Origin of the sequence: Xanthomonas hortorum (genome assembly GCF_040279205.1) — a bacterium.
Lineage (GTDB): Bacteria > Pseudomonadota > Gammaproteobacteria > Xanthomonadales > Xanthomonadaceae > Xanthomonas > Xanthomonas hortorum_F.
In genome coordinates this window covers 1-46,621 of record NZ_JBEOLS010000041.1, presented here as the reverse complement: position 1 = coordinate 46,621, position 46,621 = coordinate 1, and the positions used below count along the sequence as shown (strand labels likewise).

At 63.7% G+C, this 46,621-nt stretch carries 39 protein-coding genes and 1 pseudogene; 22 read left to right on the top strand and 18 right to left on the bottom strand.

The window, feature by feature from the left end; all coding sequences use genetic code 11:
• The 3 genes from ABS769_RS15460 to ABS769_RS15450 all read right to left on the bottom strand — a co-directional run.
• Positions 1–157 (bottom strand): transposase (locus tag ABS769_RS15460; RefSeq protein ID WP_233368074.1); only part of this gene is annotated, 157 nt, incomplete at its 3' end.
• A gap of 42 nt (positions 158–199) precedes the next feature.
• Positions 200–382, bottom strand: coding sequence for a hypothetical protein (locus ABS769_RS15455; RefSeq protein ID WP_317061944.1), 183 nt, complete (start codon positions 380–382; stop codon positions 200–202).
• A 995-nt stretch (positions 383–1,377) separates the two neighbouring features.
• A complete protein-coding gene (locus tag ABS769_RS15450; RefSeq protein ID WP_317061946.1) occupies positions 1,378–3,843 on the bottom strand; it encodes an HrpF/NolX family T3SS translocon protein in 2,466 nt (821 codons plus the stop codon).
• Between the two features lie 765 nt (positions 3,844–4,608).
• Between ABS769_RS15450 and xopAE the strand changes: the two genes are divergently transcribed.
• Complete coding sequence (xopAE, locus tag ABS769_RS15445) at positions 4,609–6,231, top strand: type III secretion system effector XopAE (protein ID WP_317061979.1); 1,623 nt, start codon at positions 4,609–4,611, stop codon at positions 6,229–6,231.
• 310 nt (positions 6,232–6,541) lie between these two features.
• Here xopAE and ABS769_RS15440 read toward each other — a convergent pair.
• The 6 genes and pseudogenes from ABS769_RS15440 to rpe all read right to left on the bottom strand — a co-directional run bounded on the left by ABS769_RS15440 (position 6,542) and on the right by rpe (position 12,761).
• Positions 6,542–7,320, bottom strand: a pseudogene (locus ABS769_RS15440) (SIMPL domain-containing protein).
• A gap of 27 nt (positions 7,321–7,347) precedes the next feature.
• Positions 7,348–8,415 carry a threonine aldolase family protein gene (locus ABS769_RS15435; RefSeq protein WP_317061947.1) on the bottom strand — a complete coding sequence of 356 codons (1,068 nt, stop codon included), beginning with the start codon at positions 8,413–8,415 and terminating at the stop codon, positions 7,348–7,350.
• Complete coding sequence (gene trpE / locus ABS769_RS15430) at positions 8,415–9,890, bottom strand: anthranilate synthase component I (protein ID WP_006448477.1); 1,476 nt, start codon at positions 9,888–9,890, stop codon at positions 8,415–8,417. The genes ABS769_RS15435 and trpE overlap by 1 nt, the downstream gene beginning before the upstream one ends.
• 548 nt (positions 9,891–10,438) lie before the next feature.
• Positions 10,439–11,368 carry a lipid kinase YegS gene (gene yegS, locus ABS769_RS15425; protein ID WP_006448476.1) on the bottom strand — a complete coding sequence of 310 codons (930 nt, stop codon included), beginning with the start codon at positions 11,366–11,368 and terminating at the stop codon, positions 10,439–10,441.
• A gap of 233 nt (positions 11,369–11,601) precedes the next feature.
• Positions 11,602–12,093, bottom strand: coding sequence for a GNAT family N-acetyltransferase (locus ABS769_RS15420; protein WP_317061948.1), 492 nt, complete (start codon positions 12,091–12,093; stop codon positions 11,602–11,604).
• Positions 12,090–12,761: a ribulose-phosphate 3-epimerase gene (gene rpe, locus ABS769_RS15415; protein WP_317061949.1), complete on the bottom strand. Its 672-nt coding sequence runs from the start codon at positions 12,759–12,761 to the stop codon at positions 12,090–12,092. Before rpe ends, ABS769_RS15420 begins: the two co-directional genes overlap by 4 nt.
• A 144-nt stretch (positions 12,762–12,905) precedes the next feature.
• Between rpe and ABS769_RS15410 the strand changes: the two genes are divergently transcribed.
• Positions 12,906–13,745 carry an outer membrane protein gene (locus ABS769_RS15410; protein ID WP_006448473.1) on the top strand — a complete coding sequence of 280 codons (840 nt, stop codon included), beginning with the start codon at positions 12,906–12,908 and terminating at the stop codon, positions 13,743–13,745.
• Positions 13,746–13,875: 130 nt separating this feature from the next.
• On the opposite strand, the gene ABS769_RS15405 is transcribed toward ABS769_RS15410, so the two are convergent.
• A complete protein-coding gene (locus ABS769_RS15405; RefSeq protein WP_006448472.1) occupies positions 13,876–14,205 on the bottom strand; it encodes a J domain-containing protein in 330 nt (109 codons plus the stop codon).
• A 206-nt stretch (positions 14,206–14,411) separates the two neighbouring features.
• On the opposite strand from ABS769_RS15405, the gene ABS769_RS15400 reads away from it, so the two are divergent.
• The 7 genes from ABS769_RS15400 (at position 14,412) to ABS769_RS15370 (ending at position 22,131) form a co-directional block, all read left to right on the top strand.
• On the top strand, positions 14,412–15,338 hold the full coding sequence (locus ABS769_RS15400) for a phosphoribosylaminoimidazolesuccinocarboxamide synthase (protein ID WP_016901356.1): 927 nt from the start codon (positions 14,412–14,414) through the stop codon (positions 15,336–15,338).
• A gap of 220 nt (positions 15,339–15,558) precedes the next feature.
• A complete protein-coding gene (locus tag ABS769_RS15395) occupies positions 15,559–16,230 on the top strand; it encodes a hypothetical protein (protein WP_317061980.1) in 672 nt (223 codons plus the stop codon).
• A gap of 305 nt (positions 16,231–16,535) precedes the next feature.
• Positions 16,536–17,033 (top strand): hypothetical protein, encoded by a 498-nt coding sequence (locus ABS769_RS15390; RefSeq protein WP_317061950.1) that lies wholly within the window; start codon positions 16,536–16,538, stop codon positions 17,031–17,033.
• Positions 17,034–17,112: 79 nt separating this feature from the next.
• Entirely contained in the window at positions 17,113–17,676 is a 564-nt protein-coding gene (locus ABS769_RS15385; protein WP_317061951.1) for a hypothetical protein, read from the top strand.
• A gap of 112 nt (positions 17,677–17,788) precedes the next feature.
• On the top strand, positions 17,789–19,519 hold the full coding sequence (locus ABS769_RS15380; RefSeq protein WP_317061952.1) for a peptidoglycan-binding protein: 1,731 nt from the start codon (positions 17,789–17,791) through the stop codon (positions 19,517–19,519).
• A gap of 431 nt (positions 19,520–19,950) precedes the next feature.
• Positions 19,951–21,546 (top strand): M4 family metallopeptidase, encoded by a 1,596-nt coding sequence (locus ABS769_RS15375; protein WP_317061953.1) that lies wholly within the window; start codon positions 19,951–19,953, stop codon positions 21,544–21,546.
• A 99-nt stretch (positions 21,547–21,645) separates the two neighbouring features.
• Positions 21,646–22,131 carry a DUF962 domain-containing protein gene (locus ABS769_RS15370; protein ID WP_317061954.1) on the top strand — a complete coding sequence of 162 codons (486 nt, stop codon included), beginning with the start codon at positions 21,646–21,648 and terminating at the stop codon, positions 22,129–22,131.
• 24 nt (positions 22,132–22,155) lie between these two features.
• Here the strand turns inward: ABS769_RS15370 and ABS769_RS15365 are convergent, their stop codons facing one another.
• Positions 22,156–23,058: an NAD-dependent epimerase/dehydratase family protein gene (locus ABS769_RS15365; RefSeq protein ID WP_317061955.1), complete on the bottom strand. Its 903-nt coding sequence runs from the start codon at positions 23,056–23,058 to the stop codon at positions 22,156–22,158.
• Positions 23,059–23,224: 166 nt separating this feature from the next.
• Here ABS769_RS15365 and ABS769_RS15360 point away from each other — a divergent pair, with 166 nt between their 5' ends.
• From ABS769_RS15360 to ABS769_RS15335, 6 genes are read left to right on the top strand one after another with little or no spacing between them, the layout of a single operon-like run.
• Positions 23,225–26,053: a monovalent cation/H+ antiporter subunit A gene (locus ABS769_RS15360; protein ID WP_317061956.1), complete on the top strand. Its 2,829-nt coding sequence runs from the start codon at positions 23,225–23,227 to the stop codon at positions 26,051–26,053.
• A complete protein-coding gene (locus ABS769_RS15355) occupies positions 26,053–26,427 on the top strand; it encodes a Na+/H+ antiporter subunit C (protein ID WP_317061957.1) in 375 nt (124 codons plus the stop codon). The genes ABS769_RS15360 and ABS769_RS15355 overlap by 1 nt, the downstream gene beginning before the upstream one ends.
• Entirely contained in the window at positions 26,424–27,968 is a 1,545-nt protein-coding gene (locus ABS769_RS15350; protein WP_317061958.1) for a monovalent cation/H+ antiporter subunit D, read from the top strand. The genes ABS769_RS15355 and ABS769_RS15350 overlap by 4 nt, the downstream gene beginning before the upstream one ends.
• The gene (locus ABS769_RS15345; RefSeq protein WP_317061959.1) at positions 27,965–28,471 is read left to right on the top strand and encodes a Na+/H+ antiporter subunit E; all 507 of its coding nucleotides are present in this window, start codon (positions 27,965–27,967) and stop codon (positions 28,469–28,471) included. The genes ABS769_RS15350 and ABS769_RS15345 overlap by 4 nt, the downstream gene beginning before the upstream one ends.
• The gene (locus ABS769_RS15340) at positions 28,468–28,752 is read left to right on the top strand and encodes a K+/H+ antiporter subunit F (protein ID WP_023902357.1); all 285 of its coding nucleotides are present in this window, start codon (positions 28,468–28,470) and stop codon (positions 28,750–28,752) included. The genes ABS769_RS15345 and ABS769_RS15340 overlap by 4 nt, the downstream gene beginning before the upstream one ends.
• Positions 28,749–29,168 (top strand): Na+/H+ antiporter subunit G, encoded by a 420-nt coding sequence (locus ABS769_RS15335; protein ID WP_168959931.1) that lies wholly within the window; start codon positions 28,749–28,751, stop codon positions 29,166–29,168. Before ABS769_RS15340 ends, ABS769_RS15335 begins: the two co-directional genes overlap by 4 nt.
• A gap of 76 nt (positions 29,169–29,244) precedes the next feature.
• On the opposite strand, the gene ABS769_RS15330 is transcribed toward ABS769_RS15335, so the two are convergent.
• On the bottom strand, positions 29,245–29,871 hold the full coding sequence (locus ABS769_RS15330) for a lectin (protein WP_317061981.1): 627 nt from the start codon (positions 29,869–29,871) through the stop codon (positions 29,245–29,247).
• Between the two features lie 181 nt (positions 29,872–30,052).
• Here ABS769_RS15330 and ABS769_RS15325 point away from each other — a divergent pair, with 181 nt between their 5' ends.
• Positions 30,053–30,607: a hypothetical protein gene (locus tag ABS769_RS15325; protein ID WP_317061960.1), complete on the top strand. Its 555-nt coding sequence runs from the start codon at positions 30,053–30,055 to the stop codon at positions 30,605–30,607.
• Positions 30,608–30,925: 318 nt separating this feature from the next.
• Here the strand turns inward: ABS769_RS15325 and hmgA are convergent, their stop codons facing one another.
• From hmgA to hppD, 3 genes are all read right to left on the bottom strand, one after another.
• Positions 30,926–32,230: a homogentisate 1,2-dioxygenase gene (gene hmgA / locus ABS769_RS15320; protein ID WP_317061961.1), complete on the bottom strand. Its 1,305-nt coding sequence runs from the start codon at positions 32,228–32,230 to the stop codon at positions 30,926–30,928.
• Positions 32,231–32,267: 37 nt separating this feature from the next.
• The gene (locus ABS769_RS15315) at positions 32,268–32,660 is read right to left on the bottom strand and encodes an endonuclease domain-containing protein (protein ID WP_317061962.1); all 393 of its coding nucleotides are present in this window, start codon (positions 32,658–32,660) and stop codon (positions 32,268–32,270) included.
• 280 nt (positions 32,661–32,940) lie between these two features.
• Positions 32,941–34,056 (bottom strand): 4-hydroxyphenylpyruvate dioxygenase, encoded by a 1,116-nt coding sequence (gene hppD / locus ABS769_RS15310; RefSeq protein ID WP_317061963.1) that lies wholly within the window; start codon positions 34,054–34,056, stop codon positions 32,941–32,943.
• Positions 34,057–34,178: 122 nt separating this feature from the next.
• Between hppD and ABS769_RS15305 the strand changes: the two genes are divergently transcribed.
• Positions 34,179–34,667 carry a MarR family winged helix-turn-helix transcriptional regulator gene (locus tag ABS769_RS15305; protein WP_104551381.1) on the top strand — a complete coding sequence of 163 codons (489 nt, stop codon included), beginning with the start codon at positions 34,179–34,181 and terminating at the stop codon, positions 34,665–34,667.
• Between the two features lie 233 nt (positions 34,668–34,900).
• Here the strand turns inward: ABS769_RS15305 and ABS769_RS15300 are convergent, their stop codons facing one another.
• The 3 genes from ABS769_RS15300 to ABS769_RS15290 form a co-directional block, all read right to left on the bottom strand.
• On the bottom strand, positions 34,901–35,506 hold the full coding sequence (locus ABS769_RS15300) for a thioredoxin family protein (protein ID WP_317061964.1): 606 nt from the start codon (positions 35,504–35,506) through the stop codon (positions 34,901–34,903).
• An 11-nt stretch (positions 35,507–35,517) separates the two neighbouring features.
• Positions 35,518–37,038 (bottom strand): peptide MFS transporter, encoded by a 1,521-nt coding sequence (locus tag ABS769_RS15295; RefSeq protein WP_317061965.1) that lies wholly within the window; start codon positions 37,036–37,038, stop codon positions 35,518–35,520.
• 259 nt (positions 37,039–37,297) lie between these two features.
• A complete protein-coding gene (locus ABS769_RS15290) occupies positions 37,298–38,191 on the bottom strand; it encodes a tryptophan 2,3-dioxygenase (RefSeq protein ID WP_317061966.1) in 894 nt (297 codons plus the stop codon).
• Between the two features lie 259 nt (positions 38,192–38,450).
• Between ABS769_RS15290 and ABS769_RS15285 the strand changes: the two genes are divergently transcribed.
• From ABS769_RS15285 to ABS769_RS15265, 5 genes are all read left to right on the top strand, one after another.
• Positions 38,451–42,038, top strand: a complete 3,588-nt coding sequence (locus ABS769_RS15285; RefSeq protein WP_317061967.1) for a lamin tail domain-containing protein — start codon at positions 38,451–38,453, stop codon at positions 42,036–42,038.
• A 176-nt stretch (positions 42,039–42,214) separates the two neighbouring features.
• Complete coding sequence (pdhA, locus tag ABS769_RS15280; protein WP_317061968.1) at positions 42,215–43,303, top strand: pyruvate dehydrogenase (acetyl-transferring) E1 component subunit alpha; 1,089 nt, start codon at positions 42,215–42,217, stop codon at positions 43,301–43,303.
• Positions 43,296–44,366 carry an alpha-ketoacid dehydrogenase subunit beta gene (locus ABS769_RS15275; RefSeq protein ID WP_055828255.1) on the top strand — a complete coding sequence of 357 codons (1,071 nt, stop codon included), beginning with the start codon at positions 43,296–43,298 and terminating at the stop codon, positions 44,364–44,366. The genes pdhA and ABS769_RS15275 overlap by 8 nt, the downstream gene beginning before the upstream one ends.
• 1 nt (position 44,367) lies before the next feature.
• Complete coding sequence (locus ABS769_RS15270) at positions 44,368–44,751, top strand: SH3 domain-containing protein (RefSeq protein ID WP_006448748.1); 384 nt, start codon at positions 44,368–44,370, stop codon at positions 44,749–44,751.
• Positions 44,748–46,202, top strand: coding sequence for a dihydrolipoamide acetyltransferase family protein (locus ABS769_RS15265; protein ID WP_350498198.1), 1,455 nt, complete (start codon positions 44,748–44,750; stop codon positions 46,200–46,202). Before ABS769_RS15270 ends, ABS769_RS15265 begins: the two co-directional genes overlap by 4 nt.
• The last annotated feature ends 419 nt before the right edge of the window (positions 46,203–46,621 follow it).

The following is a 46,621-nucleotide window of genomic DNA, read 5'->3' as shown; positions in this document are numbered from 1 at the left end:
AGTTGCCAAAGCGCTTGGGTAGGCCGCGCCATTTGCAGCCATGCTCGGCAACGTAAAGGATGGCGTTGACCACTTGCAGGTTGGTCATGCTGACATTGCCGCGCTGCGCCGGCAGGCAGTGTTCGATTAGAGAAAATTGTGCTGGCGTGATCTCCATGCACGATAGTTTAATCGCTCGGGCCATTAGTGTTAACAGGCCCTAGAAAATGGCAGTGTCAAACACCAGCGCGGATCGCCGGAAGACCTTGCCAATGCACTGCATCAGCTTCCAGACTACGAAAAGATTGCGATCGGCATGGAGCGTCATTCGGGCATCGGACACCTGGTTGCTGCGATGCGCCAAGGTGAAAAACTGGTCATCTGGGATCGCCAGGTCAGCCATGTAACAGAAGTGCGAACGAGAGAAGAGTTGTTGAATTATTTCAATAGCAATAATGCGTCTAATGTTCAAACGTGGTCCCGCCACTGATCTCCAGTAGTCCGTAGATATCCGCAGGCGACTGGAAAAAAACTATCTTCCACACCTTCTGGACTTGCTGCGGGGCTGCAGCCAAAGTGCTCAGCCCTGCATTGATTCGCCCAGTCACCTTTGTCGGCCAAGCCAGGATAATGTCCGTCGGGCAGGCTGTGGCCGTGGTGATAATCGATGACTAGAAGGCCACTGCGCTGGCATACACGGATTTGTGCTTGACCATGGGACGACGTCTTCGCATGCCGAGCAGCCCTCGTCCTCCGATGCTCGCAGCATGCGGCGTACCGAATGCAATCAATAGGTATTGGCCGCTCCTCCTACACCACGTAAGAAGAGTGAGTGGATCGTGATTGAAAAATAAGTCTGGCATAACGAACCGTTCTCTCTTGGCTATCAGGCACAGTACCCGGCGTCCGTACTCGGCATTTCGGGTGACCCAAACTGAGAGAGTCATCCAGCAAGCTGGTCTTTCAGGTTTCGATGCAGCGTCATTGCCGCATTCGCCCCTTCTAGAACTCTAGCGAGTAAATCCGGTCCAGGGCGGTGCAATAGTGCTTGCCGGTCCTAAACAGCAGTCGTCAAGGTAGATTGGCATTCAAAGTAGCAGGATAGCGACCGCCGACCGTTGGAAGGCGTGCGTGGATAACTCTTGCGCTGCGCGCAGTCGATCGACGACGCTGCGCCCGCTCGGTGCTCGAGAGTAACAAGGCGACCCAATGCAGCATCCTGCTGCGCGCCAAGCTGGATTATGCGGATAACCTCGCTTGCATTGGTGAAAAATGCATGGGCGGCCGATTTTGCTGCGACCAACCTATATCGCACCGCGAAAGCGCGCGCTTGTAGATCAAGTGATCTGTACGCCGATGTTTCGGGCGCTCATAGTGAACGCCGAACAAATGCGTTCATTACCTACGCCGGCCGCCACGCAAACTCCTGAGATTTTCCTTCGTGTCCGCCTCGAAGTTGTCTGCAATGGGCTTGGGGATACTCTGTTTGCCCAGCGGCACTCCGCCCGCAGTTTCCAGATTCTGGCGGATGTCGCCTTTTTTCTTCTCTTTGTCCAATTGCACCTCTTCGTAATGCAAGCCTGCCATCACCGGAATTTTTAACATCTCGACAGATTTACTAATCGAGCTTCCTATTAAATAGCCTTTCACCGCATCGCTGGATTTCCGATCCTTGGCTGCACCTTTGGTTAAACCCTCGCTTGTGCCCTTCGTTGCTCCTTCGGTAGCGCCCTTTGTTGCACCCTCGGTCGTGCCTTTGGTCGCTCCCTCAGTAGCGCCCTTGATGCCGCCCTTGGTAGCACTCTCGCTCGCCGCCTTGGTGGCGCCCTCGGCTACACCCTTGGCGGCCCCTTTGGCTGCGAGCCTAGCGGTTGGTCCACCGACTGCGCCTAAGACCGCTCCCGCCATATTGATACCGGCGAGTTTCCACGCGAGTGACATGTCGCCACCTTGCAGTGCCGTGTCGATCACCTGTGCTGCCTGCGCCTCGCTCTCCAATGCCAGCGCGGCTGCATCGGCAAACTCGCCAATTACGGGGATGCCGTTCAATGCACTGAGTCCTACCGAGGCCCAGTCCATGATCTTGCTATCCCACTTGAGGAACTCATGCAATCCCTTACCGACGGTGCCGATATCCTTTTTCTTCTTCTTGATTTCGGGTTGATCGGCTTTGCCCATCAACATGTCCGCGACAGCCTTCTTCTGCTCGGAAGATGTGGCCGCGTGGGTAGGTGCCTTAGCTACGGTCTTGTTGGCCGCGGTCATATGCTCGTAGAACTGCTGAAAATCCTTTTCACTGATCTTGCCCGAGTCGACGACATGACCACCGCCAAAGAAGCTGTGCGGCTTCTTGTAGCCCGTGATCGAGTTGTTCAACAACCCGAACAGCAGCGGGTCGCCCAACAACTGTTTGGCGGCGTCGCGCACGGCGGGGTCGGCTTTATCGTCCTTGACGATCGTGTCGAGCTTGTCGCGGGTCACCTCTTTGCCGTCGCCGAAGAACGCATCCTGGTGGCTGTTGATGGTGTCGAGCGTTTTCAGTTCGGGGGCGGTCAGGTGCATCTCAGATGCGGATTTCTGCAGAAAATCCGGCGTACTCAGCGAACCCGCGTCTCCCGCCAGCGCCTTCCACTGGTCCGGGTGCTCACGAAAGTACTGCGCGGCGGCGATGACTTGCGGCGGGCACTTCTTGGTCTTGCTGTCGCCTTCGACCAGGTGCTTGAAGGCGTCCTGGTTCAGATCCTTCGGCAGATAGTCCGAGTAGCGATAGAGTTCGCGCATCGCGTCGCTTTCGGTCATGACCGTTGGCTGGGTCTTGTCCGGGCTGTCCGACGCAACATAGTTCTGCGTGTAGCCCTTGGCTTGCTTGTTGGCGTATTCCGCGACCTGCGCGTGGCCGGCCGAGAACTTGCTGAGATCGCCGGCGGTAATCTTGCCGCCACACTTGCCATCGCCTTGCGAGCCAATGGCAAAGAACAGCCGCGGATCCTTCTGCAGTTCGGTCAATGCCTTCTGCAGATCCGGCGGCGTCGCCCGATCGTTGATCTTCGCATCCAGATCGGCCCACGCGACCGGCAATTGGTCCTTGTGGCGATCGAGCGTAGTGACGATGTCCAGCTCGTTCTGGGTGAGCGTGCCGCCATCCCAGGTCACCGTTGAACCTTCTGCGGCAGGCGGCGGTGTCGCTCCCTTAATGTTTTTGGGATTGAACTCGGCATTCTTGCCGCCCAGGTCGGTGACCTGTTGGTGGTGGTCGGCGAAATCCCACAAGTCCTCGGCCTTGATCTTGCCGCCGCATTTGCCATCGCCCTGCGAGCCGATCGCGAAGAACAGGCGCGGGTCTTTCTGCAAGCCTTGCAGCGCGCTCTTCAGATCGGCGGGCGTGGACGAGTCATTGATCGTATCGTCGAGTTTTGCGAACTCAAGCGGCATCTTGTCCTTGTGCTGATTGAGTGTGGAAACAATCTGGAGCTCCGATGCGGTGAGCGTGCCGCCGTCCCATGTCACCGATGAGCCATCCACCGCAGGCGGCAGCCTGGATCCCTTGATGTCCTTGGCATCGAATGGGGTTGATGGGCTCGGCCAGGACGTGCGTTTCTCGATCGGCTGGCCGGCTTGCACGTCGTCCGCTGAAGGCGTGGCCAACCCCGGAATGTCGCTGCCTGACTCACTGATTGGCGTGTTGCCGTAGGTGGCGGCAATCAAGGTGTAAATCTGCTGCAAGAACAGGTTGTCCATCGCCAGCAACAGATCGGAGTCATTCATGGCCGAATCGGATCCGGGCGCCTCCGGCGACGAAGTGTCATCCGTGAGAGGTAGAAACAGACCGGCGGCACTCCCGGTCGAAAGCGTGTTGAGCGACATGTGCGGCCTCGCAATGGCAGAGCAGTGACAGAGCGGCTGCATCTGAGTACATGCTCATACGGTCACACAGGCATGTCTCATGCGGCGAGCACAGATGTTGCCACCGCCGGTACAGGACGCATGCACCGATGAACTATTTTGGCGAAAAAAGCGCAGAAAACGGTGCGAGGGCGGCGTGCTTAACCACATCAGCTTGGGGATGTAGGGTTTCAAAGCAGCCCTCGTTTTTGTGATGGACATTTTTCATGACGCTGAAAGCCAATCAGGCCGTCTACCTCCTGATTGGCGCTTAGGGTGCGGGGATGCAGGACCGGGGGAGTCTTTGCAAACAAGCGCCTGATTCGCGTGGTGACGCAACCTCTTCGCTTCCGCGCTGCGATGGTGATCACAGGGAAGTAGTCTGAGCTTGAGAGAACGATGCACTCTGCTGAATCTGCTGGGTATATCTCCATGTTCAATGTAAACCGCTTACTTCGTGCTCGTCCGCGAACCGACACCCCCGAGCCAGCCCCTGCCGAAGACATGACGCTACGCGAACCGTCCGCTGCGGTGGATGGCTTACTCAGCCCGCTGCACGCGCGGCCGCGGCGGCGCGAAAATACGTCGGGGGCCAATACTTTGACGCCCAGGAGTCCGGGAGGAGGACGCTTTTTACGGTCGCCTCTGCATTCGTCGATGCCACCGGCTGGGGTAGCTGCAAGTTCTTCTGCACCACCGGACAGCGTAGAGCGCGACATCGATGACTGGCTCGCGCTCAACCTGCCGATGGCAGAGCGGGTCCCGAGCGGCTACAACCTGCACAACGGCCAACGGGATACCTCGCGGGAGGTTCTACAGGGCGTGGCAGACGCAATCCGCCGCGCGGGCGTTCGCAGAAGCACCAGGCTCGCACTCAACTACGGACTTCCTGCCACGACACTACCTGATGCGATCGGCAGGCTTGAAGCACTGCAAGAACTGTCGCTGGTCAATACCGGGCTTCAGTCGTTGCCAGACAGCCTTGGGCAGCTCCGCCAACTTCGCCACCTGCAAGTCGCCGCCACCCCGGGTCTGAAAAGGCTGCCAACGTCGTTGACGCGCCTGCCCAACCTGACGACCCTACAGTTGACGGCGATACCGTTGGAGGAGTTACCGGCAGACTTGGGGCGCATGCAAAGCCTGCGCAGCCTCACGCTGGGTGGCGGGCGCTATGAGCGCCTGCCACCCAGCGTCGTCCAACTAAGCCAGTTAACCCAATTGAGCGTTTCGCACTCGTCGCATTTACGGGAGTTGCCTGAAAGCATCGGCAACATGCAGGGCCTCAAGTCACTAGAGGTGGCATCGAACTCCAAGCTGGAACAACTGCCAGGCGGCCTGACCCGGCTGCACCGATTGGAAGAACTCAACCTGTCCTCCAATCGCCGACTGACGCAGTTGCCCGAGGATATTGGGAAAATGAGCGGCCTGACGAAACTGTCCCTGAAAGATTGCGCTGCGCTCCGGCATCTTCCCGACAACGTTGAGGACCTCTCCCAGCTGCAACTTCTAGATCTGCGTGGCACGGGTCTGCGGACCCTTCCACAGTCCCTGGCGCGGCTTCCCGCCACCTGCGACATCAGGGTGCCGGATCATTTGCATGGCCAATTGGCCCGGATCCGCAACCTACAACCCGCGGTAGAGCCGCTCGCCGGCAGAATGCGACCACCGGCGAGGCCTGCGGCGGCGCAGGCCCGATCATCATGGAACCGCGGACCCGAGTTCACGCGCGTGTTGCGCGGCATTGATGCCGACCTGGGGGAGCGTTTTGACAGGTGGATGCAGGGGCTGACACAAAACGCCATGATCTTCGGCGGCTCCATGACGCCGGCCGACATGCGTCTGCTGGACCAGGTGGTGGCCGAGGCCATCATGTCTCCCGAATTCCGAAGCAGCTTCGGCGAATTTTTAGGCGAGCACACCGTCAAGACGCTGAACATGGATGGCATGACCCAGGTGGGCGGTGGCGGGCCTGCAGTGCGGGGAGATGTCAAAACTGCTTTTTCGGAAATGCTGAAGCACAAGCTCATGCACACACGGGACCAGGGGGCGGCGCTGAGCCTGCTGCAGGAGGCGGTGCTAAATCCCGATTTAGGTTTATCGAGAGACAGGCTGCTCCACAGCAGGAACGAACTCACCGGGCGTCCGCAGATGTGGCCACCGCTGCGGGCCTATATTTCCATGCACGATGTGGAGGGAAAGGCGGCGCAGGAAGCCGCGACCACCTGGGCCATGGCTCAGTTCGACGAAGCGGAGGAAGGCGTCATCGGGGAAGCAGAGGCCAAGTGGGAGTCCGAACAGGCGCAGGCCAACGCGAACAGCTTCATCGGGCTGCGCGCACGTGCGCTGTTAAAAGAATGGCGCATCCAGTAGGGCCCTCGCGTGCTGTGGCGAAGACTTTTCCGCTATCAGGAGCGTTGCTTTAGTTCGTTATTTTTAAAGCAGATGTGATTCATTAGATTGCTAACGTTCTCTGATGATTTATAGAGTTTTACGTTGCGGGTATCAACTACTTGATGCTCGCGACGATACCTGCCAGTTACTGGATTGCGATGGATCTGACCGGGTCGCACTGGATCAGAAAACACAAAATAATCTAAAGGTTCCAATGACTTTGGAGAATTCCCTGGATGACTCTGCACCACGATGCTAGTTATCCATCCTCAGTCGCATGGCAGGGGACTCATTGCGCGATCAGGAAGACCGCATAGATGTTTTCGGTATAGGTGATGGTGCCGGTCAGCAGGCTTTCGCCTTGCGCACTGCCACCTACGCTGGACGGCGCTTGCGGTGCTGGAGGTGAGGGAGGCGACATGATGGACGCGGGCGTCGGCGATGCTGGTGCCGACCAGGTACCGGCCTGGATGCCGTACGAGAAGCTCGGTGCAACATCAGAAATGCTGTAAATCCCGGTCAAGCGCACGCCGTAAGCGGCGGCCAGACCTTGCGCCGATTCACGCGACTGCTTGGCTGCCTCGCCTTTGAGGTCGGCACGCAGCCGCGCTACGTCGGCGTAGCTGCTTTGCAGCGAAAGCACCTGCACGTTCTCGTTGGCATCGAGCCCACCAAGGAAAGCGCGCACATCCACCAGCGAGGTAAAGGTCCCGCGAATCCTGCGCTCTATCTGAGTGCCTGAGAAAAAACGGTTGTTCCATTTTCGTAGCGTGATTGCGGCGAGATCGACAGCGCCGATGCATAGAGCGAATCTTTCATGACACGATTGCGCTGCAACCCTTGCAAGACATGCCTTGCGCGGTCTTCGACGAACTTTCGCGCTACATCCGGCTGGATATCGGTCTTGACGACCTTGAGATCTAGGATGAAACGGTCCGGATCAACCGTCCGCGAGGCCTGGCCTTTCACCAGCAAATGCGGCTGTGACGGCAGGCTGTTGACCTGCGCTGTCGCGGCGAGCGGCAGCATCAACAGGCTTGCGAAAATCCAGAGGGCAACTCGCTTCATCGGGTTCTTCCTTGATGAGAGAGGTGGTTATGAATGCGAGCCGGAGTGGCTGAGCGCTGCGACGTCCGCGCACAGCCGATCGACCGACGCGGCCGTGGTCGCCCACGAGGTCACGAAGCGGATCACATGACTGCCATCGGCGCGGACTTCCCAACGCTCGAAGTCGTAGCGTTGCGCCAGCTGCGCGGCCTGCTGCGCACTGACGGCGATGAACTGCTGATTGGTCGGCGAGTCGCTGGTGAACTGCGCGCCAGCGGCCCGCAATCCTGAGCGCAAACGCTGCGCCATGGCATTGGCATGCGCAGCCAGCTCGAAGAACAATCCATCCTCGAACAAGGTGGCGAACTGCGTGCCCAACACCATGCCCTTGGCCAGCAGCGCGCCGCGCTGCTTGATCAGATAACGGAAGTCCGCCTGCAAGGCAGGAGTGACGATGACCAAGGCTTCGCCGAGCAAGGCGCCGTTCTTGGTGCCGCCGATGTAGAACGCATCGGTCAGCGCGGCGATCGTCGGTAGATCCAGATCGTTGCCATCCGCTGTCAGCGCTGCGCCCAGGCGCGCGCCATCCAGATACAGCAGCAAGTCGTGCGCGCGGCAGAAACGCGACAACGCGTCAAGTTCGGCACGCGTGTAGATGGTGCCGCTCTCGGTGCTGTTGGAGATGTAGACCAGGCGCGGTTGCACCATGTGCTCGTTGCCGTGCACGTCCAGCACCGGCTGGATCAACGCCGGGGTGAGCTTGTCGTGCAGCGCGGGCACGGTGAGCACCTTGTGGCCGGTCGCTTCGATCGCACCGGTTTCGTGCGTGGCGATATGGCCGGCTTCGACTGCGATCACGGCCTGATGCGGGCGCAGAAACGCGGCGATCGCGGTCAGATTGGTCTGGGTGCCACCGACCAACAGATGCACCGCCGCCTGCGGTTGCGCGACCGCCTGCCGAATCAACGCAATCGCACGTTCGCTGTGGCGATCGGTGCCGTAGCCGGCGTTCTGCTCGGTACTTGCATCCACCAGTGCCTGCAGCAGACGCGGGTGCGCACCCTCGCTGTAGTCGTTGCGAAAACTGATGCGCGCAGCGCTGCCCTGCCCGTCCATCACAGCCCCTTGGCCGCCTGCGCAACCGCGCGAAACAGTGCGCGGCCCTTGTTCATCGTCTCCTGCCATTCCAGGTCGGGATCAGAGTCGTAGACCACGCCGCCGCCGGCTTGCACATACAGGTAGCCGTCCTGGATGACCGCGGTGCGGATCGCGATTGCGGTGTCGGCATCGCCGTGCCAGCCGATATAGCCGACTGCGCCGGAATACACGTTGCGCTTGACCGGCTCCAGCTCGCGGATGATCTCCAGCGCGCGGATCTTCGGCGCGCCGCTGACGGTGCCGGCCGGGAACGTGGCGCGCAGCACATCGCTGTAATTCAGGCCGGCCTTGAGCGTACCGGTCACTTCGCTGACGATGTGCATGACGTGGCTGTAGCGTTCGATCACGAACTGCTCGCCGACTTTCACCGAGCCAGGTTCGGCAACGCGGCCGACATCGTTACGCCCCAGATCGATCAGCATCACGTGCTCGGCACGCTCCTTCGGGTCGGCCAGCAGCTCGGCTTCCAGCGCCTTGTCCAGCTCGGGCGTGGCACCACGCGGACGGGTGCCGGCGATCGGCCGCACGGTGACCACGCCATCGCGCAGGCGCGCCAGGATTTCCGGCGAGGAACCGACCACCTGGGTGCCACCGACATCGAGAAAATACATGTACGGCGATGGATTGAGCGCGCGCAAGGCGCGATACACATCCACCGGGCGCGCACGGAACGGCACACGCAAACGCTGCGACGGCACCACCTGAAAGATGTCGCCGGCGCGCACGTATTCCTGCGCCTTGCGCACCACCGCGTGATATTCCTCACGGGTAAACGAGGAACGGAAATCCGACTCGTCGATCGCATCGGAAATCTGCGCCTGCGGATAACCGGCACCGCCCTGACGCAGGCGATGCGCCAGCTCGTCCAGGCGCCGATTGGCGCGCACATAGGCCTGCGGCTGGCGCGGGTCGGCATGCACGATCAGGTACAGGCGGCCCTTGAGATTGTCGAACACCGCCAGCTCTTCGGAGAGCATCAACAGGATGTCGGGCGTGCCGAGTTCGTCGGGTTTGTCGCCGCCGCCGAGGTGCGGTTCGATGTACTGGATGCACTCGAAGCCGAACCAGCCGACCAGGCCACCGGTGAAGCCGGGCAGGCCGTCGAGCTGCGGCACCGAATGCTCGGCGCGCAAGGCATCGACCTCGGCGAGTGGGTCGGCAACCTCGCGGGTTTCCAGCACTTCGCCGTGCTCGCTGATTTCCAGCGTATGCCCGCGGAAGCTGTACACGCGCCGCGCGGGCAGGCCGATGATGGAATAGCGCCCGAAGCGTTCACCGCCTTCAACCGATTCGAATAGATAGGTATAGGCGCCGTCGGCGAGCTTCAGATAGACCGAGAGCGGCGTGTCCAGATCGGACAGCACTTCGCGGACAACGGGAATACGGGTGTGACCTTCAGCGGCCTGGCGCTGGAACTGCTCTGCGGTGATCAAGACGACTTTCCTTCCGGGACTCTGTGGCGGGGCGGACGACGGCAACGGGCCACCATCGCCACCAGCGGCGAGCGGAAGAGAAGGAGCGTGAAGTCGTCAGGCGGGACACGTGGGTACTGTAGCGCAACTGCTGGTTTAGGGCAGCAGGGGCGGTGCCGAAGATGTGCGAATTGCGAAAGTGAGTTGGGTCGTGTGTTGTTGGGTGTGGCTTTTCAAGCTGAGTGACATCCGGGCCGGATGGCGCGTGTTTGTCGTTGATAGGTGTATTGGGCTGTGGGCTGTCTGCGACGACTTGCTGTTGGCCAATGTCAGGGCGAGATGCCTGGTAGCGGCATGTGTGTCGGCACAGGGACCCTCACCCCACCCCCTCTCCGCGCCCCGGCCCGCGCTAGCAGCGCGGGCGCTCCAAGGCACGCGCGCCAGTGGCGCGCAAACCGTGCCTTATCGCCCCGGAGGGAGAGGGGCTTACAGCGGTGCGATGGCGGTTGCTTCGCTTGAGCCGCAGTTGCTTCGCTTGAATCCCGATTCCCGATTCCCCATTCCCAGCTTCAAGCGCTGCGCAGCGGGCACTCCACCGGCAAATGCATGCGCAACCGCGCCGGCACGCATTCGATGCGGAAATGCTGCGAGGTCTCAGGTTCGCCGTCCAGATTCAAGGTCAGTGGTTGGTGCGAGACCATCTCCAGCCAGGGCAGCCGGGCGCGCACGGCAACGCGTTCCAGCGCGGCCTGTTTGCCTCCGGTGACCAGGGTGCCAAGGGTGGCGGCCACTTCGCCGTTGAGCGCGGGCACGATGGTGACGTCGAGCAGGCCGTCGTCGATCAAGGCTTCCGGGCAGAGCGCCTGGCCGCCGCCGGCCTGGCGCCCGTTGCCCAGGCCGAGTGCGATGAACTCGCCCTCCCAGCTGAAATCCGGGCCGCTGAAGCGGGCGCTGATCGGGTCGATGCGGCCCAGCCGCGACATGCCGGTAATCAGATAGGCCAGGCCGCCGAGCATCTTCTTCAAGCCCTCGTCGGTTTCCACGGTGACCTGGGTACCGAAGCCGCCACTGGCGACGTTGGCGCACCAATGCGGGCCGTGCTCGGCGTCGATGCGCAGCAGGTCGATCGGTTGCGCCGGGCGTTCGGCGATCAGTGTCAACGCGTCGAGCGGCTCGAGCGGGATGTTGGCGGCGGTGGCGAAGTCGTTGGCGGTGCCCAGCGGCACCAGACCCAGCGAAGGCAACGTGGCGGCATCGGTGTCGTGATGGGCGAGTGCGGCGGCCACTTCGCTCAGGGTGCCGTCGCCCCCGGCGGCGACCACGGTGTGCACGCCGTCGGCAACGGCTTCGCCGACATAACGCTCGGCGTCGCCCTCTTCCCAGGTGACCCGGACATCGAGCTGGATGCCGCGCTTGCGCAGCGTTCCCACCGCCTCACGCAGGTCCAGATTGTCGGTGGACTTGCCGTTGAGGATCAGACGCCAGTGGGACGGGGCCATGCGCGCTGCCAATGCTGTGGGAGTGATGCGCGCAGGCTAGCAGCGGGCCGCTGCGTGCATCGTGAATACGCACTGCCACCGGGCTGTCATTGGTATGTCATCGATGACCCGGAGGATGGAAGTCCATAGCAGGGACGACGGGCGGGGGCAGGATCAGCCTCCAATTTTCTTGAAGGCCGCTCCAATGGGAGCGGCCTTCTTTTTATGTGCCGCTGTTGCCCGCCGCGCTTGGCTCAAGCGCCAGCGGCAAACGCGGCTAGGCGCTCGCCGTCGAGCCGGTACACCGTCCAGCCCTCCATCGGGCGCGCACCGACGGCCTGGTAGAACGCGATGGCCGGCGCGTTCCAGTCCAGCACCGACCACTCGAACCGCCCGCAGCCACGCTGCACGGCCAACTGGGCCAGATGCCGCAACAGCGCTAGGCCAGCGCCCTGCCCGCGCGCTTGCGGACGCACAAACAGGTCTTCCAGATACAGGCCGTTGCGGCCGAGCCAGGTCGAGTAATTGAAGAAATACACCGCAAATCCCAGCGCCTGGCCGTCCTGCTCGCAGATCAGCGCGTGTGCGGTGGCGCCCTCCCCGAATAGGCTGGCACGCAGATCCTCCGGGCTGGCCTTGACCGCATCGGGCTCGCGCTCGTAGACCGCCAGCGCGGTGACCAGTTCGTGCAGCAGCGCGGCGTCATCGGGCGTGGCGGTGCGGATCTGCAGCGGGGCCTGGCTCATCGCACCGCATCCACCGCCGCACGCATCTGCGCAATCACCTGCGCATAGTCGGGGGCATTGAAGATCGCCGAGCCGGCCACGAAGGTATCGGCACCGGCGGCGGCGATCGCACCGATGTTGTCGACCTTGACCCCGCCATCGATCTCCAGCCGGATCGGCTTGCCGAGCGCATCGATCCTGGTGCGGATCGCGCGCAGCTTGTCCAACGCCGAGGGAATGAAGGCCTGCCCGCCGAAGCCGGGGTTGACCGACATCACCAGCACCAGATCCAGCTCCGGCAGCACCCAATCGAGAATATCCACCGGGGTGGCCGGATTGAGCACCAGCCCGGCTTGGCAGCCGTGCGACTTGATCAGCTGGATCGTGCGGTGCACGTGGCGGCTGGCTTCGGGATGAAAGCTGATGGTGGTGGCGCCGGCATCGGCGAAATCCGGCACGATGCGGTCCACCGGCTCGACCATCAGATGCACGTCGATCGGCGCGGTAATGCCGTGCTTGCGCAGCGCCTGGCACACCATCGGGCCGATGGTGAGGTTGGGCACATAGTGGTTGTCCATCACATCGAAGTGCACCCAGTCGGCGCCGGCCTTCAGGACGTTGTTCACCTCTTCGCCAAGACGGGCGAAATCGGCGGACAGGATGGACGGGGCGATCGCCGTCGGTTGCATGGGCAGCTCGGAAGGTAACGGAGCGCACATTCTCGCAACCGGGATCGCAGGATGAAAGCGTCAGGACGAACGCGTTCTGCATCCGTGCGCCGCCATCGTGCGTACACACAGAACTGGCGCGCTGCGCCCGATTAAGGAGAACGCATGAAAACCACCCCGCTCGCTTCTGCCGCCATCGTTCTGTTGGCCCTCGCCCCGTCCGCCTGGGCACAAACCGGCCCGGCCGACTGGTCCGGCTTCTCCATCGGCGCCAATGTCGGCGGCGCCGACGTCAGTGGCGTCTCCGGCGGCCGCTTCGGCTTCGACACCAATCTGGACGGCCGCGATGGCGACCAGGTCAGCACCGCCACCGGTGCCGATGCGTTCTCGCCCGGCTTCTGCGGTGGCGCCGCAGCCGGCCGCACTCCGGCCAGTGGCTGCAGCAAGGACAAGGGCGGTGCCGAATATGGCGCGCGTCTCGGTTACGACTGGCAGGCCGGCAACTGGGTCTACGGCGTGGTGGCCGAGTACACCCGCAACGACCTGCGCGACAGCGTCAGCGCCTTCAGCACCACCCCGGCGTTCTACACCTTCACCCGCCAGCTCAACCGCACCGCCGCCCTGCGTGGCCGGATCGGGTATGCCTTCGGCGAGCAGGGCGATTTTCTGGCCTATTTCACCGCCGGCGTGGCACGCGGCGAGTTCGACCACAGCTTCTCCAGCAGCAACACCGCCAACAGCTTCACCAGCAGCGGTGGCGACAGCGCCGACGGCTATCAGGCCGGTGTGGGCCTGCAGCGCCGCTTGAGCGACAACGTCTCGGTGGGCGTGGAATACCTGTTCACCCGCCTGGAGGACGAAGACACCCGCGTGCGCGTCGGGCCGGGCACCGCACCGGCGACCAACCCGTTCCTGCGCGTCAATCCGGCCGGTACCGATCTGCGCCGCACCGACACTGATTTCTCGGCCAATGCGGTGCGGTTGACGGCGACGTATCGCTTCTGAGTCTTGGGTATGTGAGTGACCACGACGCCTGGCCTCAATGGTCAGGCGTTTTTGTTATGCGGGTTCCAGCTTCGATTCTGGAGCAGGCCGTTGCATCGCCTCACAGCGAGACCAGATGCGCAGCCTTCGATCAGCGTTTGCGCAGTCGCTGGATGCGATCGTAGGCAGCGTTGATCTGGCTAGCCTTCTTTTCGGCCTGACTGCGTGCCTCCGGACCGGCATTGGCCACCTTGTCGGGGTGGTAGCGCGACATCAGCCGGCGATAGGCCAGGTCGATCTCGGCAGTGGTGGCGTCCGGCTCCAGCCCGAGCGCTTCATACGGATTTTCCGCACGACGCTTGAACCAACCGGCGTCCACTGCGTGGCCGATCGCCAGGCCGATCATCAGCCCCACCACCGGTGCCCCGCGAAACAGCAAGGCGCCGGCCAGTGCACCGAGCAGTTTTCCGTACCAGGACATGGGCGATCGGGGGCGGGGAGGCGGGTTGGCGATAGTACCCGAACGCCCGCCCGGCCTGGCTGACACGGTCTGCACGCGGCCGCGCGGTTGCCTCCAATAAATCCAGCGGCGCGCACCGAAGCGCCGTACACTACGCGGCCCGCTGCCCACCCGCGGGCCCGCCGGGTCCCGGGGACAGCGTCATTGCGACGTCCTTAGGAGTGCCTGTGTCGACCACGCTGTTGCAATCCGATCTGCCCGGCCTGCCGTTGCGTCACCGTGGCAAGGTCCGCGATGTCTTCGACATTCCCCGCGAGCGCCTGCCCGCCGATGCGCCGCCGGGCGACTATCTGCTCATGGTGGCCACCGACCGCCTGTCCGCGTTCGACGTGGTGCTGCCCGACCCGATCCCCGGCAAGGGCGAGATGCTGTGCCAGGTCTCCAACTTCTGGTTCCACAAGACCGACCATCTGATGCCCAACCATCTGGTCGATATCCGCGTGGAGCAGGTGCTGCCCGACGGTGTGGACCCGGCGCTGTATGCCAAGCGCGCAGTGGTCACGCGCAAGCTCAAGCCGGTGCCGGTGGAAGCGATCGCACGCGGCTACCTGATCGGCAGTGGCTGGAAGGATTACCAGCGCACCGGCAAGATCAGCGGCATCGAACTGCCCGACGGCCTGCGCCAGGCCGAGAAACTGCCCGAACCGATCTTTACCCCATCCACCAAGGCCGCCGTGGGCGACCATGACGAAAACATCGACTTCGATGCGATGGTCAAGACGGTGGGCGCAGAGCTTGCCGAGCGCGTGCGCGATGCCACGCTGCGCATTTACCGCTTCGCCGCCGATTTTGCCGCCGAACGCGGCATTCTGCTGGCCGACACCAAGTTCGAATTCGGTACCGACGCCGATGGCCGCCTGTACATCATGGACGAGATGCTGACCCCGGACTCGTCGCGCTACTGGCCGGCCGACCAATACGAACTCGGCACCAGCCCGCCCAGCTACGACAAGCAGTTCGTGCGCGATTATCTGGAAACCCTGGACTGGGGCAAGACCGCGCCCGGCCCCAGCCTGCCGGCAGAGGTGATCGAACGCACGCGTGCGAAATATGCCGAGGCATTGCAGCGGTTGGCGGGTATTTCGGTTGATTGATGTTTGAAGCCCCGGTTGCGGGGCTTTGAAGTTGCACCATTGCAGCGATGACCTGAGCGCCAAGCGACTTACTTGGCGCACGCGTTTTGAATTCTGAAAGCGACAGCTGGCAATTCGGCCATCACGCGCCAAGTGTGTAATGGTCAGCGATGCAGAGGCAGATAGCCGATTGCCAACAGGCACGCTGCAATGGCGCACTTTATTGTTCAACGAGGTCGCGATGGCTCCGTCACGTTTCTCTCTGTGCAGTTTTCCCATGTTCCGCAGCGCGTTGCTGCCGGGGCTGCTGCTTGCATTAAGCGCATGTACTGCGGGCGAGTCCGTGCCCCCCGCCGCGACGATGACCACATCGACAGCACCGGCGGCACCGCCAGCTCCTGCACAGACTCCTGTCAGTGACCAACTCGCAGCATTGATACAGGCAAGCGGTGTGAAGTGCACCGACGCAACGACTGCAAAAGGCTGCACGGCTGGCAATGCGGAGACAGGCGACTTTTACGACGTGGAGCTTTCGCCTGTCTGTGGCGACGACGGATTTTTTGCTGGCGTAGCGCAGGCACAGGGTGTGGACGCACTCAGTGCCGTGCCGACTACCGGCAGCAATGCGTCCGCCAACGCCAATCTGGCGCAGGGCCAACTCGTTTGCGTACAAGGCATCGGCCGCGCAGGGCAGCATCCTCTTTACTATTATGTCGTCGCAATCCCCGCAAGCAGTGTCGCAAAATGCAAGGACAATGCGTTGTGCGAGCAGTATGGCGACAGGCCGATCAAACGCTTGGCGCCTGCCGCCGGTGATGCCTGCCATGCAGCCGCACCAGGCCAGTATGTCGGCGATTGCGTGCAGGGGTGGGTGAATGCGAATGCACTCGATGTGTTTTCAAACGGAATCTAGTTGCTGGCAATCAAACTCGGCAAACTCACGACTTTAATTACTGCCGCTTAGTTATTATTGATGGCCGTTTTGAAACACGCTTGGGTCCGAGGGCAACACGGCGAACAGCGAAAATGACCAAGCGCACTTCTTCAAGGGTTTCGGGACGACGGTCAGGTGAGCAGATAGCCAAGCCGATTGATCTGCCTGGTGCCCGCCAGCTCGTGCAAACGATGAAGCCGCAAGCCTTCACATATCTGCAAGCAGCACATGGATAAAATCGCGCCCGCGCTGTAGCTGCCCCCCGATACGATCAGGAGGATCCGTTGGCCCTTTCCCGAATTTCCCTGCATGCCCTGGCACTGAGCCTGGCGCTTGCTGCCTGCACTCAACAAGCGGGTCCAGCTACCGTTGCGACGCCTGCCGCACCTGCAGCCTCAACGCCCGCCGCCGCGCCGACGACGCCCGCCCCGGCGACAAGCTGTCCCGATGCCGACTTCACCGCCTTTGTGAAACGCTTCAGCGCGGACATCGCAGTACAGGAGAAGGCCACGGCCGATCCGCTGACGATGATCCAGCTCGATCCGGACGCGCAGCCCGAGCCGGCGCCGGTGACGCGCACGGTTCCGCTGGCCAAGGTCGAGTGGCCGGTGATTCCCAACCTGGAGGCGGCCCGCAATGGCGGCCGCGAGGTCACGATCTCCGAGGAGGCTGAAAGCCGCCAGGTGCTGGTCCGCACACCGGACACCGGCGACCAGCAGGTCTACCACTTCGCCCAGCAGCCATGCTGGACGCTGGTGAAGGTGGACGACCAGTCGTTATGAAGCAATGGGCCACCGGAAGCGTTTTCCTGCAGGCGTAGATGACTGGCCCTGTCACTTTTATCTCCAAGGAAGCGAATTGATGCGACGCTTTATCTCCGCCCTGCCCGCCCTCGGTTTGACACTCTTGCTTGCCGCATGCGGTGATAAGCAGGGCGTCGCAGATAACACTGCCAGCGCACCGGTCGCACCAACCTCCAACGCCTATTCCCCCGCTTCGATGGAAGCGGCTAAACAGGGACAGAATGACATGATCAAGGAATGTTCTGGCGCGCGTCTGCACCTGACCGCGCTACCGTCCAAAAGCGGCGATTCCCCCAAAACGCGCGTGGAAATAGAGCGCGATGGCGAGCGCCAGGAATTGGCACCGCCCGCAGAGATGGTGGACTACACGGCGGTCGGGCTGGGCTGCGCCGAAGACGGAAAGGGAACCGATTACTTCGTCATCCAATATGGCGAGCTTCCCTATGGTTGCGAGTTCTGCGAGTGGTTCTTCCTCTATGACGCAAAGGGTCAGTTGCTGAATCACGCGGCACCACCGCTTCGCGAGCAGGACGGCCAGCAGAGCCCGAATAACGACGAATACGAACACAAGCTCGAAGAGTTGGGACTAAAGCACCCGGAACTGGTGCCTTTCCAGCCCTGAGCAAAGGATGCTCATGCACTGCTAATGGCGGTGCATGGCGAACGCAGTACGCAGTACATGGAGCAGCACCCGTTACAAGGAAGAATCTGTCTCATAGAAAGGAACGCACGATATGACCGACAACACGATCTATACCGAAATGCTTCAGCCACGCGGCGCTGCCTACCGCAGCGACCGGATCAAACCGTGGAGCCATTATCGCGAGCCCATCGACAGCGCAGATGGCCGACTGCACGGCGAATCGCGTCGCTGGGGCGATGCCAGTCCACAGACCCAATCGCGGGTGATCGATAGCCTCATCGATGCCTCGCAGGATGCCGGGCTTTCATCGCGTGAGACCGCTTATGTTCTAGCCATCGCCCGGGTCGAATCGGGCTTCAATCCTGATGCCGCTGCGGGGACCACGTCTGCTTCGGGCCTGGGTCAATTTATTGATCGCACCGGTGCACATTATGGCGTCACCACAGCCAACCGTTTCGATGTGCAGACGCAGTCGCAGGCATTAGTGCAACATTTCATCGATAACCGCGATCTCGCGCGTAGCCGCGGCCAGGACGAGGATTACATTTACAAGTATCACCACGATGGTCCCAGCAAAGATTATGGTGGCCTTGCGCTATCCCGGCGCGAAATCGCCCCTCACCTGGACAATTACACCCAGTTCGTAGAACAGCGCCTCGCCCAGACGCAGGGAAACGCAGTGGATCGCTCGGCGCCAACTGCGCACCCAGCCGAACCCAGCCATGCCACTCGCAGTAACTTCCAGCAGACGATGGAACGCATGCTGCCAGGCCAGGGCAGTACCGATCCGCATATCACTGGTCATTACGGCGAGCACCGCGGCAGCCGTGGTCCGCACGGCGGTACGGACTTTAATTACGAGGGCGGCCAGGCAGGTCGCAATCTGCAACATCCGACCGTGCATTCGCCGGTCTCTGGAACCGTCACGTTCGCCGGTGGCAACTACGGCACCGTCAAGATTCGCGATGCACAGGGCAACTCGCACGAGATCCTGCACCTGGAAGGACTCAAGGTCAAAGAAGGCCAGGCGCTGTCCGCGGGCGATGCCATCGGCACGATGGGTGGACGCGGCCCGAACGGTGTCAACCAGTACGCACAGCATGTGCATTACCAACTGCGCGATGCCAACGGCAAGCTGACCAGTCCGGAGACGTTCTGGAATCAAGGCCATCATCAGGAATCAGGCGCTCGTCAGGCTCAAGCATCGACACACGCTGGCAATGGCACGCTGCGTCAGGGCGACCACAATCCCGATGTCGGCAAGATGCAGCAGGACCTCAACCGACTTGGGGTGCGCGATGCGCAGGGCAACCGGCTTGCCGAGGATGGCCGCTTCGGCGACAACACGCGTGAGGCGGTGATCGCATTCCAGAAGCAGCATGGGCTGCAGCCCGATGGCGTGGTGGGCCGCAATACACAGGCCGCCTTGTCCGCGTTGCCGGCGCAGGCCCAGACGCAGGCAGGCCAGACGCAGCAGGCCGTGCCGAAGGGCCCATCGTTGAACGATGCCTCGCATCCGGACCATGCGCTGCACACCGCGATCCGCAGCAGGCTGCCAAGCGTGATCTCCAACGAAACGGCGGCCCACGTCACCTTGCAGGCCAAGCAGAACGGCATCGATTCTGCCGACAAGCTGCAGGACGTGACGGTGCAGAACGGTAAGGCGTTCGTCATGGGAACCACGCCAGGCTTCCGTGCGGCAGTGGATCTGAATCAGCCCGCTCCCACGCTGGAGCAGACCAGTGCGCAGTTGCTGGCTGGCCAGACGCAGCAGCAACAGACGCAGGACGAGCAGCACAAGGTCGCCATCGGCGGCCGCTAAGGGTGCAGTAGTGCATCAACAAAGCCGGCCAGTTTTCTGGCCGGCTTTTTTTGCGCGCGCCCTAACATCACCATCGTCGCTCGCGACTGAAGGCGATGCCGCAATCGAACACCACTGCATGCTCCCTGGCGCACCGCGTGTCACTGGGCGCCGACACATTCTTGTAGAAACAGCGGCCTTGTAGAACAGCGCTGCGATACGCGTCTACAGCGCGATGAGCGCCGATCATGCAGCGCATCTTGCATCTGTCTGCGATGCGCTCCACAACGCAAAGTGGCGCGGCGCACAGAACGCAACACAACCGTAATTTTTACTACTGCGCTCTCACAGACTGTGCAAGGTTGGCTGCCGGCACCCTGCTGCCATTCGCGATCGGCTGATGCTCGTCGCCGCCGATCTTTGCATTGCACGTTTCCTGGGAGAGAGTCGTCATGCAATTCCATGTGTTGGGCGCAGCGATCTGCTGCGCGCTATCGTTGTCTGCTGTCGCCAGTGCTGCGGATCTTTCCGCCGATGCCGCGGTAGTGCGCGCGCAATCGTTGTTGGGCAACAACGCTGCGGCGTTGGCCAATCGTGCAACCGCCGATGCATTTGTCGCGCGCGACAGCATTGTCGATGCCGATGGCACCGAGCATGTGCGCTTCGATCGCACCTATCAGGGCTTGCCGGTCATCGGCGGCGATGTGGTGGTGCATTCGCGGCGCGGGGTGATGCGTCAGTTGAGCCAGACCATGGACACCAACGTGCGGCCGGCCATCGTACCGGGCATCGATGCCGACACTGCGGTGCGTGCGGCCGGTGCGCAGTTCGATGTGGCACCCGACGCCGCGCCACGCGCAAGTCTGGCGCTGTATGCGCGCCAAGGCGCACCGCGGCTGGTCTACGAAGTGATCTACAGCGGCATCAAGCCCGACCAGACGCCCACCGAGATGCATTACATCGTCGATGCGGTCAATCAACGCATTCTCGAATCCTGGGATACGGTGCACACCGTGTGCAGTGGCGGCACCAGCGCAACCGGCACCGGGCGTTCGCTGTATGCAGGCAACGTTGGATTATCGACAACGCGTTGCAGCAGCGGTTACGAGTTGACCGACCTGAGCCGCGGGAGCGGCGCCACTTACAACATGCGCAACAGCACCTCCGGCAACGGCACGCTGGTCACCGATGCCGACAACGCCTGGGGCAGCGGCGCCAACAGCGATACGGTGACGGCAGCGGTGGATGCGCATTACGGCGTAGCCTTGACCTGGGACTACTACCGCACCACGCATGCGCGCAGCGGCATCGCCAACGACGGCGCCGGTGCGCGCAGCCGTGTGCATTACGGTAGCCGTTACAACAACGCGTTCTGGCAGGACAGCTGCTTCTGCATGACCTTCGGCGATGGCGACGGCAGCACATTCACGCCGCTGGTCTCGGTGGATGTGGCAGGCCACGAGATGACCCACGGCGTGACCAGTCGCACCGCACGCCTGGTGTACTCGGGCGAGTCCGGCGGTTTGAACGAAGCCACTTCCGACATCATGGGCGCGATGGTGGAGTACTCCGCCAACAACAGCGCGCAGCCGGGCAATTATCTGATCGGCGAAAAGATCGTGCCCGGCAACAGCAGCGGTACGCTGGCGTTGCGCTACATGTTCAAGCCGAGCCTGGATGGCGATTCGCCGGATTGCTACAGCAGCAGCCTGGGCTCGCTCAACGTGCACTACAGCTCGGGGGTGGCCAACCATTTCTACTATCTGCTGGCCGAGGGTGCGGTGGTGCCGGCCGGCTTTGGTGCGGGCACCAGCTGGAACGTGACGCCGGCCGGGCTGGTGTGCAACGGCAATACCGCGTTGACGTCGATCGGCCGTGCCGCAGCCAGCCGCATCTGGTACCGCGCGTTGACGGTGTACATGACCTCTTCGACCAACTACGCGGCCGCACGCAGGGCCACGTTGAGCGCGGCCACCGATCTGTATGGCAGCACCTCCACGCAATACCGCGCGGTTGCCGCAGCGTGGAGCGCGGTGTCGGTCAACTGATGTGTGCCGGCCCTTGCCACGCGAGCGGCGCGTGGCAAGGTGCCCGGCTGCCACAGCGCCATCCGCGCGCGTATGCTTGGGTCATTCCTGGGAGGGAACATGACCGAACGCACCACGACCGCGCGACCGATCGACCGCTATTTCGCCAGCTATTCCGACGATCACCAAAACGCTACCAACCAGCAGATCCATGTGCTGGCAGTGCCGGCGATCCTGTGGTCGGTGGTGGCCTTGCTGTGGTGCATCCCGGTGGGCGGCACCTGGTTCAGTAGCGGCGTGTGGGCGGCGCTGTCGATGTTTGCGGTGTGGTCGTATTACAACCGGCTGTCGCGCCCGCTGGGGTTGGGCATGCTGGGCATCTTCTTCTTCTTCGGCTGTCTGTGCCGCTTGATCGAGAGCAAGCTTGGCCTGGGCGGGGTGTTCACGTCGGGCGTGGCGGTGTTTGTGCTGGCCTGGATCGCACAGTTCGTAGGCCACAAGATCGAAGGCCGCAAGCCGAGCTTTCTGACCGATCTGACCTATCTGCTGATCGGGCCGATCTGGGTGCTGGCCAAGGTGTATCGCCAGCTGGGTTGGCGCTACTAGCTCGACGCACCAACCTCACTAACCTCACTCGCGAACACCGAGTTCTTCCGGCAACGGACGAAACGCACGCGGCGCGTAACCGAAATCGCGGCGCGCCGGTTCCAGATCGAACATCAGGTCATCGCGCATGCGCTGCAACGCCGCTGCATTCATGCCACGCAGGCGGCCCAGGCGTTGCGCAGCGCTCAGCGCCAACCCGAACAGCGTCGGCGGCACCTGATACAACCGCGCCGGTCGTGGCAACGCAGCCAGCACGCGCTCCACCATCTGCATGTAGGCCAACACTTCGCCACCGCCCACCGCATAACTGCGCTGCTGCGTGGCCGGCTGGGTGACTACCGCCAGCGCGGCGCTGGCCAGATCGTCCACATGCACCGGCTGACGTAAACCGGTGGCGTTGGCCGGCAACACAAAGGCGCCGGTGCGCTGCGCCAGGTTGGCGATCTGGGTGAGCGTACGGTCGCGCCCGGCGCCATAGACCAACGTCGGGCGCAGCACCGTTGCGGTTGCGCCGCGTGCCTGCGCTGCAGAAAACAGCGCCTGTTCGGCGTTTGCCAGGCGCTGGGCCACATCGCGCTCTGCCGCGTCGATCGAGTGCTCCTTGACCTCCAGGCTGGTCGAACCGAACGCCACAATGCGCGGGGCAACCACCGGATTTTCCGCATACCAACGTGCGAAATGATCCAGCGGGCCGCAACTGAAGATCACCTCGAACGCTTCGCCTGCCGCTGCCGGCACGGCCAGATCGCCTTGCCGCCAGATCAATCCGGTCCGCGCCGCACGCGGCTGCCGCGACCACGCCGTGACCTGCCAGCCACGGCTCAATAGCCGCGTCAGCAGACGTTCGCCGATCTGCCCGCTGCCGCCGAACACCAGGGCGCGTGGCGCAGAGACAGCGGTGGACGGGGCGGGATTGGCGGCGGTCACAGGGCTCGGATGCAGTCTTGGTGAGCCCAGCATAGCGAGTGCAACGCAGCGATGCGACGACGGTCCAGCGGCGATTTCCGCATGCGCCCGGCGATGACGTTGACGCGGCCGTTAGTCAACGTTTTGTTAAGCTCTCTGGCCTGCTCGCGAATCTTGTGTTCCCTGCATGCCTTTTTCGTTGGAAATCCTGCTCGCGCTGCCCTTCGTGATGGCGGCCGCCACCGCGCTGTTATGGCGCACCTCCCGTTCGATCACTGCGTGGTTGGCTGCGGCCGCGCCGTTGGGCGGGCTGCTGATCCTGGCGATGCTGACACCGGCGGTACTGCGCGGTGAAGTGATCCGCAGCGAACATGCGTGGTTGCCGCAAATCGGTTTGCTGTTCTCGCTGCGGCTCGATGGCCTGGCATGGATGTTCGCATTACTGGTGCTGGGCATCGGCGCGCTGGTGGTGATGTATGCGCATTACTACCTGAGCGCACGCGACAGCGCCTCGCGCTTTTTCGCCTATCTCATGCTGTTCATGGGCGCGATGCTCGGCATGGTGTTGTCGGGCAACCTGCTGTTGCTGATGGTGTTCTGGGAACTCACCAGCATCAGCTCGTTCCTGTTGATCGGCTTCTGGTCGCACCGCAAGGACGCGCGCGAGGGTGCGCGCATGGCCTTTGTATTGACCGCCGGTGGCGGCCTGGCGCTGCTGGGCGGCATCTTGATGATCGGCCGCATCGTCGGCAGTTTTCAGCTGGATGCGGTGTTGGCAGCCGGCGATCTCATTCGCGCCAGCCCGCTGTATCCGTATGCGTTGGGCCTGGTGCTGCTGGGCATTTTCACCAAGAGCGCGCAGTTTCCGTTCCACTTCTGGCTGCCACATGCGATGGCTGCGCCGACACCGGTCTCGGCGTATCTGCATTCGGCCACGATGGTGAAGGCCGGCGTGTTCCTGCTGGCGCGTCTGCACCCGGCACTGGCCGGCACCGATCTGTTTTTCTACACCGTCACCAGCATCGGCGCGATCACGCTGTTGCTCGGCGCGTGGCATGCGATCTTTCAGCACGATCTCAAAGGCGTGCTGGCGTATTCGACCATTTCGCATCTGGGCTTGATCACGATGCTGTTCGGCCTGTCGACACCGATGGCGGTGGTGGCCGGCGTGTTCCATATCCTCAACCATGCGGTGTTCAAGGCCTCATTGTTCATGGCCGCCGGCATCATCGACCACGAAACCGGCACGCGCGACATGCGCAAGCTGGGCAATCTGCGCCGCCTGATGCCATTCACCAGCGCGCTGGCGATCACCGCCTCGTTGGCGATGGCCGGCATTCCGCTGCTCAACGGATTCTTGTCGAAGGAAATGTTCTTCGCCGTCGCGCTGGAAACCGAAGCACCGCAGGCGATGCGTGTGTTGGCCAGCATCGCTGCGCTGCTGGCCGGTCTGCTTGGCGTGGCCTACAGCCTGCGCTTTGTGCACGACACTTTTTTCGGCGAAGGTCCGCGCGATCTGGACACCACCCCGCACGAGCCGCCGCGCTGGATGAAGATTCCGGTGGAGGTACTGGTGCTGATCTGCGTGGCAGTGGGCATCGTGCCGGCATGGACCATCGCGCCAGTGCTACGCGCCGGTGCAAGCGCGATCCTGGGCGACAGGTTGCCCGACTACAGCCTGGCCCTGTGGCATGGCTGGAACTGGCCATTGGCGATGAGCATCGCCGGCATGGTGGGTGGCACGCTGTTGTACATGGCGCTGCGCCGCACGCTGGACATGTACGCGATCCAGAACCGCTCGCCCGGCAAGGCGCTGTTCAACTGGAACCTGCGCGCGCTGTTCGCCGGTACCGTGCGCATGACCGATGCGGTCACCAACGGCAACCTGCAACGCATGCTGATGCTGCTGGTGCTGAGCGCTGTCGTGGTGGCGCTGGTGCCGTTCCTGCAGGGCGGCGCATTGCCGGCCTGGCCGGCGCCCACCCCGCTGCCGCTGCTGGGCTGGACGATCTGGCTGCTGATGATCGCCTGCGCCCTGGGCAGCCTGTTCCTGTACAAGCAGCGCCTGCTCGCAGTGCTGGTGCTGGGTGGCACCGGCCTGGCGGTCAGCCTGACCTTCGTGTTCCTGTCGGCACCGGATCTTGCGTTGACCCAGTTGCTGGTGGAGATGGTCACGCTGGTGCTGATGCTGCTGGCGATGAATTACCTGCCCGAGCGCTCGTTGCCCGAGCCTGCGCGCCTGCGCAAGCTCCGCGATGCCGGCATCGCCGTCGTCGGTGGTGCCGGGCTTGCCGCATTGGCCTATACCTTGCTGACCCAGCCCAGCCACACGGTCGCCGGCGAGCTGCTGCAGCGTGCGCTGCCGGAAGCCTACGGGCGCAACGTGGTCAACGTGATCCTGGTGGATTTCCGCGGCTTCGATACCTTCGGCGAGATCACCGTGTTCGCCATTGCCGGGCTGGTGGTGCACGCACTGCTGCGGCGCTCGCGCATGGCGCCGGAGCGCAGCATGCCGGGGCCGCCGATCAAGTTGCCGGTGCCGGCCGATCTGGCGCAGATCATGTTCCCGCTCACGCTGACGGTGTCGTTGTTTTTGTTCCTGCGCGGTCATAACGCGCCCGGTGGCGGCTTCATCGCCGGCCTGGTGCTGGCGGTGCCGCTGCTGATGCAGTACGTGATTCAGGGCACCGCCTCGGTGGAATCACGCTTCGGTTTCGATTACATCCGGCTGATCGGCATCGGGCTGTTGTTCGCGCTGGTCAGCGGTGCGGGTTCGCTGCTGTTCGGCATGCCGTTCCTGAGTAGCGGGCATGTGGAGATTCCGTTGCCGCTATTGGGTGAGCTGGAACTGGCCAGCGCGCTGGGCTTCGATATCGGCGTGTATCTGGTGGTGTTCGGCGCGGCGATGTTGATGCTGTCGATGATGGGCACGATCAAACCTTCGCGCACGCGCAGCTCGCAGCGCGGCGAGATCGACCCCACCCAACGTTCGACACGCACCGCGGAGCAGCATTGATGGAATTGGCACTGTCAAGCGCGATCGGCGTTCTCACTGCATTGGCGATCTACCTGTTGCTGCGCGCGCGCAGCTTCGATGTGATCCTGGGGATGACCTTCCTGTCGTATGCGACCAATCTGTTGATCTTCGCCGGTGGGCGCGTGCGTAGCGGCCAGGCGCCGGTGTTGCGCGACGACGTGCCTGCCGATCTGATGCACTACACCGATCCGTTGCCGCAGGCGCTGGTGTTGACTGCGATCGTGATTGCCTTCGCGATGACTGCGGTGAGCCTGGTGCTGGCGATCCGCAGCCGCAGCGACAACGGTAGCGATCATGTGGATGCGCACGAAGATGCCACCACCGGTGTGGACACGCGCGAGGCGCGGCGATGAATCATCTGCTGATCCTGCCGATCCTGATCCCGATGCTGGGTGCGTCTGCATCGCTGTTTGTCGAGCATCGTCGCTACGGGCCGCGCGTGCAGCGCACGGTGGCGTGGGTGAGCATGGCCTTGCTGGCTGCAGCAGTGATTGCGCTGTTCGCGCGCGCGGCCGAAGGCGAGGTGCTGGTGTATCTGCTGGGCGACTGGCCGGCACGCATCGGCATCGTGTTGATGGGCGATCGCTTGTCGGCGTGGATGCTGTTGACCACCTTGATGCTGGGCTCGGCCTGCCTGCTGCATGCGTGTGCCGGCTGGGACCGCCGCGCGCCGCATTTCCATGCCTTGTTCCAGTTCCAGTTGATGGGCTTGAACGGTGCGTTCCTGACCGGCGACATCTTCAATCTGTTCGTGTTCTTCGAAGTGATGCTGATCGCCTCCTACGGGTTGTTACTCAGCGGCGGGCGCGGCTTGCAGATGCGCGTGGGCCTGCATTACGTGGTGTTCAACGTGTGTGCGTCGACCTTGTTCCTGGTCGCGCTGGGTTTGTTGTTCGGTGTGTTCGGCACGCTCAACATGGCCGAGCTGTCGCAACGCATCGCCGAGCTGCCGGCGCAGGATGTGCCGCTGGCCAAAGCTGCATTGGGATTGTTGCTGCTGGTGTTCTGCAGCAAGGCCGCGTTGCTGCCGCTGTATCTATGGCTGCCGGAAACCTACTCGCGTGCGCCGGCCGCAGTGGCCGCGTTGTTCGCGATCATGACCAAGGTCGGGCTGTACGCGACATTGCGGGTGTCGTCGCTGTGGTTTGGCGCCAGTGCAGGCGCGCTGCAGGGCTTCGGCCGGCACGCGCTGCTGTGGCTGGGTATCGCCACGCTATTGATGGCCGCAATCGGGGTGATGGCGGCATCGCGGCTGCGGGTGATGGTGTCGTATCTGGTGGTGTTTTCGGCGGCGACCTTGTTCATCGCCTTCTCGCTGGACGATGCCGGCGCCTTGGGCGCGGGGCTGTATTACCTGCCGCATAGCAGTTTCGTGGCGGCTGCGTTGTTCATGGTGTCGGATCTGATCCGCCGGCGTCGCGGCAGTGCCAGCGACCGCAAGGAAGTAGTCGCGCCACTGCCGCGGCGCGGGATGCCCGGCACGATGTTCATGATCGCTGCGGTGGCGGTGGCCGGTCTGCCGCCGTTGTCCGGCTTCCTGGCCAAGGCGGCATTGCTGCAGCACGTGCCCGATGGGCTGGTCGCGCCGGTCTGGGCTGCGATCCTGGGCAGCAGCCTGTTGGTGGTGATCGGCCTGACGCGTGCCGGCGTGCGCCTGTTCTGGCGCGTCCCCGAAGCGGTGGAAGATGCGCCGGAGCTGCAACCGCAACGGCGTGGCCGCATGCGCCCGGTGGAAACCGCCGCCACCGTGTTGCTGCTCAGTGGCCTGGTGGCGATGACGGTGGGCGCCGGTCCGTTGATGCGGTACACCGATGCGGCCGGCGCGCAGCTGCGCGACCCCGGTGCGTATGTGGAGCAGGTGCGTGCCACCACCCCGCAACGGAGGCAGCCATGAACACGCGTGCGCCCGCGCGCAGCCGGCTGCTGCCCTCGCCGTCGCTAAGCGTGACGGTCTTCATTTTCTGGCTGTTGCTCAGCGACAGCTTCGGGCCGCAGCAATGGGTGCTCGGCTTGTTGCTGGGCTGGGTGGTGCCGATCTTCGCGGCACGACTGGACCGCGAGTTCGCACAGATCGGCTCGTTGCGTTCGGTGCCGCGCATGCTGCTGGTGGCCGCAGGCGACATCGTGCGCTCCAACATCAAGGTGGCCGGCCAGGTGCTTGGCCCCGAGTCGCGTATCCATCCCGGTTTCATCTGGGTGCCGCTGGATATCGCCAACATCCACGGCATCGCCGCGCTGACCAGCATGATCACGCTCACCCCCGGCACCGTGTCGGCGGCGCTCTCGGACGACCGCAAGTATCTGCTGGTGCACGTGCTGCACCTGGACGATCCGGACGCCTTGATCGCCGAGATCAAGACCCGCTACGAGAAGCCCCTGATGGAGATCTTTCCATGACCGGCCACATGTTCATCGAATCGACCATCGTCATCTGCATGCACGCGGTAGGCCTGGCCATGCTGATGGCTCTGTGGCGCCTGCTGCGCGGGCCGAGCGTGCCCGATCGCATTCTTGCGTTGGATACGCTGTCCATCACCGCCATCGCCGAACTGATGCTGCTGGGCATGTATCTGGATTCGCCGATCTACTTCGAGGCCGCGTTGGTGATCGCGATGCTGGGCTTCGGCAGCACGGTGGTGCTGAGTAAATACGTCTTGCGCCGGGACATCGTCGAATGATCGCCCTGACCGAATACCTGCTCAGCGCGTTGTTGCTGGTCGGCACGTTCTTCATCCTGATCGGCGCGTTCGGGTTGGTGAAGCTGTCGGACTTTTTCAAGCGCCTGCATGCGCCGACCAAGGCCAGCACCCTGGGGGTGGGTTGCGTGCTGCTGGCATCGGTGGGCTATCACCTGTTTTTAGGCGTGGACCCGCAACCGCGCGAGTTGCTGATCACCGTCTTCCTGTTCATCACCGCACCGATCAGCGCGCACATGATGGCCAAGGCGGCGCTGTCGCTGATGATGGAAAACCGCCCGGAAGTGCCGAACAAGGGCGAGATGCAGGAGGAAGGATTACCGCAGGTGCAGGGCGATGTCGGAGAGAACGAAGAAACCGAGAAACAGCATCTGGGGCCAGAGTCGGAGCAGCACTAGGCATTGAACTGAGGACGCGAAAGGCGGGTGATCGACTGAGTGGCACCAGGCGTTCGAACGCGATCCGGCAAGCGCTTCAGCCACAGCCTTCGACGTAATCCACCTGCGGTAGCTGCCCTACCCGCCAGTTGCTCACCCTGCCCTGGGCATCGGTTTCGAACACCAGCGCCGACTGCGCCGCCGCATCGGCAAAGCGCAAGCTGAGCGCGCCGGGGACGTATTTGTGCGGCTGCTCGGTCAGGCCATCGGGATACAGCGCGCGCAGCTGCGCCAGCGTCATGCCGACCTTGCCGCCACCGGGCGCCAGTTCCTTGGGCTCGCTGGTCTGATAGCGCACAAAGTGGTCGCCCTCGAACATGAAACCGAAACGGCGCGCATCGTCGGCCCATTGCGGCCGCAGCAGATAGCAACCTCCATCGGTTGCCGCTTCGCCGCGCAAGTCGCCGCCCCAGGCAGCACGCGCCTGCGCGGCGTCCATGCCCAGGCGCAGATCGCCGTAGCCATCCAGACGCGCGAGTGCGGCCGGGTCCTGACGCAGTTGCGGCGGAAACGTGCCGGCAGGTGCGGTGGCGGGTGGCACCTCGCCAGGCGGCTGGTCGTTGGGGGCTGCGGGGACAGGCACTTGCTCCGCGTTAGCTGCCTCAACCGTGATTCTGGAGTCGTCGGCGCGGTTGCAGCCGGCCAGTAACAGCAGTGCGCCCATCAAACCAAGCAGTCTGGATGTCATGCGTGCGTTCCTTATGGCTCCGCGACAGCCTACACAGCGCGCATCGCGGCCATGTGCAGAACGCTGTGGCCGTTGCCGGTGTGAGCATTGCGTCGTGCCAATGTCATCGGCGCTTCATTCGCAGCGGTCACCCTGACGGCTTCGCAGGATCGCCGCCATGACCCCACGCAAGACCGAGCTCGCCCTCACCGCGCTGCAATCGCACCGCAGCCCCCTCACGTTGCTGCAGCGGCGCACCCTGATCCTGGCCGATGGGCAGCGCGATCTGGCGACGCTGGCGCAGTTGCTGGGCGGCGATGCCGCCACGCTGGTGCAGACCTTGTGTGCGATGGGATATCTGCAGCTGGGTGAAGAGGATGCAGGTGCGGGTGGCGCGCCCGGCGCGCCCGGCACGTCCGCTGCGACAGAGCCGACGTCCGCTGCGCCGGCGCAACCGACGGATGCGCAGCAGATCGAAGAAGACTTGCAGCGTCAGCGGCGTCGCGCGGCCACCAATGCACGGCTGTATCTGCTCGACATCCTGCAACTGCAACGCAATCCCGCCGCTGCCGCGTTGCATCGTCAGCTGCAGGCCGCGCGCGCGGAAGACGCCATCGGTGCCGCCATTGCCGAGGCGCTACGCGAACTGCCGCAGATCACCTCGGCAACCTATGCCGAACGCGTGCGGGCACGCATCGGCGAGTTGCTGCCGGATACGTTGCAGGCGGCGTGATCCAGCAGCGTGATCCAGCAGCGATGCGTAGCGCGAGCGGCGCGCCCTGATATCACCCTGGGCTAGCTGTGGGTCTGAAGCGATCGACATCACCACTGCTGCTCACCGCCAAGCGGCACGGTCATTGCTCGGTTCGGCATCTTCCCTTCGTGCGCATCGTTTTGCCCAGCAAGACGAACGATGCCACGCAACTGCCAGTATCGAAACGCGGTCCAGCGCGTGCTGCAACGGCGCGGCCGGGACGGCGAGAATCGTGCGCGCTACCCGCACCCGCCTGCCGAGCGCTCGTGGCTTCTTATCAGCCGCTCTGACATCGCATCATTCCGAGGTCGGCACCTGAAACGCAGCACGCAATCCGGACCAACACTGCTGGTAGTCGCCCTGCCGATGCGTGGCCTGCAAGGCCTGCTGGGTGGGGCGCAACACCGCGCGCGTTTCGAACATGAAGGCCATGGTGTCGGTAATCACATCCGGACGCGCGAGATCTGCGTGCGAGGCTTTTTCGAAGGTTGCCGCATCCGGGCCGTGCCCGCTCATGCAGTTGTGCAGCGATGCACCGCCCGGCGCGAAGCCGTCGGCCTTGGCATCGTAGACGCCGTGCACCAGGCCCATGAACTCGCTGGCCACGTTGCGATGGAACCACGGTGGGCGAAAGGTGTGCTGCGCCACCAGCCAGCGCGGCGGGAAGATCGCAAAATCCATGTTCGCCGTGCCATGCGTGTCGCTGGGCGAGGTCAGCACGGTGAAGATGCTGGGGTCCGGATGATCGCAGCTGATCGAGCCGATGGCGTTGAAGCGGCGCAGATCGTAGCGGTACGGCGCGTAGTTGCCATGCCAGGCCACCACGTCCAGCGGCGAGTGACTGATGTCTGCGCGCCACAGATGGCCCTGGAATTTGGCCACCAGTTCGAACGCACCTTCGCGCTGCTCGTAGGCAGCATGTGGCGTTTCGAAATCACGCGCGTTGGCCAGCCCGTTCGAGCCGATCGGACCCAGGTCGGGTAGGCGCAGCAGGCCGCCGAAGTTTTCGCAGACATAGCCGCGTGCACTGCCATCGGGCAGCTCGACACGAAAGCGCACGCCGCGCGGTATCACCCCGATCTGCTGCGGCTCCAGCTCCAGCACGCCCAGCTCGGTGTGGATACGCAGGCGGCCGAGTTGCGGCACCAGCAGCAATTCGCCATCGGCATCGTAGAAAAAGCGATCGTGCATCGATGCATTGGCCGCATACAGATGCACGGCAACACCCGACATGGCCTCCGGCCCACCATTGCCGGCCATCGTGTACAGGCCATCAATGAAATCGGTCGGCGTGGACGGCAAGGGCAATGGGCTCCAACGCAGCTGGTCCGGTGGCACCGGGCCGCTGCCGAAGTCGTTGTGGAAGGCGGATTGCTCGATCAACGAGAACGCGCCATGCACCGCCGCCGGACGGATGCGATACAGCCAGCTGCGCCGGTTTTCGCCACGCGGCGCAGTAAACGCCGTGCCGGACAACTGTTCGGCGTACAACCCGTGCGCCACCCGCTGCGGCGAGTTCTGGCCCACGGGCAAGGTGTCGGCTACTGCCTCGCTGGCGAATTCATTGCCGAAGCCGGTCATGTAACGCTGGTCGTTGTGCATGGGTGCGTCCGGACTGTGCCCCCCACAGGGGCTGGAATTAAGCCCCTCTCCCCTCGGGAGAGGGGTTGGGGTGAGGGTACGGCGTAGCGACCATCTTGCAAATCATCTCAACCACCGCATCCAACGAAAACAACACATCGTTGTTCCAGAAGCGCAGCACTGTCCATCCCTTCGATTGAAGCCACCGCGTCCTTGCCTGATCGCTGGATGCTTGGTGCTGCGATCCATCCAGCTCAACAACCAACGCCGCATCGATACAACAAAAATCTGCGATGTACGGCGGAATCGGATGCTGACGTCTGAACTTGAAACCTTGTAGCTGGTTATCGCGTAAGCAACGCCAGAGTGCACGTTCGGCGTCTGTCATTTCGCTGCGTAATGCACGTGCGTGGGTGCGCGTAACAGTGGGTAATGGCGGTTTGATTTTCATCGCTCCACCGTACCCTCACCCCAACCCCTCTCCCGTGGGGAGAGGGGCTTAAGCAACGTGCGTTTTCATCACTCTGTGTTGTCAGACATGCGTTGCTTGGGATGCGCGATCGGCTGCTACATGCGACTTGTCTACGTAATTCGCCTGATCCATACCAAAGCTGCGCCTGACTTAACAAGCTGCGGCGTTCGGCATCACAACGAATGCCACTCAAACCCGCACCGACGCAGTTAATGGCACCAACCACAAATCCCGAATAGCGAATCATCAATCCCAGCCCTCAAAGCACCCCACGCTTCATCTGATCGCGCTCGATACTCTCGAACAATGCCTGGAAATTACCCTCGCCAAAGCCCTCATTGCCCTTGCGCTGGATGATCTCGAAGAAGATCGGGCCGATGCAGTTGGTGGTGAAGATCTGCAGCAACTTGCGCTGTTTGGTGTCCACATCCGCATCGATCAGGATCTTGTTGCGGCGCAGGCGCTCGACGTCCTCGCCGTGCTCGGGGATGCGCAAGTCCACCACGTCGAAATAGGTGTCCGGCGTGTCGAGAAAACTCACGCCCGCCTCGCGCATCTTTTCCACACTGGCATAGATGTCATCGGTGAAGCAGGCGATGTGCTGGATGCCTTCGCCCTGGTAGGCGTCCAGATACTCGTTGATCTGGCTCTTGGGGTCGGAGGATTCGTTGAGCGGAATGCGCACGATGCCGTCCGGGGCGGTCATCGCCTTGGACACCAGGCCGGTCTTGGCGCCCTTGATGTCGAAGTAGCGGATCTCGCGGAAGTTGAACAGGCGCTCGTAATAGTCCGACCAGCGCTGCATGTTGCCGAAGTACAGGTTGTGGGTCAGGTGGTCGATGAAGGTCAGCCCGAAGCCGGCCGGGTGCTGGTCGGCGCCTTCGATCGGCTCATAGTCGGCGTCGTAGATGCTGCCCGCATCGCCATAGCGGTCGACCAGATACAGCATGCAATCGCCGATGCCCTTGACCACCGGCGCCGGCACTGCGCGCGTTTCTGCCTTGTCCTGCACTGCTTCGCCGCCATTGCCGAGCACGGTCTGCAGCACGGTCTCGGCCGGGGTGCGGAAGCGGATCGCAAAGCCGCAGGCGCTCGGGCCGTGCGCGGCGGCGAAATCGGCGGCAAATGAATCGGGGTCTTCGTTGAGCAGGAAGTTGACCCCGCCCTGGCGATAGACGGTAATGGCGCGGCTGCGGTGACGCAGCACCGGGCTGAAGCCCATCTTGCGAAAGTAGTCGTGCAGCTGCGCCACCTGGCCGGCGGGTGCGGCAAATTCGACGAATTCGAACCCGTCGATCCCCATCGGATTGTCGAAGGTGGTGACCTGCATGCCAGGATCGGGGCGGCTGATGGGGGTGTTCGGTTGTGCATTCATCGTCGTTTCTCCACGCTGGGCCATCCGCAGGGCTATGCGGGGTGGCAGAAGACCCGCGAGAATGTGCAGGCCACCCACGGTTTGTAGTTGCAAATGAAACCAAAATCAAGACACAGTGCAACATGAGCGATCTCGACGCCCCCACTCCGCCGCAACATCCTGTGCTGCTCAACCTTGAGCAGTTCCTGCCGTATCGCCTCAGCGTGCTGTCCAACCGCATCAGCAGCAACATCGCCAAGGTCTACGGTGATCGTTACGGGATGGCCATTCCCGAGTGGCGGGTGATCACCATCCTGGCGCTGTATCCGGGTTCCTCGGCCAGTGAAGTCTCCGACCGCACGGCGATGGATAAAGTTGCAGTGAGCCGCGCCGTGGCGCGCCTGCTGGAGCGCGGCTTCATCCGCCGCGAAACCCATGGCGACGACCGCCGCCGCTCGATGCTGGCGCTGTCGCCGGCCGGGCGCCAGGTGTACGAGACCGTGGCCCCGCTGGTCAACGAGATGGAGCAGCGGCTGATGTCGGTGTTCAGCGCCGAGGAGCAGCAGATCCTGGAAAAGCTGATCGACCGGCTGGCCAAGGACGGGCTGCCGAAGATGGCCGGCAAGGAGTGAGGCCGTCGCACCGTTGAGAGGCGGTGCGGGTGATCGGCGTATCGGCGCAGACCACTCACAATCCATGCAGCGCGGCCGTGCGGTTCGGTCAACAAAAACGGCGCTTCCCTTTGCGGGGAAGTGCCGTCTTTTATTGCGCTTGGACAGTGCGCCGAGTCGCCAAGACTCGATCAGACGCCTGAGTGAACAGCGCTACCCGCAGCGCGGGGGTTTGCATGACGCTGCAGCGAGCATCACGCCTGCGGCGGCGCCCACTGCTTGAGGAAGTCGAACAGCTTCTTGCGATCGTACCCCTCGCCCTTGCGCAGCTCCGGGCCGGACTGCAGGGTCAGCGGCTTGCCGTCGTTATCCAGCACCAGCAGCGACGGGTAGTCGTTGAGTTGGGCGAACTGCGACAGAAAGGCCGCGTTCTCGTTGGCCGCATCGCGGTTGACCTTGACCACCACAAAGTGCGCATCGCGGAAGCTGCGTAGCTCGGCATCGCCGCCCATCAGCTCGTCCAGGGCCTTGCACGGCTCGCAGGCCGCATTGCCGACGTTGAGCACGATGCGCTTGCCACCGCGCTTGGCCTCGACCTTGGCGGTCTCCAGATCTGCGGCCGGATCGCGCGAGGGGTCGTATTGCGCGTTGAGCGCAGCGGCGGCGGCGATATCTGCAGCGGTGGGCGTATTGCCCGACGACACCGGCTGGCTGGGATCGGCGCTGGGCGGCTTCTGCATCGAGGTGTCCAGCGGCCGTGGCGCCTCCTGTTGCTCGCTGGGCTGCCCGCAGGCACTCAGCAAGCCTGTGAGCAACATGCCCGCCAGCAGCGGGCCACAGACAGTGGATTTCATCGGCATTGCGGTTCTCCTCACTTCACACCATGCATCAGTTTGTTGATCAACGGCGCGATCAGGAACAACACCGCGCCAGCGCCCAATAGCGCCCAAAATCCGAAGGTATACCCGCTCAGGGCCGAGGACACGCTCATCCCTTCGCTTCCGCTGACATGCCCGGCAAAAATGCCCGACAGGTTGTTGCCGATGCCGGTAGACAAAAACCAGCCACCCATGCCGAAACCGACCAGGCGCACCGGCGCCAGTTTGGTCACCATCGACAGGCCGATCGGCGACAGGCACAACTCGCCCACCGACTGGATCACATACACCATGAACAAGGTCCAGAACGGCACCTTGCCAGCATCGTTGACCAGGCTCGACAGCGCAAACATCAGCAGCAAGAACGCCAGGCCGTTGAACAACAGGCCCAGGCCGAACTTGCGCGGAATCGAGGGATTGAAGCGGCCGGACTTGACCCAGATCCAGGCAATGATCGGCGCCAGCGTGATGATGGCAATCGAGTTCACCGACTGGAACCAGGCGGTCGGGAAGGTCCAGTCACCAAAGCCGCGGTCGACGATGTTGTCGGCCAGGAAGGTGAACGAGCTACCGGCCTGTTCGAAGAACATCCAGAACAGCACATTGAAGGCGAAGATGATCAGCATCGCGATCACCTTGTCGCGCTGCACCTTGCCCTCGCGAATGCCTTCCACCAACAGCATCACCGACAGGCCGACGAACAACACGGTCAGCACGATCTGCAACACGTCCGCGCCGACCGCGAGCAGGAAGTACACCACCGGAACTGCAAGCACGCAGCCGACCAGCACCATCAACACGCGGCCGATGCCCTGCGCGTTCGGCGCCGGTGCGCCGATGCCCCTGAGCTGCGCGCGGCCGATCCAGAACCACACCAGGCTGATCAGCATGCCCACACCGGAGGCCATGAACACCATTTTGTAGGACGGCATGGCCTGGGTGCCGAACACCTTTTCGGCCAGCAACTGGGTGAGCACCGGCGAGATCATCGCGCCGAGGTTGATGCCCATATAGAAAATGGTGAAACCGCTGTCGCGGCGCGGGTCGGCCACCGAATACAGCTTGCCGACCATGGTGGAGATGTTCGGTTTGAACAACCCGTTGCCAACCACCACGGTGGCCAGGCCGATCTCGAACATGGTGTGGTCGGGAATGGCGATCAGGAACAGGCCGGTGGCCATCACCGCCGCACCGACCAGGATCGAGCGTTGGTAACCGAGCACGCGGTCGGCCACGTAGCCGCCGAAGATCGCCGCCGCGTATACCAGCGCGAGATAGGCCCCGTAGGTGCGTCCTGCCGGCGCCTGGCCGGTGGCATCGCCGTTGAAGAACTGCGCCACGATGTACAGCACCAGCGCCCAGCGAATGCCGTAGAACGCAAAGCGTTCCCAGAATTCGGTCATGAACAGCATCCACAGCGGCCGGGGGTGGCCGAGCAGTGTCGGGAACTCGGGAGGCGCAGGCGGCTGCGGCGGAGTGGTAGCGGAAGTCGGCGCAGTAGCGTCAACGCTCATGAGGTGTCCCTTGCGTATTCAGTGATGGCTGGGTGCACCAGGGCGAGCCCTGGGCGACGCGCGAGGATCACTTAGACGTCATGTTCACGTCAAATTCGCCGGACTCGGGAGCGCGATGCCAGCGGGTTGGATTGGGGGCTTGGTGGTGGAGATGGCACAGGATGACCCTCGTACCCTCACCCCAACCCCTCGCCTTGCGTGCAACCGGACTCTGCTCCAGCGGACCAACGTCCGCTCTGCCAGCTTCCGCTTGTTCTCCTCAACCCTTCGCAGCCTCACCACCACTCGACGCGCGGTTTTCCACCCCCACCGACGTACGCACGTCGAACAGCTCCGGGAAAAACGTCAGCGCCAACGCCTGCTGCAGAAAGCCCACACCGCTCGACCCACCGGTGCCGCGCTTGAAGCCGATCACCCGCATCACCGTGCGCATATGGCGGAAGCGCCAGAGCTGGAACTGGGTTTCCACATCCACCAGGTCCTCGCACAGCGAATACTCGCGCCAGTAGCGGTCGGTGTTTTCGTAGATGCGCTCGAACACTGGACGCAATGCATCGTCGGCCACATGCGCGGCGGTCCAGTCGCGCGCCTGGTACTGCTGCGGAATCGCATGCCCGAAACGCGCCAGATAGCGCAGGAATTCCTCGTAGAGGCTGGGCGCTTCCAGCACCTCGCGCAGCCGCGCCTGGCCCTGCGGGTCGTAAGCGAACACCTGCAGCATCTGCGGGTTCTTGTTGCCGAGCAGGAACTCGATGTAGCGGTACTGCAGCGACTGAAAGCCCGACGAGGGCCCCAGCACATCGCGGAATCCCATGTACTCGCTCGGGGTGAGCGTTTCCAGCACCGACCATTGCTCGGTGAGCTGGCGTAGCACCTGTTTGCTGCGCGCCAGCACCTTGCGGCACTGCCAGACCTGATCGTTTTGCAGATGCACCATCGCCGCGCGCAACTCGTGCGCCAGCAGCTTCAGCCACAGCTCGGAGGTCTGGTGCTGGATGATGAAGAGCATCTCGTCGTGATGCGCCGGCTCGGACAAGGGCTGCTGCGCGGAGAGCAACTGGTCCAGCCGCAGATAACCGCCATAGGTCAGCCGCCCCTCCAGATCGGTGTGGATGCCGGGTTCCAGGTCACGCAGGTTCTTGTCGACGGGCATGGCGTAGCGCTGACGATGGGGTCGGCCAGGGTAGCGCGCTGGCGACGGGTTGGCAGCCGCAGCGGGAATCGGGATTGGGGAATCGAGAGTCGGGATTGGATGGGGCCGCCGGCCGCGCAGTCGCAGCCACTGCGCCGGTGTAACCATATGGTCAACCTAAGCCTGCAAATTCATGCAGAATCAAACGGCGCTGCCGGCCAGGGACGTGGCCGGACCAGGGGAGCGTTTCACGTCTCAAGGACCAGGGGACTCTCATCTCATGCATGTGTTGCAGCGTCGTGCAGCCTTACTTTTCTGTGCGCTGGCGGTTGCCGGCCACGCCAATGCCCAGGTCGTCATCAGCCAGGTCTACGGCGGTGGCGGCAACAGCGGTGCCACCTTCCGCAGCGATTTCGTCGAGCTGCACAACATCGGCAGCACCACGGTCAGCCTGGACGGCTGGTCGGTGCAATACGCCTCGGCCGCCGGCAGCAGCTGGCAGGTCACGCCATTGGCGGGCAACGTGCCGGCCGGCGGCTATTACCTGGTCAAGCAGGCCGATGGCAGCGGCGGCAGCGTTGCGCTGCCCACGCCCGATGCCACCGGCACCACCGCCATGAGCGGAACCGCCGGCAAGGTGGCACTGAGCAGCACGGCTGCCGCGTTGAGCGGCGCCTGCCCCACCGGCAATGCCGACCTGGTCGGCTACGGCAGCAATGCCAGCTGCGCCGAAGGCAATGCACCCACGCCGGCCCCCAGCAATACGCTGGCGGTGCTGCGCGCAGGCGAAGGCTGCACCGATACCGACAACAACGCGGCCGATTTCGCCACCGGCGCGCCGGCCCCGCGCAATAGCGCCAGCGGCGCACGTCTGTGCAGCGGCGGCGGCCAGCCGATCGCCACGCTGGCCGATGTCAGCCAGGCCGAGGGCAATAGCGGCAGCCGCAGCGTCGTGTTCACGCTGAGCCTGAGCCAGCCGGCCGGTGCGGGCGGTGTGCGCTTCACCGCCGCCACTGCCAATGGCACCGCTGTGGCTGGTAGCGACTACCTGGCCTTGCCTGCAACCAGCGTGCAGATTGCCGCCGGCGAACGCAGCGCCACCATCGCGGTGGACGTGCTGGGCGACACAACGCCCGAGCCCGATGAGACCTTTGCGCTGCAGATCAGCGGCCTCACCGGCGCGCTGCCGGCCACGCTGAGCGCCACCGGCACCATCCTCAACGACGACTTCAGCCTGCTGCCGATCCACGCCATCCAGGGCAAGGGTGCGCGTTCGCCGCTGGAAGGCCAGGTGGTCGCCACCTCGGGCATCGTGACTGCTCGCCGCAGCGCCGGCTTCTTCCTGCAGGCTGCGGATGCCGAAACCGATGGCGACCCGACCACGTCCGAAGGCGTCTACGTCTACACCGGCAGCGCCCCGCCGGACACCGCTGCCATCGGCAACCGCGTGCGCGTGCAAGGCACGGTGATCGAATACGTGCCCACTGCCGACCCGACCCAGCCGCCATTGACCGAGATCGGTGGCAGCTTGACCGTGTTGCTGGATTCCACCGGCAACCCGTTGCCGATGCCGGTGGCGTTGAGCGCGAACTTCCCCAACCCGAACGGCGCCTACGACCAGCTCGAAGCGCTCGAGGGCATGCGCGTCACCGCCGCCAGCCTCACCGTCAATGCGCCCACCGGCGGCAGCGTCAACGAGACCAACGCCACGGCCACCAGCAATGGCGTGTTCCATGCGGTGGTCACCGGAGTGCCGCGCGCCTTTCGCGAGCCCGGCGTGCAGTTGCCGGACCCGCTGCCGGCCGGCTCGCCTGCCGGCGTGCCGCGCTGGAACACCAACCCGGAAGTGATCGCGGTCGGCAGTGCCGGCGTGGGCGCCGAGCGGCTGGATCTGGCGTCCGGTTGCGTCGTGCTGGATGTCACCGGCCCGCTGGATTACAGCTTCCGTCGCTACACGCTGTACCCGGAACGCACCCCGCAGGTGAGCTGCAACGGTGCCGACCAACCGCGCCCGGCACCGATGCCGCAGGCCGACGACGTGGCCGTGGCCACCTACAACATGGAGCGCTTCTTCGACGACCAGAACGACCCGGCGATCGGCGAACCGGTGCTTACCCCGGCCGCGTTCCAGGCCCGCCTCAACAAGGCCTCGCTGGCGATCCGCAACTACCTGCACACGCCCGACATCCTGGGCACGGTGGAAGTGGAAAACATCAGCGTGCTGCAGACGCTGGCTGCACGCATCAACACCGATGCGGTGGCAGCCGGCCAGCCGGATCCGCACTACGTGGCCTATCTGCAGGAAGGCAATGACGTCGGCGGTATCGATGTCGGCTTCCTGGTCAAGACCGGCGCGGTGTCGGCCGGCGTGCCGCGCGTGGAAGTGGTGTCCATCGCCCAGGAAGGCAAGACCACCACCTGGACCGAGCCGAGTGGCGGCGTGAGCCTGCTCAACGATCGCCCGCCGCTGGTGCTCACCGCCAAGGTGCACCAGGCCGATGGCCGCGTGCTGCCGCTGACCGCCATCGTGGTGCATCAACGCTCGCTCAACGGCGCAGAGACCGACGACGCGGCCGGCACCCGCATCCGCGCCAAGCGCCAGGCCCAGGCCGAGGATCTGGCGCGTCTGCTGCAGACGCGTCAGCAGCTGGACCCGGCCGAACAGGTGCTGGTGATGGGCGACTTCAACGCCTTCGAGTTCAACGATGGCTATGTGGATGCGATGGGCACCGTCACCGGCCGGCCGGCGCCGGATGCGCAGACAGTGGTGAGCGGCGATGGCGTGGATCTGGTCAATCCGGATTACACCGATCTGACCTGGTTCAACACGCCCGATCAGAGCTACTCGTACGCGTTCGACGGCAACGTGCAATCGCTGGATCACATCATCGCCAACGAGGCGCTGATGCGTGCACCCAACATCGCCTCGCTGTCGGTGGGCCACGCGCGCATCAATGCGGACTTCCCCGGCACCGCGCGCAACGATGCCAACACGCCGACGCGGTTGTCCGATCACGATCCAACCGTGGTGCTGTTGCGGATGACCAAGCAGGTCAACGCGGACCTGGGTGTGGCGGTCACTGCCGCACGCGACCAGGTCATGGAAGGCGAGCGCATCGACTACACCGTGGATGTGGAAAACCGTGGGCCGGATCGGGCGCCGTTCACAGCGCTTGCGCTGGTGTTCGACCTGCCGGTGCGGGCGCGTATCACAGCTCCGACGGGTTGGATCTGCCAGAACCTGACCAATGCCACGCAGACCACGTTTACCTGCAATCTGCCCGCGATGAACCCCGGCGCCATGCAGAGCTTTGCGGTGCAACTCGATGCTGGCTCTGAACTGGCTGGACGCACCTTGATGCTGGCCGGGTCGGTCGCCTCACAATCGCCCGATCCGCAACCGGGCAACAACACCGACACCGCAACGGTCACGGTGCAGGCACGGCCGCAACCCCGCAGCGACCTAGCCGTGCGTTTCGACGGCCCGACCAGCCTGCCAACCACCGCCTTCAACGCCACCTATCGCGTGCTGTTGAGCAATGTCGGTGCCGCACCGGCGCAACGCCCAAGCCTGGTGATCGAAGGCAACACGGTGTCTGCGTTGTCGCTGCTGGTGCCGCCGCAGGGGTGGCGCTGCGACAAGCAGGTGCAGTCGCTGCGTAACGCCCGCTTCGTCTGCAGCAGTGCGGCGGTGGTACTGCCAGGCGCACAGGTCGCGTTCCAGCTGACCGTGGCGGCCAAGCCGATCCCGGTTGAAGGCGCGGTACGGGTGCAGGCAAGTGCCAGTTCGATCTCGCCCGATGCCAACCCGGCCGACAATGCTGCGCTGATCGTCACTCCGATCGGTGGAGGCGCTGGCCGCCGCTGATCGCAGTGCAACACGTCGCAGTTTGAACTGCGACAAAGGGCGCGGCCTGGTCCGCGCCCTTTTTTTTGTGCAACCCAGCATCATTGTGTGCTGCGGTGCAGGACAGCCTTTTGCTGCGTGGTCCTTAACATCGCAACTCATATCATTTGAAACTTCTTGGTGAAGGTGTCGCCGCAATGAGCGTAGCCGCGCAGTTCGAGATCGAATATCTGCAATACATGGACGCGGACGGCCAATGGGTCCGCTACGACCTGCCGGCCGATGCCGCCAACCCGCAACAGTTGCTCGCCCTGTTCAAGCGCATGCTGTTCGTGCGCACCTTCGACAGCAAATCGGTCGCCTTGCAGCGCACCGGCAAGCTGGGCACCTACGCCGCCTCGCTGGGGCACGAAGCCACGCATGTGGGCATCGGTGCGTCGATGCGCCGCGGCGATGTGTTCGCGCCCAGCTACCGCGAGTACGGCACCATGTTCGAACGCGGCGTTCGCCCGCGCGATGTATTGCTGTACTGGGGCGGCGACGAGCGCGGCAGCGATTACCCGCGCGATGCCGATGCGGCAATCGACTTCCCGATCTGCGTGCCGATTTCCACCCAGTGCCTGCATGCGGCCGGCTCCGCGTTGTCGTTCAAGCTGCAGGGCAAGCCGCAGGTCGCCGTGGCCTGCTGCGGCGATGGCGGCAGTTCCAAAACCGACTTCTACGCCGCGCTCAATTCGGCCGGCGCCTACAAGCTGCCGCTGATCCTGTGCGTGATCAACAACGGCTGGGCAATCTCGGTACCGCGCTCGGCGCAGACCGGTGCGCAGACGCTGGCGCAGAAAGGCCTGGCCGGCGGCCTGCATTGCCTGCAGGTGGATGGCAACGATCTGGTTGCCGTGCTCGAAGCGATGCGCCAGGCACGCGTGCGTGCACTGGCCGGCGACGGCGGCACGGTGATCGAATTCCTGACCTATCGCCTGTCCGATCACACCACCGCCGACGATGCGCGACGCTACCGCGGCGAAGAAGAGGTCAAGCAGGGCTGGGCACGCGAACCGCTGCTGCGCCTGCGCCGCTATCTCACCGCGCAAGGCCTGTGGGACGACGCACAGGAAGCCGCCTGGAAAACCGAGTGCGGCGCGCGTGTGGACGAAGAGGTCAACGCCTATCTCAATACGCCAGTGCAGCCGGTCGAAGCGATGTTCGATTATCTCTACGGCGATCCGCCGGCCGAGTTGCTGGCCCAGCGCGCCGAGGTGATGGCGCTGGAGGCCCGTCATGGATGAGCACACCCATTCGCACATCGCCGCCACCCAGCAGGCCAGTGCGCCTTACAACGCCGCAGCCACGCGCGGAGAGACTGCCATGAGTTCGCCCATCACCCTGATCGAAGCCATCACCCAGGCGCTGGCCTGGGAGCTGGAGCACGACCCTGCGGTGCTGGTGCTGGGCGAGGATGTGGGCGTCAACGGTGGCGTATTCCGCGCCACCGCCGGCCTGCAGCAGCGCTTCGGCAGCGCGCGCGTGCTGGACACGCCATTGGACGAAACCACCATCGCCGGGCTGAGCGTTGGCCTAGCCGCGCAAGGCATGAAGCCGGTGGCCGAAGCGCAGTTCGACGGCTTCGTGTATCCCATGGTCGATCACCTGATCTGCCACGCCGCACGCCTGCGCAACCGCACCCGCGGGCGCCTGCATTGCCCGATGGTGTTGCGCGTGCCGTGGGGCGGCGGCATCCGCGCGCCGGAACACCACAGCGAAGCCAACGAAGCCATCTTCACCAACGTGCCCGGTTTGCGCGTGGTGTTGCCGTCCTCGCCGCAGCGCGCCTATGGCCTGTTGCTGGCTGCGATCCGCGACCCGGATCCGGTGATCTACATGGAGCCCAAGCGCATCTATCGCCAGTACAAGGAAGTGGTTGCCAACGATGGCGAGGCGCTACCGCTGGACGTGTGCTTCGTGCTGCGCGACGGTACCGACGTCACCCTGGTCACCTGGGGCGCGCAGGTAAAAGAAGCGCTGGAAGCGGCCGACAAACTCGCCGGCGAAGGCATCAGTGCCGAAGTGATCGACGTCGCCACGTTGCGCCCGCTGGACTTCGACACCATCGCCGAATCGGTCGCGAAAACCGGCCGCTGCGTGATCGTGCAAGAGGCACCGCGCACTGCCGGCTTCGGTGCGGAGATCGCTGCGCAGCTGGCGGAAAAGTCCATGTACGACCTGCTCGCACCGGTCGAACGCGTTACCGGTTATGACACGCATATCCCGCTGTTCCGGCTGGAAATGAAGTACCTGCCGAGCGTGGAGCGCATCGTCACCGCCGCCCGTCGCGCGGTGGCCGCCGGCTGACATGCGCGCCCGCCTGCTCTGCGACCACCACGCCAGAGTCGCCAACCCGATTCGCTTCCACGCCGGCCAGCAAGTGGCGATCGGCGTACGCGATGAAGAATGGCCGGCCTTTGCCTGGGTCAACACCGGGCAAGGTCATGCCGGCTGGGCACCGGTGGCGTGGTTGCGCCCCTTGGGCGACGGCCTGGCCGAAGCCCTGCGCGATTACGACGCACGCGAACTCGTTGCCATGCAGGGCGAGGACGTGTTGCTGCATCACGAACATGGCGGTTGGTGGTGGTCCGAGCGTGCCGATGGCACGCAGGGCTGGCTGCCGGCCGCCGACCTCGAACTCCTCGACGACACCACGCCGCCGCTGCCTGCGGCGCAAGAGAATCTGCCATGAGCCAAGCCAAGAATTTCCACCTGCCCGATCTGGGCGAAGGCCTGCCCGACGCCACCATCGTGGAATGGTTCGTCAAGGAAGGCGACAGCGTGCGCCTGGACGACCCGCTGGTGTCGATGGAGACCGCCAAGGCGGTGGTCGAGGTGCCCTCGCCGTTCTCCGGCACCGTGACCAAACTCGCCGGTGCCGCCGGCGACATCATCGTCACTGGCGCGGTGCTGGCGCAGTTTGCGCTGGATGCCTCGCAGCCGCAGCGCGCCGATGGTCAGGACACCGGTCACTCACACGGCCCTGCACCAACGCACACGCCCAGCACCGGCGACAACGCCGCCGGCAACACGGCGCGCGTGGTCGCTTCCGATAACGGCGGCGAGATCGCCGATGCCGACTCCACTAGCAACGGCGAGAGCGACCGCGATGACGCCGGCACCGTGGTCGGCGCGATGCAAAGTTCCAACGCCGTGCAGAGCGAGCAGGCCATTGCAGTCGGCGGCGTGCGTGCCATGCCGGCGGTGCGTGCACTCGCCCGCAAGCTGCGCGTGGACCTGGCGCAGGTACGCGCCACCGGCCCGGATGGCACCGTGACCATGGCCGATGTGAAGCAGGCCGCCGCTGCCGGCAGTGCGCCGGTGTCTGCGACGCGTGCGACTGCGTCGGTCACGCCGATCAATGGCAATAACGCGAATGCAGGCGCGCAACACGCCGCTGCAAACACGCAGGCAGCAAACGCCTCAGCCAGCGACTCGCAACAACGTTCAGCGCTGTCTGCCAGCGGCAAACCCATGCGCACGCAATCACCCAGCGTGGTCGCCAAAGGCCAGCCGGAGCAGCTCAAAGGCGTGCGCCGCAACATGGCGCGCGTGATGGCCGATGCGCACAGCAAGGTGGTGCCCACCACGCTCAACGACGATGCCGACATCCACGCCTGGCAACCCGGCAACGACGTCACCGTGCGGCTGGTGCGCGGCATCGTGCGCGCCTGCCAGGCGGTGCCAGCGCTCAACGCCTGGTTCGACGGCGAGGCACTCAGCCGCACCCTGCACACGCAGGTCGATATCGGCATTGCTGTGGACACCGAAGAAGGCCTGTTCGTGCCCGCGCTGCGCAATGCCGACATGCTGGATGCGCACGGCATCCGCGAGAGCGTCAACCGGCTGCGCCAGCAGGTGGAAAATCGCAGCATTGCCGCCTCCGAGCTCAGTGGCTACACCATCTCGCTATCCAACTTCGGCATGTTCGCCGGCCGCTACGCGACCCCGGTGGTGGTGCCGCCGTGCGTGGCCATCGTCGCCGCCGGCCGCGCGCGCTACCAGCTCACCCCGGTCATGGGCGGTGTGGAAACCCACAAGGTGATGCCGCTGTCGCTGACCTTCGACCACCGCGCCGCCACCGGTGGCGAAGCTGCACGTTTCCTGCGTGCACTGCTGGACGATCTGGCGTTGGCCAACTGAGCGCGGCTCACAAAATCACTTGCTCATCGCCAGGTGGGCGCAGCCGGCTTTGTGATTCCCATCAGCACACGGCCACGTTGGCTGGTGCGATGTCCTCACCGATCGTGGGACCGTGTGGAGGCGTGAATGCAGCCACCGAGCCTCAAGGGACGGATTCACGGCGTGTCCTCAAGCGATGAGGGCACCGCGCGCTCGACTATCCAAGCTTTTTGACGACATCTAAATGGCGCTACGACTCGACATTTCGATTGTCTTCTCTTGTCTTGGAGTGGTTGGACAGTGCGGATAGATCACTTGCAGAGCGGCTGATCTGCGGCTTGGCTGCAGGGTCCTTGCCCGCCCACCATCGCGGGACACGCCGCAAGTACGTCCATGTAGGCTCTTACGCGGCATCCATGCCGCGTAAGGTCCCGCGATGG

Bases quoted from the DNA above. Each gene is read 5' to 3' on its own strand.
- ABS769_RS15455 (WP_317061944.1), bottom strand. From the start codon at position 382: ATGGCTGACCTGGCGATCCCAGATGACCAGTTTTTCACCTTGGCGCAT.
- ABS769_RS15450 (WP_317061946.1), bottom strand. From the start codon at position 3,843: ATGTCGCTCAACACGCTTTCGACCGGGAGTGCCGCCGGTCTGTTTCTA.
- xopAE (WP_317061979.1), top strand. From the start codon at position 4,609: ATGGCAGAGCGGGTCCCGAGCGGCTACAACCTGCACAACGGCCAACGG.
- ABS769_RS15435 (WP_317061947.1), bottom strand. From the start codon at position 8,415: ATGGACGGGCAGGGCAGCGCTGCGCGCATCAGTTTTCGCAACGACTAC.
- yegS (WP_006448476.1), bottom strand. From the start codon at position 11,368: ATGGCCCCGTCCCACTGGCGTCTGATCCTCAACGGCAAGTCCACCGAC.
- ABS769_RS15420 (WP_317061948.1), bottom strand. From the start codon at position 12,093: ATGAGCCAGGCCCCGCTGCAGATCCGCACCGCCACGCCCGATGACGCC.
- rpe (WP_317061949.1), bottom strand. From the start codon at position 12,761: ATGCAACCGACGGCGATCGCCCCGTCCATCCTGTCCGCCGATTTCGCC.
- ABS769_RS15410 (WP_006448473.1), top strand. From the start codon at position 12,906: ATGAAAACCACCCCGCTCGCTTCTGCCGCCATCGTTCTGTTGGCCCTC.
- ABS769_RS15405 (WP_006448472.1), bottom strand. From the start codon at position 14,205: ATGTCCTGGTACGGAAAACTGCTCGGTGCACTGGCCGGCGCCTTGCTG.
- ABS769_RS15395 (WP_317061980.1), top strand. From the start codon at position 15,559: ATGGCTCCGTCACGTTTCTCTCTGTGCAGTTTTCCCATGTTCCGCAGC.
- ABS769_RS15385 (WP_317061951.1), top strand. From the start codon at position 17,113: ATGCGACGCTTTATCTCCGCCCTGCCCGCCCTCGGTTTGACACTCTTG.
- ABS769_RS15380 (WP_317061952.1), top strand. From the start codon at position 17,789: ATGACCGACAACACGATCTATACCGAAATGCTTCAGCCACGCGGCGCT.
- ABS769_RS15375 (WP_317061953.1), top strand. From the start codon at position 19,951: ATGCAATTCCATGTGTTGGGCGCAGCGATCTGCTGCGCGCTATCGTTG.
- ABS769_RS15370 (WP_317061954.1), top strand. From the start codon at position 21,646: ATGACCGAACGCACCACGACCGCGCGACCGATCGACCGCTATTTCGCC.
- ABS769_RS15360 (WP_317061956.1), top strand. From the start codon at position 23,225: ATGCCTTTTTCGTTGGAAATCCTGCTCGCGCTGCCCTTCGTGATGGCG.
- ABS769_RS15355 (WP_317061957.1), top strand. From the start codon at position 26,053: ATGGAATTGGCACTGTCAAGCGCGATCGGCGTTCTCACTGCATTGGCG.
- ABS769_RS15350 (WP_317061958.1), top strand. From the start codon at position 26,424: ATGAATCATCTGCTGATCCTGCCGATCCTGATCCCGATGCTGGGTGCG.
- ABS769_RS15345 (WP_317061959.1), top strand. From the start codon at position 27,965: ATGAACACGCGTGCGCCCGCGCGCAGCCGGCTGCTGCCCTCGCCGTCG.
- ABS769_RS15340 (WP_023902357.1), top strand. From the start codon at position 28,468: ATGACCGGCCACATGTTCATCGAATCGACCATCGTCATCTGCATGCAC.
- ABS769_RS15335 (WP_168959931.1), top strand. From the start codon at position 28,749: ATGATCGCCCTGACCGAATACCTGCTCAGCGCGTTGTTGCTGGTCGGC.
- ABS769_RS15330 (WP_317061981.1), bottom strand. From the start codon at position 29,871: ATGGGCGCACTGCTGTTACTGGCCGGCTGCAACCGCGCCGACGACTCC.
- ABS769_RS15325 (WP_317061960.1), top strand. From the start codon at position 30,053: ATGACCCCACGCAAGACCGAGCTCGCCCTCACCGCGCTGCAATCGCAC.
- hmgA (WP_317061961.1), bottom strand. From the start codon at position 32,230: ATGCACAACGACCAGCGTTACATGACCGGCTTCGGCAATGAATTCGCC.
- ABS769_RS15315 (WP_317061962.1), bottom strand. From the start codon at position 32,660: ATGAAAATCAAACCGCCATTACCCACTGTTACGCGCACCCACGCACGT.
- hppD (WP_317061963.1), bottom strand. From the start codon at position 34,056: ATGAATGCACAACCGAACACCCCCATCAGCCGCCCCGATCCTGGCATG.
- ABS769_RS15305 (WP_104551381.1), top strand. From the start codon at position 34,179: ATGAGCGATCTCGACGCCCCCACTCCGCCGCAACATCCTGTGCTGCTC.
- ABS769_RS15300 (WP_317061964.1), bottom strand. From the start codon at position 35,506: ATGCCGATGAAATCCACTGTCTGTGGCCCGCTGCTGGCGGGCATGTTG.
- ABS769_RS15295 (WP_317061965.1), bottom strand. From the start codon at position 37,038: ATGAGCGTTGACGCTACTGCGCCGACTTCCGCTACCACTCCGCCGCAG.
- ABS769_RS15290 (WP_317061966.1), bottom strand. From the start codon at position 38,191: ATGCCCGTCGACAAGAACCTGCGTGACCTGGAACCCGGCATCCACACC.
- ABS769_RS15285 (WP_317061967.1), top strand. From the start codon at position 38,451: ATGCATGTGTTGCAGCGTCGTGCAGCCTTACTTTTCTGTGCGCTGGCG.
- pdhA (WP_317061968.1), top strand. From the start codon at position 42,215: ATGAGCGTAGCCGCGCAGTTCGAGATCGAATATCTGCAATACATGGAC.
- ABS769_RS15275 (WP_055828255.1), top strand. From the start codon at position 43,296: ATGGATGAGCACACCCATTCGCACATCGCCGCCACCCAGCAGGCCAGT.
- ABS769_RS15270 (WP_006448748.1), top strand. From the start codon at position 44,368: ATGCGCGCCCGCCTGCTCTGCGACCACCACGCCAGAGTCGCCAACCCG.
- ABS769_RS15265 (WP_350498198.1), top strand. From the start codon at position 44,748: ATGAGCCAAGCCAAGAATTTCCACCTGCCCGATCTGGGCGAAGGCCTG.